A 57671-nucleotide genomic window follows, 5' to 3' on the forward strand; every position below is an offset into this window, starting at 1 on the left:
CTCGCCTCCGATAGCTCCCCACCCCGCCTCGCGGCGGCGCAGTAATCGTCGGCTTCAGGCCGGAGAGCGTTTGCCTGGAGAGGACTTGCACCTCTCGGGTCATGGCACACTTACAGGCGCACGGATCGCCACGCTCCAGCCCGGCCACGCTGGAGCGTGGCGATCCAGGGACCCTGTTCAGGATGAGGGTGGGTCCGGCGCGGCCGCCGCGGCGTCGCCGCCCTCGCCGTCACCAGCAGGCCCGCCGCTGCCGTTGCGTTTCCGCCGCGGGCGGATGTCGTAGCGCTTGATCATCTCGTTCAATGTGGTCGGCTTGATGCGCAGCAGTTCCGCCGCGCGCTTCTGCACGCCGCCCGCGTTTTCGAGCGTCGTCTCGATGAGCCGCCGCTCGAAGTCCGTGACCACATCCTTGAGCGACAATCCCTCCGGCGGTACCACGACCTGTGGTATCTGGAACGTCGGCTTCCGCCTGACCTGCTCGGGAATCAGGTCGACGTCTATCCGCGAGCCCGGCGACAGCACGACGGCGCGCTCGATGACGTTTTCCAGTTCGCGCACATTGCCCGGCCAGTCGTAGTCGACCAGCCGATCCAGGGCATCGGGCGTCAGTTCCAGGTCGCCCTTGCCGTTCTCCTCGCCGTACTTGTGAAGAAAATGGTGCGTGAGCGGCGGAATGTCCTCTTTCCGCTCCCTGAGCGCCGGCAGCGGGATCGTGATGACGTGCAGCCGGTAGTACAGATCCTCGCGAAATCGCCCGTCCTCCATCATCTGCCGCAGGTCCACGTTGGTGGCCGCGATGATCCGGACGTCGACCTTGATGGTGTCCACCCCACCAAGGCGCATGAACTCGCGCTCCTGGATGACGCGCAGGAGTTTCGGCTGTGTTTCGAGCGGGATGTTCCCAATCTCGTCGAAGAAGATGCTGCCGCGGTCGGCGACCTCGAACAGCCCCTTTTTGGGATAGACCGCGCCGGTAAAGGCGCCCTTGACGTGGCCGAACAGGTTCGACTCAAGCAGGTCCGGAGGAAGGTTGCCCGAGTTCACCGTGACAAACGCGCGTTCGGCCCTGGCCGAGTGCGTGTGAATCGCGCGCGCCACCAGTTCCTTGCCCGTGCCGCTTTCACCCGCAATCAGGATCGTCGACCGGCTCGGCGCGGCCTGGATGATCAGGTCGAAGACCTGCCGCATCCTGGCGCTGCGACCGATGATGTTGTCGAACTTGTGGTAACGCTCCTGCAGGGTCTGGCGCAGGACGCGGTTCTCGGTCACCAGGCGGCGGCGCTCGACGGCGTTCTGCAGCACGGCGAGCACTTCGTCGTTCTTGAACGGCTTCGTGACGTAGTCGAAGGCGCCGCGCTTCATGGCGGCCACGGCCGTGTCGACGGAGGCAAACGCGGTGATCATAATGACCGCGATGTCCTCGTCGATCTTCTTGATCTCGTCGAGCACCGTCAGGCCATCCATCCTGGGCATCATGACGTCGACGACGGCCGCATCAACGGGCACCGACCGCACCAGGTCAAGGCCCTCGGCCCCGCTTGATGCCAGGCGCACCTCGTATCCCTCCCGCCTGAGGAGGGTCTCGAGGATCTCCCGCATGATCTCTTCGTCGTCGATGACGAGAATGGTTCCCTGGCGGGTGACGGGGTCGGTGGCCAAGGCTTACGCGCCGCCTGCCGCGACGCGCGACGCGCCCTGCGCGAGCGGCAGGATCATCGTGAACCTGGTGCCCTCGCCGACGCGGCTGTCGCACGTGATGGTGCCGTCGTGTTCGTGCACGATGCCGTAGGTGATCGACAGGCCGAGCCCTGTCCCCTCTCCCAGTGATTTCGTGGTGAAGAACGGATCGTAGATGCGCGCCAGGTGTTCGGCCTGGATCCCGGCGCCCGTGTCGCTGACCTCGATGACGGCCTCGTCGCCGCGCGTGCACGTCGTGATCGACAACCATCCGCCTCGTGGCATGGCGTCGCGGGCGTTAATGAACAGATTCAGGAACACCTGCTGCAGCTTGTGCTCCATCCCCATCACGACAGGAGGCACCGACGATAGATCGCGGCGCAGCTGGATATTGACGGCCTTCAACTGGTGCTCGAGCAGCGCCAGCACGTCATTGATGACGCCGTTGATGTCGGTGGGCGCATGCTCGGTGGGCGCCTGGCCGCCTCGGGCCAGCGTCAGCAACCCGTTGACGATCTTGGCCGCGCGGAACGTCTGCCGCTCGATCTTCTCGAGCAGCTTCGTGTCAGGGTCGTCCGGATTCGCGCGCTCGAGCAGCATCTGCGTGTAACTCGAGATGCCGGTCAGCGGCGTGTTGACTTCGTGCGCCACGCCCGCGGCCAGCAGGCCGATCGATGCCATCTTGTCGGAGATCTGTAACTGTTCCTCGAGTCGCGCTCGCGCGGTCACGTCCTCGAAGACAAGGATCGACCCTTCAATCGGCGCGCCGGCTTTATCGCCCTGCAGCGGCACGACCGCGATATTGACGAGCAGGCCCTTGTCGGCCCGACCCCGCGGCGACCCGAGCGGTATGCGGTACAGCGCCGTCCCCGACGGGCTGTCCCGTCGCGCGGCACGCAGCGCGTCGATCAATGCCGGCGAGAACAAGTCCTCCAGGCGTTGCCCGATCGCCTCGTCGCGCCGAAGGTCGTACACCCGCTCGAGGGACCGGTTCCACCTCACCACCCGGTCGTTGGCATCGACCACCGCGAGGCCGTTGTCGAGCGATTCGAGGATGTTCTCGTTGAACTGCCGCATGCGTTCCACTTCGGACGCCTGCTGCTTGAGTTGCTGATACAAGCGGCCGTTCTCGAGCGCTGTCGCAACCTGTGCCGCCACGGCCACCAGCAGCGCCATGTCTTCGCTGCTCAGCGGTTCGGCGCGTTCCTTGCGCCCCAGCGCCAGCAGCGCAATCGTTGTCTGCTTGGACACGCAGGGAATGAAGTAGTGGACGCCCTGATCGCGCCAGTGCCCGATCTCGTCCAGCGCAAACCGCCGCTGTGAAAGCGGGTCGTCGAGCGCGATGACATGCCCTGCCACCAAACGGGCTCCGATCCCGGAATCGACGCCCAGCTCCGGCGGCTGACCCACGAATCCGTGCGCGCGCAGCGCCCGGAACGCGCCCGCGGCCTCGTCGACGAGCATCAGCGCCATCCGGTCGATCACAAGTGTCTCGGTGATACGCGCGACGAGCCGGTCGCCGAGACGATCGATGTCGAGATCGGTGGAGAGGTCGCGCGCAAATCCGACCAGCGCCCGGCGGTAGTCGTAGCGGTCACGGTAGAACGCCCGATCGAGCACGGTCTGGATGCCGTCCTTGACCGGCCGGGCCAGCAGCACCATCACCAGCGTGGCGAGTACCGCGATAATCGTGTTGGTCTGCGACCCGTTCTCCAAAAACAGCCAGCCCGCTACGCGCAACAGCAGCGCGTAGATCGCGACGATGGCCGCCACGGCCGCCACGTAGACGAGGCTGCGTTTGACGATGACCTCGACGTCCATCAGGCGATAGCGCACGATCGCCGAGGCGAAGGCCAGCGGAATCAGTCCAAGCGGGATGGCCAGCAATTCCATGCGCACCGACGGCACCGCGCCGAGCGCAAACGGCAGCGCATAGCCGACGGTAAACGGTCCGCCGCCAAGCACCGTGCCCCAGACAATCCATCGCAGCTGACGCCGTGCCGTCACCGAGCGCACTTGCGTCAATGCGCGCGCCAGGACGACGAAGCCGCAGGCGAGGAAGAGTCCGAAATACAGCGGATCAAACCGGTCGAGCGCGGAGATGATGCGGTCATAGCCCATCTCGTTGTCGTAGAGCCTGGCGATCGCGACCACTCGCGTCGTACCCATCAGGAGCGCGGGCAGATAGACGAGCGGCAGCAGCCGGGTTCCCAGCGTGGTGCGAACCCAACTGCCGCTGCGGTCCGGAAACACCAGGCTGAAATGGAACAACATCGGCCCGAGGGCCAGCATCGAAATCTCGTCAGCCCAGTAAAACACCCAATCGAGGTGGTTGAACCGCCCGGCCGGCGAGAATGCGAACACGCCGAAGAACGCGACCGAGAGCCAGAAGAAGTGGAGCGACGACTGATTGCCGGGCCGCCGCAGCCTGACGGCCGCGCCGACCACCAGCGTAAACACACCCACCGCGGCAAGCACGTAGTACAGAACGCTGTTGCCCTGCGGAACGGGAGCCAACTGCACCTGAATCATCTCGCGCGTGCCGAGGCGCAGCAGCGTGTAGGTGACAAGCGATCCCGGCTTCGCCCGGTGCGCGACATCGACGACGTCAGCCGGACTGTCCACCGGCTGGCCGTCGATCGCGACCAGGACGTCGCCCGCACGAAGCCCGGCGCGTGACGCGGCTGAACCGCCGGCCAGATCGGCCGCCGTCACACCCTGGGACCGTGGCACCCAGAGCACGCCGTCTTCGACCTCGTGCCACGTCGCGCGAGCCACGATGTTCGCGGCGCCCAGAGCGAGCAGCACGGCGACAATCGCCAAGGCAGCAATCCAGCCCAGCGCGCTGGGCGTCGAGTGCCCAACCGCGGACTTCCTGGAATCATCTGCCCGCATCTGATTGTCGTACATCAGGTCAATAACCGGGAGCGCGCCTAGATTGTCTTAGCAATCAACATACCAAGAACCGGCGTCGCTAGAAATGAATAAACTCTTATTATTCATAGACTTAAGTCTAATTCTCAACTGTTGGTCCCACAAAAATCCATCCGCGCGGATGATTGCTCCAACCAGATGGATCTGGCTGGGCCGGAAACGTGTGCGTCCAGAATAGAAATTTCTCGTGGAATCCACCGCGGCCACCGAACTTGTGACAGTCGCGGGACCCGAAATCAGAACCGGATCCGGACGCCACCGACGACACGCTTAGGCGGCCTCACGACCAGTAGTTCGTCGTAGGGGGAACGTTCGATGTTCGACTCGCGGAACAGGTTGCACACCGCGACGAGCAGCTCCCAGTCGGCTGATGTGAAATTCAGGAACGGCAGAGCCTGGTTCACCTGAACGTCGAACCTGGTGTCGAGGCCCGAGCCGCCGCGCGAGGTCATCTGGCGCGCGAATCCGGTGTTCACTTTGTACAGCACGTAGACACGGGTGGCGGTCGGCCGGAAGTCGGTTTCAAGCGACGTGGTCAAATCATGGAGGCGCTGCTGGTCGCTGCCCCGGCCTCCCATCCAGAGGGCCATCACGGATTGGTCGGGCGAGTGGTCCCAGCGTGCGGTTGACTGGGAATAGTCCACCACACCTCGCACGCCGCCGACGATCGCGCGGCTCAGACTGACACTCCATCCGCGAGCATTCAGGTCGCCAAGCGTGGCCACGTAGTAGTGACCAAGACTCGGCACCGATCGGTCTGGAATCGCGACCGCAAACACCGCCCCGGCCTGATCCCCGACGCGCTGGTAGAAGGTGCGGAACCCCACGACAAACGCGGCGATATCGCGTTCGATCCCGACCTCGAGATGATCCGTACGTTGCGGCCGGAATCCCTCGGCCTCTGACCAGGGAGAGAAGGTCCGCTGCGCAGGCAGCACCACGCCGTTGCCGTTGCCGGCACCCGGGAGGAACTCCTCGGCGCCTGGCGCGACCACGTAACGAGCAGCGACGGCACGGACGCGGTACTTATTGGCGGGACGAAGGGTCAGCGAGAGACGCGGGCTGAATAAGCCGTTTCCGCTGAGATAATCCTGCCACGAATAGGTCACGCCGTAGCCGATGGTGACGTTGGGCGAGAGTGTCCACTGGTCGGACCCGTGGACCGTGCCGACCGAACGCGATCCGGCGCTCATGTCGGGAATGCCCAGCGCGCTCGACCGATCGTAGTGCTGCGTGCTGTACGTGATGCCCGCCAGGAACCGATGCTCAGCCGAGTGCCTCGCGGTCAACGATCCGGCAACAAACCACGACCCCATTCCCCCTTGCGTCAGTGCGCCGCGAACCGCCCAGTCGCCGAGGCTACCAGCCGGCGCTCCAAGCGAGACGTACGCCACGCCAGCCGACGCGACGGCACCAGTCGACCACACGTCTGCTGGACCATTGAACGATCCGATGGTGACGAAATTCACCTGACCGGTCAGCGGCATGGCATCGAACAGGCCAGATGCAAACCGGGCCGACGAATCAAATGCGTGGCCGAGGAACGACCGTCCCGCTTCTGCCGCTGCGCCGGCGTCGCCGCCACCGTCGACCACTCCCCTGGCGTCGTCGACATTCTTCAACACGCTGCGCGGCAGGTGGCGAAGCCGCCAGTTGGCTTCGGTGTGGTCGTGATCGACGTCGGCCCCGCCGCTCACGGCGCCCCCAGGCAGGCCGTCGATCGGCAGCAGACTGGCCGCCAGCACCCTGGTCGTCGATGGTGCCGAGCCGTTGTCCGTGAGTGATCGCAGCGCCACCGACACCAGTGCCGGCACGCTCGACCGGACCTCGACCATCTGTCGGGGAGCCGGGACGAAGCCGTCCAGATGGATGCGCACCGTGTACGCACCGGTCGGGAGCGCACCGAAGCGGAAGCGGCCGTCCTTGCCGGTGAGCGCAAACACGACCGTTGATCCGAGCGCCGACACCATGGCACCGGCAAGTGGCCGACCTTTGGTATCGACCACCAACCCCTGGATATCGCCCTGCGTCGCCGCGCGCGCCACGACGGACTGTGGCGAGCGGATCGACACAGACTGCGCAGACGCCGGCACGCTGGCCACGACGAATCCGGCGACGGCCGCCACGACCACGAATGTGGATACGCGTGTCATAGGCCCACCCGTCAAGTAACTACTGCCGCTGTGGCTCGCGACCCGGGGCGGACAGTGCCCCGCGAGCGCGCCGATCAGGCGGCCACAGAAAACATGATGTTCCGCGTGACGACCTTGCCCGAGAGCTTATCGGTGATCTTGATCTCCAGGCGATACTCGCCTTCCGGAAAGCTCGCAAGCGGGACGTACTGACTCGCCAGCAAATTGTGGCCCGCCGCCGTGTCGAACTGTGGCGGCAGCGTCGTCGCATTGAACGCCTGCGGGTTTGTCTTGTTGAAATACTTCTCCGGCTTGTCCGTGAACCGCTGATAAAAGAGATACTCGACGGCGACATCCGGCTTCCGATCGCCGTCGGAACCGGTGTTGTAGATCAGGAACACCATCGACAGGCCGCCGGTTTTCAGAAACTTCGCGCTGGCCGCCGGCACCACGATGTTGTTGCCCACCGTATACGGCTGTTCGGCGATCTGCTCGGCTGTCGGCGGCTTCTCGATCGGCTTCACATCATCGGCGACGATAATGCTGCTCGTCGTGAGGTCGTTGCCCCAGAGATTCGGCACCGTGATGGGTTGTTTCAGGAACCCGACCTTCTGGCCCGCAGTCTTGTCTTTCGCATCCGCCGGCGCCCGTTCCTTCACGACGAGGTAGAGGTCGTAGTCGCCGGCAGGGACGGAAAACGCGCGCGTCAGCCGGTAGGGCTCGCCCGGGGCCGGAGTCTTCAGATCGATGTAGTGAATGCCCTGGAAGGCATACTCTCTTTCCTTCTTCACGTCGGCAGGAGGGGTGGCCGGGGCCGCGGCGGGCGTTCTGGCGACGAGCCGCAGATAGAGCGTGACCGCCTTGGACGGCACCTGCGCCGGGTCGAGCGACAGCACGAACGGAACAAACGTCAGGCCGTTCAGGGCCTTGAGAAAGTCGGTGCGTATCGACATGCCGATGTCGCTCGGGACTGGCTGCCCGGCGGCAATGGCATCGGCTATCTTGTACGCGGTCTGAAGCTCCTGTTGCTGAACCTTGTCCTGCTTCTGGTCCTTCTTCTGCTGGGCATGGGCGGGCGAAAACGACACCGCGGCATTCGCGAGCAGTGCGAACACCAAGGGCGTCAACACCCATCGACGGATCTGCATAGCGACTCTACTCCCAGTTTGGCTTCATCAGTGGCCGGCTACTGCAGGGATCATAGGCCCCAACCCTCAGTGCTGTCAAAGGTTTGCAGCGAGATCCCTGTGGTAACATCTCGGGCGAGACCAGGCCCCTGGTCCATCCTTCCCCGACGGTTGAGGACGACCATGATCATCGCTTCCATCCACGGTCGAGAAATCCTGGATTCACGTGGGAATCCCACGGTTGAAGTCGACGTCAGCCTCGAGGATGGCGCGTTCGGACGGGCGGCGGTTCCCTCTGGCGCGTCGACGGGCGAGCGCGAGGCTCTGGAGCTCCGGGACGGGGACCAGCGGCGCTATCTCGGCAAGGGGGTGCTGCAGGCGGTCCAGCACGTGACCGGCGAGATTGCCGGAGCGATGGTCGGGAAGGACCTGAATCAGCGCGGGCTCGACCAGCTCATGATCGCGCTTGATGGGACGCCCACCAAGAGCCGGCTGGGCGCCAACGCGCTGCTGGGCGTCTCGATGGCGTTTGCGAAGGCGTGCGCCTCGAGCCGGCGCATTCCGCTCTATCGCCACTATCGGGATCTGTTCGGCCAGCCCGACGCTGGCCCGTGGCTGATGCCGGTGCCGATGATGAACATCCTGAACGGCGGCGCTCATGCCGACTCGAACGTGGATTTCCAGGAGTTCATGGTCCTGCCGCTCGGCCTGCCGACCTTCCGCGAGGCGCTGCGCGCCGGGGTCGAGGTGTTCCATGCGCTTCGCGGGATCTTGAAAGGCCGGAAACTCTCGACCAGCGTAGGCGACGAAGGTGGATTTGCGCCCAGCGTCGCCTCCAACGTGCAGGCCGTCGAGCTGGTGCTCGACGCGATCGGGCGGGCGGGCTACAAGCCGGGGCGCGACATCTGCATCGGCCTCGACGTCGCTGCAAGCGAGCTCTGGGTCGATCGGACGCCGCGCTCGACACCGTGGGATCCGCCCACGACGCACGAGGGCACCTACGTATTCAAGAAGTCCGGTGAGGCGCCACGGTCGTCTGCTCAGATGATTGCTCTCTACAGTGACTGGGTTGGCAAGTACCCCATCGTGTCGATCGAGGATGGCCTGGCGGAGGGCGACTGGAACGGGTGGAACGTGCTGACCAGGCAGCTTGGCGGGCGCGTGCAGATCGTGGGTGACGATGTGTTCGTGACCAATCCGGATATCCTGAAACAGGGGATTGAGCGCGGCATCGCGAATTCAATTCTGATCAAGCTCAACCAGATTGGCACCGTCTCCGAAACGCTCGATGCGATCGCGATGGCCCACGGCGCGGGCTATACGACCGTCATTTCGCACAGGTCGGGTGAGACCGAGGATTCGACCATTGCGGATCTGGCGGTGGCAACCGGCGCGGGCCAGATCAAGACGGGGTCGGCCAGCCGCACCGATCGCATCGTGAAGTACAACCAACTGCTGCGGATCGAGGAAGAACTGGGCTCGCACGCGCACTATGCCGGGCGTGCGGCCATTGCGCAGTTGACGTAGTGCGGTCGCCTCACGCTTCCGCGCGTGAGGCGCATCAAGCTCGACAGGGACCACCGCCGGATCGATGTTGCCGCCCCTCCCCGTCGGGCGACAGCGACTGAAGGAGGAAGGCCGTGGACGAAGCGCTTGCCAACCGGCTCGTGCGAGAACTGGCCGACGCAATTGCCGCAGCCGCCGCAGGGGACGCGCGGGTTGAAGCCTGTCATGCGAAAGCGCGCGAATCTGGCTTCGAGCTGAAGGTCGCGCTCGCCGCCGAGGTGCGCAGCGTGAATTCCGAGTGCCCGTCTGTAACGCCTGATCTGACCATCGAGCCGCAGGCGATTGTGTCGCCACCACCTCCAGAGTTGACCGCCGCCGACCGCCGGTTCCTCAAAGCGCTCCGCATCAGTTCGGGCAGCGCGGCGTCTGGCCGCCGCTAGGCGGAAAAGTGATCGGGTCACTTTTCCTCCGATGGATGCCGAAAAAGTGACCCGATCACTTTTCCTCTAGAATAGGGCAGATGATCGATCGTCCGCCCCAACCTGATTCCTCACGTGCGGCCGGCGACCGCCCGGTGGCCGACATCGGCTATCCCGGCGAGTTTCCCTATACGCGCGGCATCCAGCCGACGATGTACCGCGGCCGCCTGTGGACGATGAGGCAGTACGCCGGGTTTGGCACCGCGCGACAGTCGAACCAGCGGTACCGCTACCTGCTCGCCCAGGGCGTCACAGGTCTGAGCGTCGCCTTCGATCTGCCCACGCAGATCGGGTACGACTCGGACAGCCCGCTGGCGCTTGGCGAGGTTGGCAAAGTCGGCGTGGCCATCGACTCGATCGAGGACATGGCCGATCTGTTCGATGGCATTCCGCTCGGCCGCGTGTCGACGTCGATGACGATCAACGCGACCGCGAGCACGCTGCTGGCGCTCTACATCGCCGTCGCGAGGCGGCAGGGTGTGCCGGCGAGCGCCCTCTCGGGCACGGTGCAGAACGACATTCTCAAAGAGTACGTGGCCCGAGGCACGTACATCTTCCCTCCCCGCCCATCCCTGCGCCTTGTGACCGACATCTTCGCGTTCTGCGAACGCGAGGTACCCAACTGGAACACGATTTCCATCAGCGGGTATCACATCAGGGAGGCCGGTTCGACGGCCGTCCAGGAGGTGGCGTTCACGCTCGCCAACGCGATTGCCTACGTGCAGGCCGCGGTCGACGCCGGGCTCGACGTCAACAGCGTCGGCCAGCGCGTGTCGTTCTTCTTCAATGCTCACAACGACTTCCTGGAGGAAATCGCGAAGTTCCGCGCGGCGCGCCGACTGTGGGCCACCATCATGCGTGACAGGTTCCACGCGACCCACCCCCGCGCCCAGGCCATGCGCTTCCACACGCAGACGGCGGGCAGCACGCTGGCCGCGCAGCAGCCGGACAACAACATCGTGCGCGTGGCCATCCAGGCGCTGGCGGCGGTGATGGGCGGCACGCAGTCTCTGCACTGCAACAGTCGAGACGAGGCGCTCGCGTTGCCGACCGAGACGTCGGCCGCCATCGCGCTTCGCACGCAGCAGGTCATTGCGCACGAGACCGGTGTCGCCAACTCGGTGGACCCGGTCGGCGGTTCGTTCGTCGTGGAGGCGTTGACGGATCGGATCGAACGCGAGGCCCGGGAGATCATCGAGACGATCGACCGGCTCGGGGGGACGCTCGCGGCCATTGATACCGGGTTCGTCCAGCGCGCGATCCAGGACGCCGCATATCAGGCTCAGAAGGCCATCGACAGCGGCGATGCGGTCGTCGTGGGCGTCAACCGATTCATGTCGACCGACCCGGTGAACATTGAGACGCTGCAGATTGATCCGACTGTTGAGCGCGAGCAGGTCGATCGGCTGTGCCAGTTACGGTCCAGCCGCAGTGCGTGCGACTGGCGCGCCGCGCTCGACGTGGTGTCGCTCGCCGCGGCGTCAGGCGACAATCTGATGCCGCCCCTGATCGCGGCGGTCGAAGCGAAGGCCACCGTCGGCGAGATATCAGACACACTGCGACAGCAGTTCGGTGAATACCGGGAAAATGTCTAAGGGGCACCCCTTGCTTGACGTGCGCGGCCTGACGACGGAGTTCGTCGTCTCCCGTGGAGGCGCCGCGCGGACGGTGCGTGCCGTCGATGGCGTTAGCCTCCAGGTGCGGCGTGGAGAGACGCTCGGCCTGGTCGGCGAGTCCGGGTGTGGCAAGTCGGTCACGGCGCTCTCCATTATCCGCCTCGTCCAGCCGCCGGGCCGCATCACGGGTGGGACCATCGTCTTCGAGGGACGAGATCTGACGACGCTGGACGAACCAGAGATGCAGCGCGTGCGCGGCGCGCGTATTGGCTTCGTTTTCCAGGAGCCCATGACGGCGCTCAATCCGGTCTTCACGATTGGCGATCAGATCGCCGAATCACTCGTGGTGCACCATCTGGCCACGAAGGCCGCTGCACGCACTCGGGCGGTGGAGTTGCTGGAGGCCGTTCGCATTCCTGAACCGAGGAAACGCGCTGGCGATTATCCGCACCAGCTGTCGGGCGGCATGCGACAGCGGGCGTTGATCGCGGCCGCGATCAGCTGTCGCCCTTCCCTGCTCATCGCTGACGAGCCGACGACCGCGCTCGATGTGACGATTCAGGCTGAGATTCTCGATTTGTTGCGCGAGATGCAGGCACAATTCGGCCTCGGCCTGCTCCTCATCACCCACGATCTTGGCGTGGTCGCCCACCTGGCCAATCGCGTGGCCGTGATGTATGCCGGCCGGATCGTCGAGGAGGGGCCAACATCGACGGTGCTCTCGCGGCCGGCTCATCCGTACACGCGCGGCCTGCTTGCGTCGCTGCCAGGTTCGGCTCCGGGCACGCGGCTCAGGGCGATTCCCGGGTCCGTACCCGATCTGTCTGCGCTGCCGGCCGGATGCGCCTTCTCTCCGCGATGCGGCGATCGGGATGCCCGGTGCGACCAGCGTCCGCCTGAGCCGACCGCGCTCTCTCCTGATCACCACACCCGCTGTTACCTGTATCCGAAGGCTGGATGATGGCGCTCGTCGACCTGCGCGGACTCGTGAAGGCGTTCTCACGGCGGGCGACGCCCTTCAGCCGGTCGTCCGTCGTGCGTGCCGTCGATGGCGTGAGCTTTGTCGTGGACGAGGGCGAGACGTTCGGCCTGGTCGGCGAGTCGGGCAGTGGCAAGACCACGACCGGCCGGTGCATGCTCCGCCTGATCGAGCCGACCTCGGGACAGTTTCTATTCGGAAGCCGGGACGTCTTCGCGTTGAAGGCGGCCGACATGCGCGCCGCCCGTCGCGACATGCAGATGGTCTTTCAGGACCCCTATGCCTCGCTCAACCCGCGGATGCGCGCCGGTACGATTGTCGAAGAAGGGCTCGTCATCCACGGCGTCGGGACCAAGCAGGAGCGGCGGGATCGCGTACGGGAACTGTTCGCACTGGTCGGGCTGGATGAGACGCACCTCGAACGCTATCCTCATGAGTTCAGCGGGGGCCAACGTCAGCGCATCGGCCTGGCGCGCGCGCTGGCGCTCCGGCCGTCGTTGCTCGTCGCCGACGAGCCCGTGTCCGCACTCGACGTGTCAATCCAGGCGCAGATTATCAACCTGTTCATGGAGCTTCAGCAGGCACTTGCGCTGACCTTGATCTTCATCGCCCACGATCTCCGGCTGGTGCGCCACCTCTGCACGCGTGTGGCGGTGATGTACCGCGGCCGGATCGTGGAGATGGGCCGCACCGACGACGTGTTCCGTGAGCCTGCACATCCCTACACGCGGGCGCTGCTCTCGGCGGTGCCCGATCCGGACCCTCGGACGCAACCGCAGCGGGTGAGCTTCGACGTGGCTGCGGCCGACCTGGGAGCGCCACTGCGCGACGTCGCGCCGGGCCACCAGGCCGCCATCTAAACGCAAAAGGGCGGGCACGGGGGCCCACCCCTACGAACGCCGTCTGCCGTCTACTGGCTACTGGCTACGCTCTTCCTATGCGGCCCGCTGGCATCCTGCTCGACCTGGCCGTCGCGGAGGTGAATCACGCGTCGGGCGTGGTCGGCGATGTCGGCCTCATGCGTCACGAGAATGATCGTGTTGCCGGCCGACGACAACCGGTCGAAGAGCCCCATGATTTCAGCGCCGGTCTTCGAATCCAGGTTGCCCGTCGGCTCGTCGGCCAGCAGGATCGACGGGTTGTTCACCAGCGCCCGCGCAATGGCCACGCGCTGGCGCTGTCCGCCCGATAACTGATTCGGGCGGTGGGTCATCCGGTCGGACAACTCCACCTTGTCCATCGCCGCCTTGGCACGAACCAGGCGGTCCCGGGACGGCACGCCGGCATACACAAGCGGCAACTCGACGTTGTGGAGGGCTGTCGCTCGCGGCAGGAGGTTGAATGTCTGGAAGACGAAGCCAATTTCCTCATTCCGGATCCTGGCCAGTTCATCGTCGTTCATCTGGCCGACCTGCTTGTTGTTCAACAGGTAACTGCCCTTGCTCGGGGTGTCGAGACAGCCGATCAGGTTCATGAGCGTGGACTTGCCCGAACCGGACGGTCCCATGATGGCCACGTATTCTCCCCGCTCGATGGAGATATCCACGCCACGCAACGCGTGAATCTCCTCGGTGCCCATCACGTAGGTTTTCCAGAGATCCTGTGTTTCGATCAGTGCCATACGATCTGACGCGGGCCTCAGGCGCCGATGATGGGTCGCCCTGGCGCACGATTCCTCTCTAGGGAAGATACGGCATCGCCGGGGGAACGGTTCCCGGCGGTCTCGGGGCAGTGTAGCACGGCGGCGCGGCCTCAGGCCTGGGCCCGCTCCTTGATTTTCTCGACCTCGATTTTGTGCTTCTTCACGAGGTGCCACATGCTGCGCTCGGTGATGCCCAGCAGGCGGGCGGCCTGCGCCTGCACGCCGCCCGTGCGTGAGAGCGCCTCGATGACAAACGCGCGCTCGAGCTGCGCGATCTTCTCGTCGAGCGACACGATGCCCGGCGACTCCCACTGCTGTGATGCCACGCCGGCCACCAGGCCGACGCCGGCAGGGCGAATCGGTTGAGGCAGGCTGGTCAGCGTGACGACCTCACCGTCGGTGACGACCGCAGCGCGCTCGATGGCGTTCTTCAGCTCGCGGATGTTGCCCGGCCAGTCGTACGCCATCAACGCCGCCATCGCGTCCGACGACGCCCGCCTGATGGTCCGACCGAGTCGCTGGTTGGCTTCGGCCAGGAAGTGGTCGACCAGTCCCGGAATCTCCTCGCGGCGTTCGCGGAGCGGCGGCACGTTGATCGTGATGACGTTCAGCCGGAAGTACAGGTCGTCGCGGAACGTACCCGCGCGGACGTTCCGCAACAGGTCCTTGTTGGTGGAGGCAATGATGCGGACATCCACCTTGATCGTCGATGTGCCGCCGACGCGTTCCACCTGGCGGCTCTGGAGCACGCGGAGGATCTTGGCCTGTGTCGCCAGCGTCATGTCGGCGATCTCGTCGAGCAGCAGCGTGCCGCCGTCGGACAGTTCGAACTTACCGGGTTTGCGGGCCTGCGCGCCGGTAAACGCGCCGCGCTCGTACCCGAACAACTCGGATTCGAGGAGCGTCTCGGGAATGGCCGCGCAGTTGAGACGCACGAACGGCCGGTGTTTCCGCAACGACCGTTCGTGGATCGCTTCGGCCACCAGTTCCTTGCCGACGCCGCTCTCGCCGAGGATGAGCACCGTCGAGTCGGTCGGGGCGGCCCGGTCGATCAGGTGCATCACTTCGTTCATCGCCCGCGAGGCGGCCGTGGCCCAGCCGTGTCCCGGCAGGGTCGCCAGTTCCTCGCGCAACCGTTCGATCTCGAAGTGCAGTTTCCGTTTCTCGAGGGCGCGTCGGATGACGATTTCCATCTCCTCGAGGCGGAAGGGTTTCGTGAAGTAGTCGTACGCGCCGCGCCGGATCGCGTCGATCGCGTCATCGCGCGTGCCGTGGGCGGTCATGATGATGATCGGCACCCGGGGATCGATCTTCAGGATCTCCTCGACCGCCTCGAGTCCGCTCATGCCTGGCAGGCGGATGTCCAGCAGGATCAGGTCGGCCGAGTCGGCCTTGAGCGCCTGGAGTCCCTCTTCAGCGGTTGTCTTCAACGTCACGGCGTAGCCCTGCCGGTGCAACGCCTCGTTGAGGAAGAACTGCATCTGCTCGTCGTCATCGATGACTAGGACATGGAACATAAGGGTACAGTCAAGCGCATCAGGCCGTCTTCGTCAACGGCGATCGCACGAAGAGGCATTGTGACGCCTCATCGGCCGACTCCAGCGGGCACGGGGCCTCTGAGTGTGACGCGGCGGCGTTCCCCGGTTGAGGTCACGAAGGTCACCGCATCGCGATCAATCTGGACCACCTTGAAGTCACCCACGTTCGCGCGGAACTCGTCGACCGGTTCCGGCAGGTGGGCGACATCGATCCCTTCCAGCACATCGAGCGTCTCGACCTCGACGTTCAGCTCGTGCATCAACGGTCCGGTGAGCGAACGCAGGTCCGGCATGTCGCCGGAGACCAGTACGTGACTGACGTCCACTTGACGATTCTGCTTCGAGATCGGCCAAACAGACCGGTCTTCTCACGGACCTCGACGATCCGGCACACGTGTGGAAGCAATTCGATGCCAACGCGGTTCGCCATGTGTCACTGGAGTTTTCGGCTCGACAGGGGCGAAGACATAGGCTTCCGCCTCGGAAAAACTCGGGCGGAACTGTGCAACGGCGAAAGTGTTACTGGAGCCGGACGCCGATGTCGTCGTTGACAAGGGCGGCACTCAGGATGGACTGCCCAAATGGCGTCTCGATGATGCCGTTGTGACCAGCCGACAGGACCCACACGGCGGCCTTCACCCCACCGCCATTGCCCGTCGCCGACGTATCGATCAAGTCGATGTTGACGATGTACCGGTTGCCCCACGGATCCGCGCTGATTCCCGACGACAAGTAGGGTCCGTTCCATCCGAACTGGGACGTCGGGGCCCTCCGGCTATAACCGGGGACGTCGGTCATCAACTGCTCTGACAGCAAGCCGGCGACTCCTGTCGTCCACAGGCTTGGCTGGTCCTCTAGCGCGACGTTGCCGGGACTGACGAGGAGCTGCACGCGATTCTGCGGAAGCCCGGGGTCGCCTTTCTGAGCCAGCTTCCAGGACGGGAAAAATCCGTTGTCCCGGTAGAACTGGACGATGGCACTCGCGATGGTCTGGCAATCGCTTCGAGCCCGGGCCGACCGCGAGTCGTTGATGAAGTTGCCGATGGAAGGCATGAGCACCAGGGCGAGCGTCACGATCACCCCGAGCACCACCGTCAGCTCCATCAGTGTGAAGCCGTGATGGCTTCTAGCGGTGATTGCTTGTCGGCCGAACATCGGCGACCCTCACGGTTCTGGCGCAAAACAACGGGAGTTACAAAACACTTGCCGGTCGTTTAGTCCCGGGAAACCCTGGTTCGGGGAACGCTATGAACCCGTCTCCCGGCCGGCCGCTCGTCTGACCCACGAGCCAGCCGTGCGCTCCCCAGTCCCAAAGAATAGATTCTCCCTTAGCAACCTCCGTGCCCACTGTGAAATAGCACGAAGATACAGAAAAAACAACGCGTTCTTGGGAAGAAATGGCGATCCCACACATCGGCGACCGGCGGTGTCCTACGTTTTGTGGTGACACGAAACGAGTCTGATCGGTGAGAGGTGAGAACGCCAGCTATAGCATCGCGGCCGAAAAATACCCGTAACCCATAGATTACGCTACGTTTTTCTGCCTGGCAGACCGCCGGACTCCTGAAGCCACATAAGACGTTGTCTCGTTTTGAGACATGCCGCATCAATGTGGGGCGAGCCAGAGACCGAGGGTTGTAACAAGGGTGGCGCGTCTACTTGAGCAGCTTCGAGCGGAGCAGTTGGATGCGGTTGCGCACGTCGGTGGCAAGCGTGGCGGTGTCGGCGCCACCGAACGAGAGGAACTGTTCGTAGTGATCGATGGCGCGGGAGATTTCGCCGCTCTCTTCGAGCACGAGCGCGAGGTTGTAGTGGGCGTTGGCGGCTGTCGACGACCCTGCGGCGTTTCGCGTGATGCCAGGCGCCGTGGTCGCTGGAGATTCCGCTGGTGATGGTGGTGTGCGCGACGTCGTGACCAGGAGCGCCGGTGCGGCTGCGGGAGGCGCGGGTTTCGACGGCGCGGGAGCTCCACATCCGGCGGCCTGCTGCGGCTCGGCGGGAGGCTTGGTTGGGTTAGCAGGCGACGTCACGGGACGCTGGTTGGGTGGTGTGACGGCGCGGCGCGCTGCCGTCTGCCGAGGGCCGAACAGAAAAGACATGGGACCGGCCGGCACGAGACGGTTGTCCGCCGCCACCTGCCACACCAGCGCTGCGGTCACCATGACCAGCACCACGCCGATCGCGATACGAAGCGCAGGTGCCATTCCAGCCGACTCCGGCGCCTGTGTGGGGTAGCCAAGGGAGGCCAGGACGTGATCGTCCGTCATGCCTGGCGATCTGGGTGGGAGCCCCTCGGGTTTCGGCGTCGCCCCGTGGTGTTGACGCAAGACGTCAAGCATGCGGCTCATGGCATTACGCGCCAGACACGGCGCTCGTGCCAAACCCGGCGACGAGCGGACGGCGGCGGCGGAGCCAGGAGAATCGGGGTTTCTCCACCTGCCGGAGGTCAAGCGATTTGGTCGCCCGGATGACGAGGTCGTGCGCAACCTTGTTGGCCTTCGTCGAGAAGGCGCCAAGCAGACTGCGGTCGCAAATCAGATTGATCAGACGCGGAATGCCGCCCGAGGACTGGAAAACCGCCCGCAGGGCCTTCGGCGTGAAGCTCACGGTCGTCGCCCCGCCGGCCACGTACAGGCGGTGATAGATGTAGGCGGCCGTCTCGTCCTCGGTGAGCGGTTTCAGTTCGTAGCGAATCGACACGCGCTGATCCAGTTGCCTCAACTCCGGCGCACGCTGCTCTTCGTACAGACGCTGCTGGTCCGCCGCGCTCATGGCCGCGACGTCGCCGGGCGTCACGACCGTTGGCGTCAGCAGGATGACCAGGTCGACTTTCTTCTTCGTCCGATCGTCACGGCGGAAGAGTCCGCCAATCGGCGGCATATCACCCAGCACCGGCACCTTGGTCTTCTCGCCGGTGGTCCGTTCCTGCATCACAGCCGGCTCGTTGTTCATCGCCATCACGCGCGGACTGGCCATGACATTGACCCGCCCCTGACTGGCAAATGCGTTGAGCAGGCCCTTGAAGTTCTTGATGTTCACGCCCATCGTAAACGCGCTCTGGCTGGCGGTGGGCGCGAGTCGCTGCGTGAGCGTGACGGAGTTGGCTGCGCTGCGCAGCACGGCTGACCAGTCGATGCCCGCCGAGAACTGCTCGTTCATCTCGACTTCGATGACTTTGGCCTGAATGTGGACCTGGCGCAGGATCCGGGACTCGACCACATCAAGGTCGTTCGCAATCTTGTCGAGCCTGTCCAAATAGTCCTTGATCTGCAGCAGGCCGGCTTTCCGATCGAGGTTGAGACGGCCCTCGGGCGACATCAACATCGCGATGCCTTTCTCGATCTCGGCGAAGGTGTCGAGTCCTGCGCGGCAACTCCTGTCGACAACGCGCCCGAGGTCGACAGCACAAGTGCGGCCATCAGCCCCGCATTGACCGCCGCTGTGCGTGCTGTGGACTTCATAGGTATTCCCCGAAAGCGGACGCGTGATAGACGCTCCGCTCTCTGGGCTGTTTCTCGGCTTATCTTGTTGGCAACATTAGCGCTGCGGGCACGAACTGCCCGCAGCTTGTCAGGCCGGCACCCGCGGCTACTTGCGGGCGCGAAGCAGGCGGACGACCCCCCGAGCGACCATCCTCGACGCGAGGTCGTGGCCTTCACCTGAACGTCATAGACTGGCTGGTGAGGTCCCGTTTCTCGAAGCTTCCGGCCCCGGTCAGGCCGAGGCGACGGTCTTCTTTTTGAAGAAGACGGCGCCGAGCAATCCGCCGAGCGCCGCGAAGATTGCGCCGCAGAACAGCCAGAAGATGAACCCGACAACCACGCCCGCGATGGAGAATGCGGTGGAGTTGCTCATGCTCTCCATCATCTGCCGGACGTTGTCCGGCATGTCCTGGGTCGTGTTGACGATCTGCTGCATGAGGCGCTGGGTTACACCGCCCATCAGGAGGTTAATGGGCAGCGACACCACTGTGTGGACCACCGCGCCGATGATGCCGGCGAGCAGGCCGACCAGCGCGCCGTCACCAGTGGTGATGGCCTGCGGCGTATTCGACTGGAGCACGTAGGCGGCCACCATCCCGCCGGCAACCACCCACAGGCAGCAGCACAGGTTCGCCAAGTTGACAAATGGAAGGGCCGACAGCACGCCGATCAACAGGCCGCCCCACACTGCCGGCATCAGCATCGCGTTGCCCTTCATGGTCTGCATCCTCCTTCGGGGTTCGGGGTTCGGGTTTCGGAAGTTGCCGCCTTCGCCTTCGTCGTGCCAAGGGAGCTCGGAATCGGGTTTCCGAATCCCCAATCCCGAATCCCCAATCCCGTCAGGCTCTAATCGTAGTACTCGGCTCCCAGGTGCGTGATCAGATCCTCACCCTTCAGGTACCGCAACGTGTTCTTCAGTTTCATCGACTGGATGAACAAGTCGTGCTCCGGGTAGAGACCTCGCGCGTGCATCGGGCTCTTGAAATAGAACGACAGCCATTCCTGGATGCCGCTCCAGCCGACTCGTCCCGCCAGGTCGAGGAAGAGCACGAGATCGAGCACAATCGGCGCCGCCAGGATGCTGTCCCGGCAGAGAAAGTTGATCTTCAGCTGCATCTCGTACCCGAGCCAGCCGAACAGATCGATGTTGTCCCAGCCTTCCTTGTTGTCGCCGCGCGGCGGGTAGTAGTTGATCCGGACGACGTGGCAGATGTCCTTGTAGAGCTCGGGGTAGAGATCAGGCTGGAGGATGTAGTCGAGGACCGACTTCTTGCTCTCTTCCTTCGTTTTGAACGACTCGGGATCGTCGAGCACCTCGCCATCGCGGTTGCCGAGGATGTTGGTGGAATACCAGCCCTTCACGCCGAGCAGGCGCGCCTTCAACCCCGGCGCGATGACCGTCTTGAGGAGCGTCTGCCCTGTCTTGAAGTCCTTGCCGACAACGGGTACCCGGTTGCGTTGCGCCAGGTCCATCAGCGCCGGCACGTCCACGCTCAGGTTCGGTGCGCCGTTCGCGTACGGCACGCCTTCCATCAGTGCGGCGTACGCGTAGATCATCGATGAGGGAATCGTCGGATCATTGGCTTCGAGGGCTTTCTCGAAGGCCTCGATCGACTGATGCGCCGGCGACTCCGTCATGAAGATCTCGGTGCTGCCGCACCAGATCATCACGAGCCGATCGAGTTTATTGGTCTGCTTGAAGGCGCGGATGTCCTCGCGCAGTTGCTCGGCCAGGTCGCGCTTGTTCTTGCCCTTCTTGACGTTCGGGCCGTCCAGCCGCTTGACATACTGGCGATCGAAGACGGCCTTCCACGGCTTGATGGCCTCGAGTTCCGGCCTGATCTGGTCGAGCAGTTTGTCCTCGAGCACGCCGGCGGTCTTCGCGGCCTCGTAACAGTTGTCCTCGAAGATGTCCCAACCGCCGAACACGATGTCATTGAGATCGGCGAGCGGCACGAAATCCTTGACAAGCGGCGTCCGGCCCTCAGTTCGTTTGCCAAGCCTGATGGTCCCCATCTGCGTCATGGACCCGATGGGTTTGGCGATCCCCTTGCGGACGGCCTGGACCCCCGCGATGAACGTCGTGCTGACGGCGCCAAGGCCGACGAGCATCACGCCCAGTTTTCCCGTGGCTGGAGCGATATCGATTGGCTTTTTCACAACCGAAAACTATATCACGGCAAGCAGGGAGCCGGGATTCCCGCCTTCGCCGGTCAGTGGTGACACCGGCTTTGGCGTGGCGGGCGGGGACCGCGATCTCGGGGCGCAATTCATCGCGCCCTATCAGCCGTTTGGCCGGAATCCTTCGATAAAAGTGAGCCCTTCGCGTTCGGCGAGCACGCGCACAGGCCTGCAGCCGGTTTCTTCGAGGGCGCGGACCAGTTCCAGGGCCTGGACGCCTGGTGCGCCGCTGGTGGACTCGAATCCCAGTCGTGCGGCGATTCCTCGCGGCTGGCGCCGAATGGCGAGCACACGTCCTCCTGGGCGGACGACGCGAACGGTGCTGGCCAGCCTGTCCTGCCGGTCCCGGGCCGGGGCGCTCAGTAGAGCGTTGGCGTCGACGACCGCCAAGTCAAATGACGACGAATCGTAGGGCCACCGGCCCGCGGGTACGAGAGCCACTTCGACGAGCACGCCCTGCCTGGCCGCCGCCCGCTCGAGCGTCGTCTGCGCCACAACACTATCGACAACCGCGCAGGCGCGACCCGTCAGACCGACCTTGGACGAAACAAGAGCGAAAACGCGCGGGGCGCCGACGCCAACGTGGAGGCCGCGTTCGCCCATGCGAACGCCCGCCATGGCGACGGCCAGTTCGACCGGTCCACGCGAGCGCCGGAGGCTCAAGAACAGTGACATGGCTTGACCAGTATCTCACTTCCGGGCTGGACCCTGGACACCAGTCCTCCCCAGGTATCACCGCTGTCGTTCCGGGAGCACACCTTTTTCGGTGTGCCGTGGCAATGTGCGCAAGTTCGAGCAGAGATCAGCCGAAAAGATCAATGTTGGGCCTGGTGGCCCGACGGCAGGAACTTTGCGTTGGAGTACACAGCGTCATGATCGATGGATTCCTCGTTGCGGCCACCGTCTTTTCCCTCAGCATGGCCACCATCATGGCCGTGATCACCTGGCGGGTGATTCGGCTCGATCGACGGCAGACCGCCGCGCTGGTCGCGCGCCAACCTGAAGAGCCGACCGACTCGCGCAACCCTCCGGCGTGGCCGCCTGTTAGAGGCGACCTCAGGAATCGGTACCAGGGCATCCCCAGGCAAGCCCTGGCGAATTCCGAGGCAGATGCCGCCGAACCCCTGTGGGCCGATCTGGTGATCGAGCGCACCACTGCCCCAGCGCAGGCTGTTGCAATGGTGCGGCGCGAGGCAGCCGAAACGCCCGCTTTGTTCACGCCCCCTGTCTCGGCCAGTGATGGAAACCGGCGATTTGCGATAGCCATCGGAGTTGGCGCGTTGGTGGTCACGTCAGCCATCGGCTCGGCGCTTGTCTTCAGCGGGCGGCCCGCTGGATTGGCCTTCGTCTCGCCGGCGGCGGCCAAAGTGGCATCGCCCCTCGAGTTGGTATCGCTGGACTCTGCGCGAGACGGAGATCGCGTCACCATCCGCGGCCTGGTGAGGAATCCGGCGGCTGGAACCCGGGTGGAGCATCTCCAGGCCGTGATCTTTCTGTTCGATCGGCGCGGCATGTACCTCGGCACGTCACACGCCGCCGTGGTGCAAGGTGTCCTGCCACCCGGGTCGGAATCGTCGTTTGAGGTTCCGCTCGCGGCGGGCCTGCGGGTCAGCCGATATCGCGTGAGCTTCCGCGTGGCCACAGCGCCGGTGCCCCATATTGATCGCCGGCCGGTGCCGATCCCGGCGCCAGCCGGTCAACGTATGGCCGCCACGGAGCAACCCGCCTTCGCCCTCGGGACGCCGGAGCTGCCGCTGGCAGCGAAGGCGCCTTCGGCTTCGGCGAGGCCAGGCCAAAGCCCGCTCACACGAGCGGGCACCGGCCGGCGCGCCACCCTGGCCATCTCACCAGGTGCGGTGCAGTACCCTTCGACTCGGTTGAGTTGCGCTTCAGGTGGCCCTGTCCAATGCCCTGAAACAGGGAACCAACATTGAGCTGCCTTTCTCTGCTGAAGTGAGCTCAGGGTTGAGGAGACACATGATAGGTGTGCGACGTTGGCGAGCAGACCGCGCCCCTCGCGTGCTCGTGGTCGTCGCGCTCGTCGCGGCCTTCGGCGCAACCCTCCCGGGTCAGCAGGACCAGAGCCCACGCTATCGGTTCAAGACGGGTGTCGAGCTGGTCAACGTCACGGCCACAGTCACCGACCGCGCGGGACGCTTCGTCGGCAACCTCACGCGCGACGACTTCGGCGTGTACGAAGACGGCGTCCTGCAGTCGATTGACTACTTCTCCCGCGAACGGGTGCCCGTCAGCCTCGGCATCGTGCTCGACACGTCGGGCAGCATGGTTGGAGACAAGATTCGCGCGGCTCAGCGGGCACTCGACCGGTTTCTCGTTGAGCTGCTCGGACCCGACGACGAAGTCTTCCTGTACCGCATCGGCGACGAGCCGCTGCTGGTCCAGGGATGGACCACGGATCGCGACGCGCTACGCCGCCAGCTGGGCCGCATTACGCCGACGGGAGAGACCGCGCTGTACGACACGGTTGCCCGCGCCGTCGCGCTCGCGCAGACGGGCACTCATCGGAAGAAGGCCCTCGTGATCATCTCCGATGGCAATGACAACGCGTCGACGATTGGCGTGCGCCAGGTACGCCAGCTGATCCTGCAATCTGAATTGCTCGTGTACGCCATCGGCCTCGATGGGAACGCGGGGATCATGCGGATTGCCCAACAGCGCGGACCCCAGCGACCACGGCCGCCGGTTCGCATCCCCTGGCCGCCGACCCTCCCTCGTGGCGGCGGCTTTCCACCACAGAATCCGCCGATCCCTGCGATCCCACCGCCTTCCGGAGGATTGCCGCACAGCAGCGAGGAAGGCGTTAACGCGACTGCCCTTCGCGCCATCACCGACGACAGCGGTGGCCGAACCGAGATCATCCGCTCGAGCCTCGATCTCGATCCGGCGACCGCCGGAATCGCCGACGAACTGAGCCGGCAGTACTCATTGGCCTACTCGCCGACATCCCCAAAGGACGGTCGGTGGCACAACATCCGGGTCGTCGTGAAGAACCGCGACTGCCTCGTGCGCGCGCGACGAGGTTACGTGGCGGGGGTGGTCGGAAAAACGGAGCGTTCTGTCTCCTGATAGAATCCTCCCCGATGTCTCTGCTTCTGATTGCCATCAGCCTCGCCATCCTGGGCAGCGTGGGCGGGATCGTGCTCGGAGCGGTCCTGCTCGTCTTCCGCGAGTCGGTGCGAACCAAGCTGGTTCCGTGGCTCGTCAGTTACGCGGTCGGGACGCTGCTCGGCGTGGCCCTGCTCGATATACTGCCCGAAGCCCTGCAGTCACTGAAGCCCACGCCGGTGTTTGGGGCGCTGCTTGGCGGCATCATGGCCTTTTTCATTCTCGAGAAACTCGTGTTGTGGCATCACTGCCACGACGATCAGTGCGAATCCCACAAGGCGGCGGCGCCGCTCATCCTGATCGGACACAGCGTCCACAACCTCATTGACGGCACGATGATCGCCGCCGCGACGTATGTCTCGATTCCCCTTGGCGTGACGACGGCGCTGGCGGTCGCCGCCCACGAGATTCCCCAGGAAGTGGGCGACTTCGCGATTCTCCTGCACGCGGGCTATTCGAGGATGAAAGCGCTCTGGCTCAACGTGCTGTCGGGTATGTCGGCGGCTGGCGGCGTGCTGCTGGCCTTCGTCGCCATCGATCGGTCACGGGATATCGTGCCGTATTTTCTGCCTGTGGCGGCCGCGAGCTTCCTCTATATCGCCATGTCAGACCTGATCCCGAGCCTGCACCGCAACCCGCTTGAAGGCGGCGCCATTCGTCAGGTCCTCCTGGTCGGCGCGGGCATCCTGACGGTTACGCTGCTCTGAGGCGCCCGCGCGCCGGATTCGTCTCGGCCGCCTTCGTGCTTCTTGCTTCTGACTCTTCTCTTTCCCCTACACTCTCATTCTTGCTTCTTGGTTCTTGCTCCTTGCTACTTGTCCACTTGTCCACTTGTCCCCTTGCGAGGTCGGCCAGCCCGGCTGCCTTGTCGCGGACTGGTCACAAACTCGGCGGTTATTCGTTGGCACACACTGGCACGCAGTTTGAAGTTCAAGGGCGTGGGCAGAGTTCCGATCCGAATGTCCCGGCACGCCGGCGCCGCTGGGTTCCCCCACATTTTCGGAGATCTCTCGCCCGACGAAGGAGTACGACCCATGACACGGTTACGCCACATCGCCACCGGTCTGATGCTCGTCGCGCTGATCGCAGCACCGATCCTCGCGCAGGACGAGCGGAAAGACCTTCAAATATTCAAGGACGCCTCGGACGCGGTCCTCAGGTACCCGCGATTCACGATCTTCGACGACGTGAGCGCGTCGATCGACCAGGGAGTGGTCACCCTGGCCGGCAAGGTCACGATGCCGTTCAAGCGTACCGACATCGAAGACCGGGTCGCCCGGGTCGCCGGCGTCAAACGCGTGGACAACTCGATTACGGTGCTTCCGGTCTCGATCGCGGACGACGACCTGCGGTACTTCATCGCGCGCGCCATCTACGGCAATTCCGCGTTCTGGCAATACGCGACGATGACCAATCCGCCCATTCACGTCATTGTCGAACGCGGGCGGGTGACGCTGACCGGCGTGGTCAGCAGCAATGTGGAGCGGATGCTGGCGCGATCGCTGGCCGCCGGATTTGGCGAGTTCTCGATCACCAGCGAGCTGAAGACTGACGCCGAAGTCAGGAGCGCACTGGAGAAGATTGGGATGTAAGGACCTTCTCGAGGCGAATCTCGTCCCTCACTTCAATGCCCGCGAACCCTGTGTTGTCGGGCGGCGGATTGTGAGGGACGAGCGCTCCCACGATCACCTCGGTGATCTGGTAGCCGCGCCGCTGGTAGAAATACAACGACGGCAGGTTGTCGTTGGTGGTGCAGAAGACGACCTTCGGCAGATCGAGGCGTCGTGCGAGCAACTCGGCCTCCGCGACGAGATACCCTCCCACGCCGGACCGCTGCCAGGTTGCCTCGGTGGCCAGCGCGACAATCTGCAGGCCATCGCCCCGCAACCGGTACGCCAGCGCGCCCGCGAGTTCGTTCTTCATGACGGCGACCAGGGCCGGAGCATCGTCAAGCGCCAGCAGGCTGCCAAACGCCACCATCTTTGAGCGGCCGAAGTCGCGGCGGAACAAGTCCATGACGGCAACGCGGTCGTCGTCTGCCCCCTCGCGCACCAATACCGGAGGAAGGTCAAGGTGCGCGCGACACTGGCACACGACCTGGAGCCGGGCATCCTGCCAGTCGACGGACTTCCCGCACCGCCCGCATCGAAGCACCGTGGGCTGGGCCCCAAACGTGAAGTGACTCGCCATCGGTCCTTCCTCCTTCGCCCTCGACATTCTCGAGGGCTTCGGCGGACTAAAGTCCCTGCGCCCTGGACAGTCTCGAAGGGCTTCGGCGGACTAAGCCGCCTTCGCACGGCGACTCTCGAGGTGCTTCGGCGTGCCAAGCCGCCTGCGGCTACGGCGTGCCAGGCCGGCTTCGCGCGGCAACAGTGTAACGAATCGGCGTGGGTTCGGGTCTATCATACTGATCGGCCCTTTTACACAGGTTTGGAGGAGTGGTCATGTCGATGAAGCGACGAGCGGTGTGGGCCGTGGCGGCGATAGCCGTCGCGGGATTGCTGGTTGAAACCGGGGCGTACGCGCAGACGGCGCCGCCAGCGCAGCAGCCGCCAAAGGCTCAGGCGCCTGCCGCCAAGAAGCCGGCTGCCGACCCGACGACCCAGGCACAGCCGACTCCCCCGCCCGCGCCGCAGCCGCCGATGGGACGTGGACCAGGCATGGGGCGCGGACAGATGATGGGCCGTGGCCTGGGGCTGGGGCGTGGACAGATGATGGGCCGTGGCATGGGAATGGGTCCGATGCAACAGGGCCGGAAGTTTGGGCGGCAGCAGATGGCGCGCCGGTCCCTCATGGGCGCGGCAGGCATGGCCGGCCTGATGCGCCGCCTCAATCTCACGCAGGCACAGAAAGACCAGTTGAAGGGCTTCCGTGACCAGCGCCAGAAGGACATGACCGCCACCCGCGACAAGTTGCAGCCGGCGCGACAGAAACTCCGCGACGCGATGCGCGCGCAGATCCCGGACGAAGCCGCGGTCCGGGCGGCAGGCCTGGCGATGGCGACGGCACAGGCAGACCAAATGGCGCTACAGGCCAGGTCTCGCGCTCAGCTCATGAAAGTGCTGACGCCGGAGCAACAACAACAGTTCCGCCAGTTCCAACAGCGGATGACCGGGGGGCGCTCGAGACAGATGCGAATGCAGCCGGGCGGCATGATGGACCGACAGGGCAAGGGCTGGCGTCGGCGGGACTAGCCGCCTTCGCCCTGAGCTTGTCGAGGGGCTACGGCGTGTTAAAGCCGCCGTCGCCCGTCTCGCGTGGCAACACGATGTCGAAGACGGTCTCCAGTCCTTCCTGACTTCGAACGGTGACGCGGCCTCCGTGGCGCTCGACGATGGCCTTGACGATCGAGAGCCCGAGGCCGCTTCCTCGTTGATCGCCTGCTCGCGACGTGTCGGTTTTGTAGAACCGGTCAAACACGTGACCGATGTGCTCGGTGGGGATCCCTTCTCCGGTATCGCGAACAGACAACACCGCACTATCCGGGCGCGCACACGCACCGAATTCAATCCTGCCGCCGGATCCGGTGTGGCGTAACGCGTTGGCCGCCAGATTCTGGAGCGCCTGCTCCATGCGCACAGGATCGACGTGCACGGTCATCGACGGTGGATCGATGTGGCTGGTCAGCGTGGCGTTCTTCAGCCCGGCGTCGCGTTCGTGCCGTTCAATCACCCGACGGAACAACTCTTCGACCAGGATCTCCGTGCGAACCAGTGCCCCGCCTCCTGCCTCGAGCCGGGCCAGGTCCATCAAGTCGCCAATGAGCCGTTCGAGTCTGGCCGTCTCCTCGCGGACGATACCGAGGTAGCGTTGGCGCGTGTCGGCATTGAGCTCCAACTCGGCCATCGCGAGTGTCTCGAGGTATCCGCGTATCGCCGTCAGCGGCGTCATCAACTCATGGGACACGTCGGCCAGGAGTTGACGGCGATCGTGATCAGCCGCACGAAGGGCCTCCGCCCGGGCACTCAAGTCGGCCGCCATCCGGTTGAACGCCCGCGCTACAGCCGCAATCTCGTCGCCGCCTGTTTCCGGCGCACGCGCCGTCGCATCGCCCGTGCCGAGGCGCCGCGCGGCATCCTCGAGCTGGCCCAGTCGTCTGTGCGCAGGTCTGAAGATGAACACGCTCGCGAACATCGTGCCGATGATCACGAGCAGCGCCGCGATCGCCATCCCCACCGGCGCAACCTGGCGAATCACGACAGCCAGCGGCGCGTTTGGGGGAACCAACACCATCGCACGCACGCGATCGTGCACGACCACCGGGAAGAACGCGGCCGGTCGCCTTGGGCCCCGTCCCCCGCCCGGTTCAAGCCCCGGACCCGGCCCGAGTCCCGGTCCGAATCCTGGCCCGCCGCCGCGACCCGGCCCGAGCCCGGCACCCGGGCCCAGTGCGCGCCGCGTCAGGCGACGCAGCGCGGCCTCGCGCAGAAGGGGCGGCACATCTGCGTCCGGATGGGAGAGGAACATGCGGCCGTCGGGCAACACCAGCGCAACAGGCCGCCAGTGGGAGCCATAGTGCTCTCGCAGATAGGCCTCGACCTCGAGGTTCTCGTCCGCGGACCATGCCGTGCCCAGATCAGAGGCGACCAGCGCAGCCAGATCGAGTGTCGAGCGGCCGGCGACCGTGTCGGATGAACGCGCCAGAAACCAGACCGTCACGGCTCCCTGCACCACCATCAGGGTGGCGAGGAACGCGACAAATCCGATCGCGATGCGCCAGTACAGGCTGCGAAACCAGGCTCGTTCACTCATCGGCGAATTTGTACCCGCTTCCCCACACGGTCAGAACGTAACGCGGCGTGGCCGCGTCTGGCTCGATCTTCTTCCGCAGTCTCTTGACGAGCGCGTCGACGCTGCGCTCCGTCACGAACGTGTCGCCTTTCCACACGTTGGTCAGCAGGGCGTCCCGGGTGAAGACAATGCCGGGGCGCGACGCGAGTGTGCGGAGCAGGTTGAACTCCTGCGCGGTCAGGTCGACCTCGGCACCAGCGACCCTCACGCGGTGGCGCGCGAGATCAATCTCGAGATCCATCACTCGATAGACCTCGTCGCTGGACCCGCCGGCCTGTGTGGACGCCCCCTCGCCACCAGTCCTGGCGCCTGCCCGCCTCAGCAGCGCCCTGACGCGCGCGATGAACTCACGGACGCCGAACGGTTTGGTCAGATAGTCGTCGGCCCCGCTTTCGAGGCCGAGCACTTTGTCTGATTCTTCGCGCCTCGCCGTCAGCATCAGGATCGGCGTGTCGGCATTGGGGCCGCCGCGGCGCACCGCCCGGCAGACGGCGAGTCCGTCTATCGACGGGATCATCAGGTCGAGCACGACAATGTCGAATCGCTGCTCGTTGAGCGTCGCGAGTGCGTCCCGCCCGTCGGCGGACGGCGTGCAGATGAATCCTTCAAGCCCGAGATGCAGCGTGATCAGATCACGGATGTGCTGTTCGTCCTCGACGATCAACGCGCGCGGACTGTCGCTCACTGTCGGCCCCGTGTCACAGAAGTTTCACACGTGTGCCGCGATCGTGTCACGGCGGTTCCGTCAAATGTAGTAGACGCTCAAACAAGGAGATGGTCAATGGACTTCAAGAATCGCACGTTTCTCGCATCGCTCGCCGCCACGTTCGGCGTGGTCATCGTCGCCGGGCTCGGCATCGTCGCGCTCGGCGCGCAGCAGGGCCCACCTCCGGGACGTGGTCCTGGCGCGCGCGGACCCGGGATGTTCGGCGCCGGACCTCGCGGCCCGATGGCCGGGATGATGCGACGCGGTCTCGCTCAGTTGAATCTGACCGATGACCAGAAGACGAGGATCAAGAGCACCCTTGAGTCGAATAGGGACGCCACACAGGCGATCGCCAAGCGGATGATCGCCGCACGCGAAGCGCTGGGCGACGCCGTCACGGCCGACACGATCGTCGAAGCGGACATTCGCGCGAAAGCCGCCGCGGTGGCCGTCGTCGAAGCCGACGCGGCGGTGCTGCGGGCCAATGTTCGCGCGCAGGTGTTCGCGTTGCTGACGCCGGAACAGGTGGCCAAGGCCAAGCAGTTGCGTGCCGTAGGGAACGGCCGCATCAAGCAGTTCCTTGGCCGCATGCTCGGCCGCGACGGCCGGGGCGGGCCGGGTGGTCCCGGGCGCGTCGGCGGCTGGTTCTAAGGCTGGTTAGCTCTTGACTCGTCCCCGACCCTTGCGCACGACCCAGCAGATGATGAGCACCATCACGAGCAGCGCGAGCCCTCCGCTCACGGCGAAGAGCATCAGGGTCGAATAGAGAATAGATGTGCGTTCAATGCGGGCTTCGATCTCGATGGGCTTGCCGGCCTGACGATCGACAAGCGTCTGTTCCCAGACGAGGATGTTGCCGCGCTTCAGGTTGTCCGCGCCGGCGTTGTGGTAGCGGATTCGACTCGGCAGGTGCAGGCGCACAGCCACCAGCTCGCTGCCGTTCCAACCCACCGGGCCGACGGGCTTGGCAGCCGACGCCCCCATGCGCTGCCGATAGACCAGCAGGTCATCAAGGCGATCGATCTGGTAGGTCGACCAGGCCAACAGCGGCGCCTGGCCCAGCTTCGTAATGTCGTCGACCTGCAGCCGAACCTGGACGAACCGGCGGCCAAACCTCCGCCAGGCGCTGACGCGAACCACGTGCGCCACGTCCGAGTTGTAGATCTTCCGCACGACGTCACGGTCGAGCGGCGCGCTCGGATCCGTCTTCAGGTCGACGCCACGCAGGTTGACCAGCGCGGCCAGCGACGTGTTGACGTAGACGGAGGCGCTACCGTCGACCGACAGGTAGATCTCTTCTTCGTACTCGTATTGCCGGACCAGCCCGCTCCCACACCCTGACGCCCCGAGGACGGCAAGACCAACGACGCCGAGGAGGATCGCTACTCTGAAGGACGCGCGCGCGCCTGACTCCATAAGCTAGCCATGATATAGGATTGCGGGCTGGGGACCACACGCATGCCCACGTTCTACCTGATCGACGGCAGCTCCCAGATGTACCGGGCGTACCACGCCATTCGGGGACTGACCGGGCCTGACGGCCGTTCCACCAACGCGGTGTTCGGCTTCGTCATGATGCTCCGCAGGTTGGTGGCCGACCATCGGCCCGACCTGATCGCCGCCGCGTTCGACCTGGCGGGGCCGACGTTTCGGAGCGAATTAGCCGGCGACTACAAAGCGCACCGCCCGCCGATGCCGCCTGATCTGGAGGAACAGATTCCGTGGGTCCATCGCTCGTGCGAAGCACTGGGCGTCCCGGTGCTCACATCCGTTGGATTCGAGGCGGACGATGTGATCGGGACGCTGGCCCTCAAGGGCGCGGCCGCGGGTTTCGATGTGGCCATTGTCACCGGCGACAAGGATTTCTATCAACTGGTGGGCGAGCGAATTCGCGTGTTCAACCCGCGGGACGACGGCACCTGGTACGACGAAGCCGGCGTCGTCGAGAAGTTCGGCGTGCCACCGCGGCAGGTGATCGACGTACTGGCGCTGACCGGTGACGCGGTCGACAACGTGAAAGGCGTCCCCGGCATTGGCGAGAAGGGTGCCCGCGAGTTGCTGGCGCAGTTTGGCTCTCTCGATGCCCTGCTCGAACAGGCCGCCGCCATCACGCAGAAGCGGTACCGCGAAGCCCTGCTGACCAACGCCGATGCCGCGCGCTTGAGCCGGGAACTGGTCACCATCCGTTGCGACGTACCCGTCGAAGCCGACCTTGAGCGTTTCCGCTACCCGGGTCCCGCACGCGAGGCGTGTTACACGCTGTTCGCCGAACTCGGATTCAAGACGCTCACCCGTGAGTTCGCACCGGCACACGAGACCGCGGCGGTCGTTCGCGACTACGAGGTCGTCGATTCGATTGAGGGGCTCGAGACACTCGTCGGCGAGCTCCGGGTGGCTGGACGATTCGGCCTGCGCGTCGTGGGAGACGACCCGGCGCCCATGCACGCGCGCCTGGTGGGCATCGCGCTCTCTGCGCGTGAGGGGCACGCCCGTTATGTCCCGCTCGGTCACCGCTCGCTTGATGAGCATTCCAATCTTTCGGAGCGGGCCGTGCTCGACGTGTTGCGACCGCTGCTCGAGGATCCGGTGCTTCAGGTGGCCGGTCACGACCTGAAGACCGACATGATCATCCTGGCGCGTCATGGAGTGAGGCTGGGCGGTCGCGCGTTCGACACGATGCTGGCCAGCTACCTGCTCGATTCCACGCGGGCGCCGCACGCACTCGAGACCATCGCGCTCGAGCACATCGGCGTCCGGGCCGCGACCGAGGAACTCACCTACGGGAAGGGCGCCAAGGCGATCCAAGCCTCGGACCTGCCGGCGACGGCCACGCTGGCATTTGCCGGAGAGCGTGCCGAGTTGCCGTTGCGGCTGGCCGGGACGCTACAGGACCAGCTCGCCAGTCACTCGCTGGCCGAGCTGAACGACACGATGGAGCTGCCGCTCGTCCCCATCCTTGCCGAGATTGAGCAGATCGGGGTGCGCGTCGATACGGCGGCGCTCGCCGCGCTGTCGAAGCGTCTCGAACGGGATCTCCAGGCCCTTGGTCTCCGGATCTTCGAGATGGGCGGCGGCGAGTTCAACATCAACTCGCCGAAGCAACTGGCCGAAGTCCTGTTCGAGCGGCTGCAGTTGCCCGCGTCGAAAAAGACCGGCAAGACGCGCGTGGCCTCCACCGCCGTCGACGTGCTGGAGGAACTCGCGCTCACGCACGAACTGCCGCGACTCATCCTCGAGTGGCGCAGCATGCAGAAGCTCAAGGGGACCTACATCGACGCGCTTCCGCTGCTGGTTCACGCAGACACCGGGCGCGTCCATACCAGCTTCAATCAGGCGGTTGCCGCCACGGGGCGGCTGAGCAGCAGCGATCCGAATCTGCAGAACATCCCGGTCCGCACCGAACTCGGACGGGAGATCAGGCAGGCGTTTATCGCCGACCCCGGCTGCGTGTTGATCTCAGCCGACTACTCCCAAATCGAACTGCGCGTGCTGGCCCACCTCGCGGGCGATCAAGCACTGATCGAGGCGTTCAAGCGCGGAGAGGACATTCACGATCGGACCGCCGACGCGATCTTCGGACCAGGCAGCACGAAGGACCGCAAAGAGCGACGCACCGTCGCGAAGATGATCAACTACGCGCTGCTGTACGGAAAGACCGCGTTCACGCTGGCGAAGGATATCGGCGTGACGCAGCAGGCGGCGCAAGCCTTTATCGATGCCTACTTTGCGGGGTTCCCAGGTGTGCGCCGGTTTCTCGATCGCACCCTTGAGGAGGCGCGTGTTTCCGGTGTGGTGAAGACACTGTTCGGCCGGCGGCGGCCGGTGCCGGAGTTGACGAGCCAGAACGGCCAGGTGCGCAGCGCGGCCGAGCGGATTGCCGTCAACATGCCGATCCAGGGCACGGCGGCCGACATCATGAAACGGGCGATGATTGACGTGCATCGCGCCCTGGCTGGCCATCGGGCGGCGCCCGGCGGGCGGCATCCGCGCATGATCCTGACGGTCCACGACGAACTGGTGTTCGAGGTCCGGCGCGAGGACGCCAGCGAAATCGCGGCGCTCGTCCGGGAATTGATGGAAGCCGCGGCCACGTTGGCCGTGCCGCTGACGGTGGACGTCGGCATCGGGGACAACTGGAACGACGCCAAGCCGTAGACATCTCCGATGGGCCTCATCGTGCCGGATGAAGCAAACTCTCATCACCCCGGCGAAAGCCGGGGTCCAGAGAGGTACACGGCTGGATTCCGGCGTACGCCGGAATGACGAGTACAAGGAGAAGAGAGAGGGAAAGCGACCAGATTGCTTTTCCACGTCAATCTTAGAATTTCTCGGAGACTCCGTCTGTAATTGGTCCCGACCCCTATAATGGATTCCCGTGGAACCTCTCGTTGTCCCCCGCGACCAGCACACGCTCTCGCGACGGGATGTTGATCCAGACGCGCTAAAGGTCCTCTACCGCCTGAAGGATGCCGGGTTCTCCGCCTACCTTGTCGGGGGCGGTGTGCGGGATCTGCTGCTCGGGCGACGGCCGAAAGACTTCGACATCGGCACCGACGCGCACCCGTACCAGATCAAGAAGCTGTTCCGGAACTGCTGGATCATCGGTCGCCGGTTCCGATTGGCTCACGTCGTGTTCGGCAAGAAAGTCATCGAGGTCGCCACGTTCCGCCGCCAGGTGACCGACGATGAGATGGCCGAGGCGAAGGCGGCGGCTGAGAGCGGCGAAGCGCGGTTGCCAGACGACCACCAGCACCTGATTCATCGCGACAACACGTTCGGCACGGCCGAAGAAGACGCGTTCCGCCGTGACTTCACGATCAACGCGCTCTTCTACGACATCGCCACCTTTTCGATCATCGACTATGTGGGCGGGTTGCAGGACCTGCGCGCCCGCGTGGTCAAGTGCATTGGCGATCCGGAGGTCAGGTTTCGCGAAGACCCGGTGCGCATGCAGCGGGCGATTTCGTTCGGAGCGCGGCTGGAGTTCGACGTCGACCAGCCCATTCTTCAAGCGATCGCCCGTCATCGCGGCGAGATCGCGAAAGCCGCCCCACCGCGATTGATGGATGAGTACTACAAGATTCTGCGGACCGGCTGCGCGCGCCGCACGTTCGAGGCGTTGAAGCGGGTCGGGCTGTTCGAACCGCTCAGCCCGGTCCTGCACGAGCAGGCCGGCGACACATTGTGGGCGTCGCTCGATCGTCTCGACGCGTACCGCCGTCGTGTCGCGGCCTGTCCCGACACGCTGACCAATCCAGTGCTGCTCGGAAGCTTCATCGTGCCCCTGGGTTTTTCCCAGGCCGGGTGGCCATCGTGGCTCGAAGCCGGCGACAAGCCCGGGTTGAATCTGGGGCTGCTGCCGATGGCGAGAAAGGACGTCGAGCGGATCCACCAGGTGCTGATACTGCAGCGCCGGCTGCGGGAGCCGAGCCGGTCCCCCCACGCGCGGCGGACGCTCGTCCAGCGCTCAGCCTTCGCCGACGCGCTCACCTGGCTCGAAATCCACTCGGGCTTGCCGGATCTGCTGACCTCCTGGCGGGACGAAGTCGGCCAACCGGCGCCGGAATCGACACCCCGGCCACGGCGGCGACGCCGAAGACGCCCCCGGCCGCGATAGCCCCTGCCGGTCTGCCCCGGCTTTCCTTCCCGACGTGCCTCAAGGTAGAATCCATGGGTGCCGGGCTGACCCCGGCTCCTCTCGCCTCGCCCGCCCCCGTCGCCGTTCTTGAGACGAGACGGCTTGTCGGCCCGACACGCTGGCTACCCGAACAAGACGACTGCCTGTTCGCCTAAGTCCTTCGATTCACAAGTTCGGAAACGAACTTATTCCCTCAGGACTTAGTGCTGAGCGAGCATCTTGACGGATCGCCTCGCGAGAATACGTAGCCGTCATCGCGAGTCGAAGCACTAAGGAGACATGCCATGCGCGTGAAGGATTTTCTGACGATTCGCGACTTCGCCAGCGACGAACTACTGTGCCTGCTCGATCTCGCCCGTGACATCAAGGCCAACCCCGGCCGGTTCGCCGACTCACTCAAGGGCAAAACGCTCGCCCTCATCTTCGAGAAGCCTTCGCTCCGGACACGCGTGAGCTTCGACGTGGGCATCCAACAGCTGGGCGGGTACTCGGTCTACCTGTCGCCCGCCGAGATCAATCTCGGCAAGCGCGAGTCGATCTACGACGTCGCCAAGAATCTCGAGCGGATGGTGCAGGGCATCATGATCCGCACCTTCGGCCACGACATCGTCGACAAGATGGCGGAGTACGCAGACATCCCGATCATTAACGGGCTCACCGACTTCAGCCATCCGTGCCAGGCGATGGCGGACTTCCTGACGATCACCGAGATCAAGGGCTCGCTCGCCGGGCTCAAACTCGCCTATGTCGGCGATGGCAACAACGTGTCGAATTCGCTGATGTTCGCGGCGGCGCGGTTCGGCGTGCACATCGCGATTGGCGCGCCGGCCGGGTACCAGCCGAAGCATGAGGTGACGGCGTGGACGCGCACCGAGGGCGCGAAGACCGGATCGACCTGTCTCATCACCGACGATCCGGCCGAAGCCGTCGCGGATGCCGACGTGGTGTACACCGACACCTGGGCGAGCATGGGCCAGGAATCCGAGGCCTACGCGCGCAAGGCGGTCTTCAGACCGTTCCAGGTGAATGCGTCACTGCTCGCCAAGGCCAAGCCGGACTCGATTTTTATGCACTGCCTGCCCGCACATCGCGGCGATGAAGTGACCGACGAGGTCATCGACTCACCGCGCTCGGTCGTGTTCCAGGAAGCCGAGAATCGCTTGCACGCTCAGAAGGCGATCATGCTGGAGCTGATGAAGTAGGTGTGTGGTGGCTCAGACAGCCGTTGTTGCCGTCGGCGGGAACTCGCTCATCCGCGCGGGTGAGAAGGGGACCATTGCGGAACAGCTCGCCAACGCGCGGCGGACGGCGGAGGCCATTGTCCAGATCATCCGCCTGGGCTTCCACGTTGTCGTCACCCACGGCAACGGCCCGCAGGTCGGCGCGGCTTTGCTTCGGTCCGAGCGGTCGGCCGATCACGTCTACACCCACCCGCTCGATGTCTGCGACGCGACCACCCAGGGGGAAATCGGATACCTGTTGCAGCAGTCGCTGCTGGGGGCACTGGCCGACGCGGGGTTGAACACGCCGGTCGTCACTGTGCTGACACAGGTTGTGGTGTCGCTGACCGATCCGGCAATGGAGCGTCCGACCAAGCCCATCGGTCCGTTCTACTCGGCGCGAGAGGCGGAGATCAAGCATCAGCAGTTCGGCTGGCACATCGTCGAGGATGCCGCCCGAGGTTACCGTCGGGTCGTGCCGTCGCCTGAACCGATCGAGATCATCGAAGAAGGCGTCATCAGACGGCTGACGGACACCGGCGTCCTGGTTGTCGCCGTGGGTGGCGGCGGCATTCCGGTGGTGCGCGTGGGGCGCGGGTTGCGTGGCGTTGAGGCCGTCATCGACAAGGATCGGGCGTCGGCCTTGTTGGCCTCGCAGCTTCGGTCGGACCTGTTCATCATTTCGACCGACGCCGAGCGCGTCTGCCTGAACTACAAGAAGGCAGACCAGAGACCGCTCGGGCGGGTCACGGCCGACCAGCTCGCCCGGTACCACGCCGAGGGGCATTTCCCGCCCGGCAACATGGGACCCAAGGTGGAGTCGGCTCTGCGGTTTCTGCGGAACGGCGGGCAGGAAGTGATCATCACCTCCTACCAACGCCTGCTCGATGCGGTCCGGGGAGACGCGGGGACACATATTGTGAGGGGTGAGGCGTGAGGCGTGAGGCATTCGGTAAGAGGCGTGAGGCGGCAGGACACACCCATGAAACTTGATCACGTCATAGAGTCCCAACAGTTCACCGTCCCGCTCCTGATGGAGCTGTTCGATCGGACACGGCAGATGGAGCGCGTGGTCGCGCGCGGCGGCACCCGCGATTACGCCGACAAGATCATGGCATCGCTCTTCTACGAGCCGTCCACGCGCACACGGTTCTCGTTTGAAGCCGCCATGTACCGTCTCGGCGGCCGTGTGCTGTCGACCGAGCACGCGCGGGTGTTCTCGTCCGAGATCGAAGTCGAACAGCTCGAAGACACGATTCGTATCATCTCGTCGTATTCCGACGTGATTGTGCTGCGGCCGACCGAAGAGGGCGGGGCGCGACGGGCCGCGCGTGTGTCCCGCGTGCCGATCATCAACGCGGGTGACGGCAGCAGCGGCCAGCACCCGACGCAGGCGCTGCTCGATCTCTACACGATCTACCGCGAGCGGCGGTCGCTCGACGGCCTGACGATTGCGATTGTCGGCGAGCTCGATGGCGGCCGGACCGCGCGTTCGCTGGCCTACCTGTTGAGCAAGTTTGAACGGGTCAAGATTCACTTCGTCAGTCCACCCGAGCTGCAGATGCGCCCCGACATTCTCGCGCACCTCGACGAGCACGACGTCTGGTACGACATGCTCCACGACGTCGATCCGATTGCGGGCGACGTCGATGTGATCTACCAGACGCGCATCCGCCCGGATCGGGTGTCGGATCGCTCGACGCTCTCCCGCTACACGATCAACGCCAAGCTGCTGCGGAAGATGAAGCCGGACGCGATGATCCTGCACCCTCTGCCGCGGACGGTCGAGATTGACAAGGACGTCGATGATGACCCACGGGCGCTGTATTTCAAGCAGGCGGCCAACGGCCTGGTCGTCAGGATGGCGCTGCTGACACTGCTCTGGGATCGCGACTAGGAGGCGTTTGATGCGTAGTCAGGCATTCATCGATATCGAAGATCAGTACGGCGCTCACAACTACCACCCGCTCGACGTCGTCATCGAGCGTGCCGAGGGGGTGTGGGTGTACGACGTGGACGGCAAACGCTATCTGGACTGTCTGGCCGCCTACTCGGCGGTCAACCAGGGCCACTGCCATCCGCGCATCATGCAGGCGATGCTGGATCAGGCGAAGCGCGTCACGCTGACGTCACGGGCGTTCCGCAACGATCAGCTTCCCCTGCTCTACAAGGACCTGCACGACCTCACGGGCATGGACATGTCGCTGCCCATGAATTCCGGCGCCGAGGCGGTCGAGACCGCGCTGAAGGCCGCGCGGAAGTGGGGCTACACGGTCAAGGGCATCCCGGCCGGCAGGGCCGAGATCATCGCCTGCCAGAACAACTTCCACGGGCGCACGATTGCCATCATCAGCTTTTCGACCGAGGCCCAGTACAAGGATGGCTTCGGCCCGCTGACGCCCGGATTCACCGTCATCCCTTTCGGCGACGCGGCGGCGCTCGAAGCGGCCATCACACCGAACACGGCGGCGTTTCTCGTTGAGCCCATCCAGGGTGAAGCCGGCATCGTCATCCCGCCGACGGGATTCCTCAAGAAGGCCGCGGAGATCTGCAAGCGGCACAATGTGCTCTTCATCGCAGACGAGATCCAGTCGGGGCTCGGCCGCACCGGCAAACTCTTCGCGCACCAGTGGGAAGCCGTCGAGCCTGACATGGTGATTATCGCCAAGGCACTTTCGGGCGGCTTCTACCCGATCTCGGTGGTGCTGTCGCGGCGAGAGGTGCTGGGCGTCTTCAAGCCCGGCGATCACGGCAGCACGTTTGGCGGCAATCCGCTGGCCTGCGCGGTGGCACGCGCGGCGCTCAAGGTGCTGGTCGATGAGAAGCTCGTCGAGCGCTCCGCCGAACTTGGCGCATACTTTCTCGCCAAGCTCCGCACACTCACCAGCCCGATCATCAAGGAGGTCCGCGGCCGCGGGCTGTGGATCGGCGTCGAGTTGACCGTTGCCGCCCGTCCCTATTGCGAGCGCCTGAAGGACGAGGGCCTGCTCTGCAAGGAAACGCACGACCATGTCATCCGCCTGGCGCCGCCGCTTGTTATCACGCGCGAGGAGATCGACTGGGCGTTCGAGCGCATCAAGAAAGTCATCGAAGGTTAGTCAACACGCGAGAAAGAGAGTCATGAAACGTATCCGCACCGTCATCATGGGCGCCGCCGGGCGCGATTTCCACAATTTTAACGTCGTCTACCGCAACGATGCCCGCTACGACGTCGTTGCGTTCACTGCGACCCAGATTCCGAACATCGACGACCGGCGCTATCCCGCGTCGCTCGCCGGCAAACTCTATCCGAAGGGCATCCCGATTTTGGCCGAGGAGGACCTCGAGTCAATCATCCGCGAGCACAAGGTCAATGAAGTCGTCTTCGCGTACAGCGACGTGCCCTACACCTACGTCATGGATCGCGGGTCGATCGCCAACTCGGCTGGCGCCAGCTTCAAGATCCTGGGCGCGGCGGAGACGATGCTCAAGAGCACGAAGCCGGTGATTTCCGTGTGCGCGGTCCGCACCGGCTCCGGCAAGAGCCAGACCACCCGCCGCATCGCGGGCATTCTCCGGGAGCACGGCCTGAAAGTCGCCGCCATCAGGCATCCGATGCCGTACGGGAACCTGGAGAAGCAGCGGGTTCAGCGCTTCGGGTCGATTGCCGACCTCAAGAAGCACGAGTGCACGATCGAGGAAATCGAGGAGTACGAGCCGCACATCGTCAGCGGCACGATCATCTACGCGGGCGTGGACTACGGCGACATCCTGGCGCAGGCGCAGGCGGAAGCCGACGTCATTCTCTGGGATGGCGGGAACAACGACACGCCCTTCTACACGCCGGATCTGCACATCGTTGTGGCCGATCCCCTGCGCGTCGGCAATGAACTGCTCTACCATCCGAGCGAAACCAATCTGCGGATCGCGGATGTCGTCATCATCAACAAGGTGGACACCGCCGACATCAATGCCATCAACAAGCTGCGACAGAACATCCGCCGGGTCAATGGCCGGGCCATCATCATCGAGGCCGCGTCGCCCATCCTGGTTGATCATCCCGAGCACATCACCGGCAAGCGCGTGCTCGTCGTCGAGGACGGTCCGACGCTGACGCACGGCGAGATGAAATTCGGCGCGGGCGTGGTGGCCGCGGGCAAGTTCGGCGCCTCCGAGATCGTGGACCCGCGACCCTGGACCGTGGGGACGATTACCGCCACCTTCAAGAAGTACCCGAATATTGGCACGCTGCTACCCGCGATGGGCTACGGCGACAAGCAGGTGAGGGACCTCGAGATGACCATCAACAAGGTGCCTTGCGACGCGGTCATCATCGGCACGCCGATCGACCTGAACCGCTTGATCAAGATCAAGAAGCCGACCGTGCGGGTGAGCTACGAGTTGCAGGAGATCGGCAAGCCCGACCTGATGGATGTGCTGAAGCCATTCCTGAAGAGGCGGAAGTCCTGAGCGCAGCCGAAGGGCTGAAGCCAGTCCTGAAGAAGCGGAAGTCATCTGGCGGCGCGGGGCCGGGGCCGGGAAGCTTGTAGAGCTTGGTCTCGCCGCGAGTTGAAAGCGCGGTAAGATAGGGCACTTCCCATGTCCTTGACAGCAGGCACCGGGCTGGGCCCGTACGAAGTCGTCGGCGTCATCGGCGCCGGTGGCCCCGCCTTCGTTCGCGGTGGCGTCGACGCGAGCGAACTACGGCGAGGTCTCGCCGAAGCCAACGAGAGGACTCGATGATAATCGGGGCGACGGTTGGCCCGTATCAAGTCCTGGAGAAGCTTGGCGAAGGCGGAATGGGTGAGGTGTATCGGGCGCGCGACACCAAGCTCGGCCGTGAAGTCGCCTTGAAGGTTCTGCCCGCGGCGCTGGCTGGCGACCCGGACCGGCTGGCCCGGTTTCGCCGCGAAGCGCAGGTGCTCGCCGCGCTGAATCACCCCAATATCGCCCAGCTTTACGGATTCGAGGATACCGGCGCCACCCACGCGCTCGTGATGGAACTGGTCGAGGGCGCGACGCTGGCTGACCGCATCGCCCAGGGTCCGGTCCCGGTCGACGAGGCCCTGGCGATCGCGCGTCAGATTGCCGAGGCGCTCGAGGCCGCGCACGAACACGGCATCGTCCACCGCGATCTGAAGCCGGCCAACATCAAGGTCAGGGAGGATGGCACCGTGAAGGTGCTGGACTTCGGTTTGGCCAGGGCGGTCGATCCAATCTCGACGGCGAGCGGCGACGCGATGAATTCGCCAACGCTCACCGCGCACGCCACCCAGTTGGGCATGATTCTCGGGACCGCGGCGTACATGGCCCCGGAGCAGGCGAAGGGAAAGCCGGTGGACCGGCGCGCGGACATCTGGGCATTTGGCGTGGTGCTCTTCGAGATGCTGACCGGCCAGCGCGCGTTCAAGGGAGAGGATGTCTCCGATGTGCTCGCGGCCGTGCTGCGGCAGGAGATCGATTGGAGCGCGCTGCCGGCCGGCACGCCGCCCAGGATCCGTCGCGTGCTGGAACGCTGCCTGGAGCGCGATCCGAAGCGTCGTCTACGCGACATCGGCGACGTCTGGATCGGCCTGGATGCACCGGCCGACGCGCCGCCTGCGCCCGCGCCCGCGCTCACTGCCGGGCGCCAACCGCATGGGATTGCGCGATGGCTCCCCTGGATCGCTGCCGTCGTCATCGCCGCAGCCAGCGTGACCTGGTCGATTGTCCGTACGCCGCCGCCTCAACCGCAACTGGTGACGCGGTCAGTGTCGCACCTGAAGGATTTCTCGGCGTTCGTCAACATCTCACGCGATGGCACGAAGCTGGTCTATACCACCGCCAGCGGTGGTTCCTCGTTTCTCACGTTGCGGATGCTCGATCAGTTCGAGGGTAAGCCGATCCCGGGAACCGAAGGGGGCTTGTTCCCGATCTTCTCCCCGGACGGTCAGTGGATCGCGTACAGCACCGCGAGCCAGCCTTCGAAGATCCGAAAGATTCCACTTACTGGCGGCACGTCCATTGCTCTCTGCGACGGCGGCGTCGGAAATGGAGCAACCTGGGGCGAGGACGACACGATCGTATTCTCCGGCGGCAAGGGACTCATGCGCGTCGCCGCTTCCGCGGGCACGCCGCAACCGCTCACGACGGTCGATGCCGCAAAGGGCGAGGCCGCGCACATCCGTCCGCAGTTTCTGCCAGGCGGCACGCGACTCCTGTTCACAATCATGCCCATCAAGTCGGCCGATGGCGAGCAGTTCGCCGTGCTCGATCTGGTCAAAGGCGGATACCGCGCCGTTGCGAAGGGCGGCGTCAATGGACAGTACACGGCGAGCGGCCACCTGACGTACCTGCGGGGCTCGACGCTGTTCGCGATGCCATTCGACCTCGGCCGGCTCGCGGTGGCAGGTGGAGAAGTGCCCGTCATCGAGTTGGTCTCCACGACGGGTTCGACCGGCACGGGCGACTACTCCTTCTCCAACGCGGGCCTGCTGGCATACGTCGCGGACGAGTCGGCGAATCGCGGGACCACCCTTGCCTGGGCAGACCGCAAAGGCAAGACGAGCATCCTGCCTGGAGAGGCGCAGAAGACATGGGGGACCGGGCGGTTGTCGCCGAACGGACGACTTGTCGCAAACAGATTCAGCGACGACAAAGGCGGTGCGGATATGTGGGTGCTGGACGTCCAGCGCGGCATCCCGACCCGTCTCACCTTTGGTGGCACCCATGACTTCCCGGTCTGGACGCCGGACAGCCGAACCGTCGTCTTCACCGGCACGCAGGACGGAAAACAAGGTCTCTACTCGGTCCCCGCCGACGCCAGCGGCAAGCCGGCGCTCATGCTCGCAACCGAGTCTCCCGCGGTCCCGACCTCCTTCACGCCTGATGGCAAGACGCTGGCGTACTATCAGGCGGGCCCGGACAAGCGAGCTCGGATTCTGCTGGCGCGAGTCGGCGCAATCGGCCAGCCCGTCCAGCCGCGGCCGCTGCACGACGCGTCAGGCGCCGAGTACAACGCGCAGATCTCGCCCGATGGCCGGTGGGTCGCGTTCGTGTCGACAGAGTCCGGGACCAGCGAGATTTACATACAGCCGTTCCCGGGGCCCGGACCCAAGCTCCGGATCTCAACCGGAGGGGGCAACGATCCACGGTGGGCTCAGAACGGCCGGGAGCTGTTCTATCGCACCGGCGTCCCGGCGCAGACGTTCATGGTGGTCGAACTGCTCGCTGATTCAGCGCTGCCGGTGGGCCAGCCGCGCGAGTTGTTTCAGCTGACTGCCGGAACGACGTGGGATGTCACGCCGGACCGTGATCGGTTTCTCGTGGAACTCACAGTCGGCGGGCGCGGATCAGCACTCGCATTGGTGACCAACTGGTTTGAGGAACTGCGCCGCCGCGCACCCGCCAAGAAGTGAGCCCATCTAGAATCGCGTGACGTAGGCGAACGACAGACTGCGGCCGGGCGCGTCGAGGCCCCACGCAATGCCGCGATAGTTCCTGTCGGTCAGGTTCTCGAATTCGAACGTGATCTCGCGTTTCGAATTGAACCGATACCCGCCGCGAACAGCCACGGTCGTGTAGCCGTGAACGGACGTGTACAGCGGCGCCGAGTCGGCCGTTCCGAGTACGCGGTTCTGCACCTGGGCGAGTGTCTCGCCCGTCACGATTAACACATCGTCGGCCGTGCCGGCCACGCCGTCGGCCCCAGGCGACACCCAGCCGCGCGCGGTGGCGCCGTTGTAGAAAAAGTTTCGGATATTGGCCCGCGTGCGCGTCGCGCCGGTCCGGCGGTCCTCGAGATCGAGCGTCGACAGCCGGGTCTGCTCGCCAACAACGTGCAGGATCGGCTCAATCCAGTAGCGGCCGTTGGGCGCCGAGTACCGCAGTTTCAGGTAGAAATCCTGGCCGGGCGTCCCACCCTCGATGTTCGGGGCGAGGCCGGTCGCGGGGTCTTCGGCGTGCAGGAGCGTGAGGACCGTGCCCACCGACCATCCCGGCGCGACACTCCAGTCCAGCCGGTGCTCGAATCCCACGATGCGCGCGTCCCCGTAGTTCACCCGGACCAGGACCGGAGATGACGAGGCCGGCACGTACACCACGCCCGTGGCTCCCTGCGCCGAGATCATCTGGTCGCCAAGCGTGAGTCCGACAGCGCCCTGCGGCAGGATGAGCGCCTGGTACGTGATGTTGTCGTAGATGCTGTTGACGAAGAAAGACGCCTCTGTCGACAGGCGGCGGCTGCGGTAACCGAAGCCGCCTTCGTAGCTGAGGCTGGTCTCAGGACCGGCGGCCGCAACGGTCCTCCCGGTGCTGGTCGCCGTCGCGCCGGCTCCGGATCCGATCGTGGCGCCCAGTCCCTTCAGCTCGGTCGCCGACACCGTGAATCCCGATCCAGTCAGGCCCAGCGTGCCGAGATCGGTGATATGCGGTGCGCGGAATCCGCGGCTCACGTTGGTCGTGAAGCTCCAGCCGGGCTTCGGCGTCGCCACCAATCCCGCACGGAACGTCACGCTCGAGGTGTCGAGCGCGTCGTCTGGCCACAGCGGCTTGCCGTTGATGATGGGGCTGTCAGACGCACGCGAGCGGTAGTGCGCCCCGCTGTAGCGGAGATCGCCGACCGCCCGGAGCAGGCCTGGCACGATCTCAAACGCGTCCTGCACGTAGAGGCCCTCGCTGCGGTACGTCGCACCATCCGGCACGCGGCCTCGCCGCACCGTCGTCGCCCCGTTCACCGGGTTGAACGCGAACGACGGCGCCTTGATACGTTCCGGATAGAATTCGCCGCCCACGAGCAGTTCGTGCCGGTCGCCAAACCTGGCGACCGCCTTCACCTGGAAGCCGTGCGCATACGTCCGCTCGTATTCGTGCGTGATGGAGGCTAGCGGATTGCCGTTGCCACCCTGATTGACGCGTTCTTCGCGCTGCGTGTTGAACGAATAGGTGGCGGTCACCTGGTCGAAGATTCCGAGACCGGCCCGGTTGTACTTGACGTAGAACGCATCCAGCATCAGGTTCCGCAGATCGGCCTGCAAGTTGCCATCACCACCGAGGAGTTGATCGTACCGCTTTCCTCCGTCCTGCTGGTTCCTGGAGTAGCTGACCACGAACTGATCGCTGGAGCTCGGAGTCCAGTTGAGTTTCAGGAGTCCGCCATACTGCGTGAACTCTGTGTCCGGCAGACGAGCCGCCATCAGCTTGTCGGACGAGAGGCCAAGGAAACGCGTGACGGCGGCGTGGGAATTGATGCCGTCTCCCGCGCGCAGCCGGTTCATCTTGCGCACGGCCGTATTGACCAGCATGCCGAACCGCTCGGCCGAGTAGCCGACCGACACGTTGGTCCCGACGCTCTCGTCGGCCGTGTTCGCCCTGAACGTGACCGCGCCGCGCCAGGCGGGACCGCCCGGCGACAACAGGCTTGGCACCTGCGAGAGAAACTGGATGCTGCCGCCCAGGGCGTCGCTGCCGTACTGGGCGCTGTTGGGCCCACGGAGAATCTCAATCGCCTGCAGGCTGCTGGGTTCGATCAGATCGAGGAACGTGTTCACGCCGCCACGCTGCGCCGAGTTCGAATAGCGGACGCCGTCGACAAAGATGTTGACCTTGTTGCCCGTCAAGCCACGAACGTAAATCCCGGCCATCGTCGGGCTGGTGCGCAGGAGATTGACCCCGGGTTCCTCCAGGACGGCCTGGGCCACCACGGCCTTGGCCCGCTCGAGGATGGCGCCACTCTCGATGACGTTGATCGGCTGTGACACGGCCTGGACATCCTGCGCCACGCCTGCCGTGGCCGTCACCGTAACCTCGGCTTCAACCGGCGTCACGTCGAGCGTCACGTCGACCACCCGCGGCGTCGTCGCTGACACGGTCACCGGTACGCGCTTGTCGCTGAATCCTGGGAACGACACGACCAGAAGGTAGCGCCCGGGAGTGAGCTGCTCGAGCGCGAACTGCCCGTCCTTGCCGGTGCGTACCGTTTTCACGCTCATCTGCTCGCCGGTGACCAGCGCGACGTTGGCGTTCGCGATGACGGCGCCGCTGGAATCTCGTACGACGCCCGACACGCGGCCGGGGCCGTCGGCCGCCAGGGCCACGCCGGCTGCCAGGCCGATCATCGCCACCCCGATCCACATCCGCGCGACGCAGCCGTGCAGCTTGTTCATGTTCGATCCTGAAATGGCAAAAGGAGAGCGAACCCGCCAGGGCGGGCTCGAAACCGGGGGGCAGCCACGTGATGCTAACGGACTGGCGCGACTACTACCAGCGGTCGTCGATGGACGGCATGCCAAAAACCCGCACGGGCGCAATTGATTGCGCCCCCACGGTGGACGTGTGGTGGTCCCTATCCGTTCTTCTTCTCGAACTCCCGCATAAACTGCACGAGCGCGTCGACGCCGTCCTCGGGGAACGCGTTGTAGATGGACGCGCGCATACCCCCGACCGACCGGTGGCCCTTGAGGCCGTCGAGGCCCGCCGCTTTCGATTCCTTCGCGAACTTCGCCTCGAGTTCCTCGCTCGGCAGCCGGAACGTCACGTTCATGAGCGACCGGCAGTCCTTCTGCGCGTGACCCTTGTAGTAACCCGTCCGGTCGATCTCGGCGTAGAGTCTGGCCGCCTTACGCTGGTTGATGGCATGGATGCCCGGCAGGCCGCCAATCGAGAGCAGCCACTTCATCACGAGCCCCATGATGTAGATAGCGAAACACGGCGGCGTGTTGTACATCGAGGTGTTTTCGGCGTGGATCGCGTAGTTCAGCATCGTCGGCAGCTTGGGATCGTCGACGCGCTTCTTCAGCCACTCGTCCTTCACGATGACCAGCGCCACCCCGGCGGGTCCGATGTTCTTCTGAGCGCCCGCGTAAATCAGGGCGTGTTTGGACACATCGAGCGGACGGCTGAACATGTCGGACGAGGTGTCGCACACGAGCGGCACGTGGCCCGTCTCGGGCACGTACTTGAACTCGACACCGTGAATCGTCTCGTTCGAGGTGAACGACACGTAGGCCGCGGTCGGATCGAGCTTGAGTTCGCCCTGCGCTGGCACGTGGTTGAAGTTGGTGGCCTCACCCGTGAAGGCGATCTTCACGCCGCCGACCTTCTTCCCTTCCTTGACGGCCTTCTGCGACCACGCGCCGGTGACAACGTAATCGGCCGAGCCGTCGCGGGGCAGGAAGTTGAGCGGCACCATCGAGAACTGCAGGCTCGCGCCGCCAGGCAGGAAGAGCACTTTGTAGTCGTCCGGCACGTCGGCCAGTTTACGGATGTCGGCCTCCGTCTGCTGGAGCACGCCCTCGAAGAACTTGCCCCGATGGCTCATCTCGAGAATTGACATGCCGACGCCGGGCATGCTGACCAGATCCCGCTGGGCTTCTTCGAGCACCGGGAGCGGGAGCACGGCCGGACCGGCCGCGAAGTTGAAGACACGCGCTGTTGCTGTTGCCATGATCGATTCCTCCAGAAAGAGCAGAGCAGCCCGCGTGTCGTGCGGGCCGTGCTCGTCAGCTGATCGCCACCACCTGCACATCCAGCACGTCAGGGTTTCCCGCCTTGATCCGCGCGATCACATCGGCCGACGGTTCCCCGTCGACATTGAGCCGCGCGATGGCCGCCTCGGCGTCGGCGAAGATGATGTTCTCGGTTTCCTCGACGTTCAATCCGGCTTCGCGCAGCAGGTCGAACACATGCGCCAGCACGCCCGGGCGGTCCTTCTGCCGGACGACCAGGACATGCGTGGCCGGCGTCTTGCGCGCGAGATTGATCACGTTCGGGACGCGGCCCGTCTGCGTGAAGACCTGGATGATATGAACGGTCTCTGCAGCGATGGCCTCCTGCGCCTGGTCGGTCGACGCGCCGATGTGGTGCGTGCCATACACGTTGGGCAACTGCACCAGCGGGTCGAGGAAATCACCCGCTGGCGTGGCGGGTTCCTTGCCATACACATCAATCGCCACCCGCAGATTCTTCTCCTTGACCGCGGCTTCGAGCGCCTTGTAGTCGACCACCTCGCCGCGCGCGGTGTTGACGAAGAACGAACCTGGCTTCAACTGGCCAAGCACGTCGGCGCTGACGACGCCCCGCGTCTTGTCGTTGAGGGCAAGATGCACACTCAGGATGTCGCAGTGCGCGGCGACTTCGGCCGGCGTCTCGCACACCCGCACGTTCGGCTCCATCGGGGCGCCAGACGCTGGACGGAGACGCATGAGGAGCGGCAGGTCGACCGGCAGTCCGTCCTTGCCGACCTCGATGCCCATCTCACTCCAGATCGCCAGCTTCATCCCGAAGGCCTGGGCGCGCTTGGCCATCTCCTGCCCGATGCTGCCAAAACCCAGCAGGCCGAGCGTGCGGCCATGGAGGCCCCTGGCCTTCGAGAACTCCTTCTTGTTCCACTTGCCCGCGCGCAACTCGGCCACATTGTCCGGAATGCGCCGGTCGAGTGAGAGGATCAGACCAAAGGCCAGCTCCGCCACCGCGATGGAGTTCCGACCGGGGCAGTTGGACACGTAGATGCCGCGTCGTGAGGCGGCTTTCACATCGATCGTGTCAAAGCCCGCGCCGGCGCGCACCACCAGCGACAGCGCGCTCGCATCGAGGATCGGTTCGGTCACCTTGGTCGACCGCACGACCAACACGTCGGCTTTCGTCAACGCCAACGCATCGCCAAGCGCGGCATCTTTCAGATCGGGCTGGTAGAGGACCTCGACACCGAGCGCCTGCAGGGCGTCAAGACCGCTCTTCTCGAACTTGTCGGCAATGAGTACTTTCATGAGAACTCCTAGATCGCGTGAATAAGCAACCCGTCCCGCAGCTTCGGCTCAAACCAGGTCGACTTGGGCGGCATGATCTCGCCCGCATCGGCAATCCCCATCAGATCGGTGACGCTCACCGGGAACAGCGAAAACGCCACGGCCGCCTTGCCGGTAGCCACCAGCTTCTCGAGTTCGGCGGTGCCACGAATGCCGCCGACAAAATCGATGCGTTTGTCGGTTCGCACGTCGGCAATCTTGAGTACCGGGTCGAGCAGGTGATCCTGGAGGATGCTGACATCGAGGCGGCTGATCACATCGGCACCGGCGCGCGCGCCGACGTCGAGCGTGAACCACGTGCCGGCCAGGTGCATCGCCACATCACCCTTCTTCGCGGGTGTCGAAGGTCCGCCGTCGCGCACCGTAAACCTGGCCTTGACGGCCTGGAGAAACGCGTCGGGTGTGAGGCCAGCGAGGTCCTTGACGGTGCGGTTGTACGGAAGAATCTGCGTCTGGTTGTCGGGAAACGACACCGCGAGGAACCAGTCGGCTTCGACGACACCATCCCTGCCAATCTCCCGCGCGATCGCCTTTCGCGCCCGTGCCGCGCTGGCGGCCCGATGATGCCCGTCGGCGATGTACACGGCCGGCAATGCACCAAACGCCGCGACGACCTGGGCCAGGTCGGCACCTATCACCTTCCAGACGGTGTGGCTGATGCCATCGGGCGCCACCAGGTCGTAGAGCGGCGCGATCGTGGCGACGCGCGCGGCGACGGCGTCGACTGCGGCTGACGCCCTGTAGGTCAGGAAGACAGGTCCAGTCTGCGCGCGCAACTCGGTGATATGGCGCGTGCGATCGTCTTCCTTGTCGCGCCTCGTCCGCTCGTGCTTCTTGACGAGATCGGCGTCGTACTCATCGACCGAGTAGCACGCCGCCACGCCGGTCTGCGTATGGGCACCCATGCGCAGCCGGTAGAAATACACGGCCGGCACGTTCTCCTCGACCATGTGCGGCCGCATTCGTGCGAACTGCCCGGCGGCGATCCGATACACGATGTCCGCGTACGGGTTCGTGTCGGGTGGGAGATCGATTTCTGCGCGGGACACGTGCAGGAAACTGAGGTCATTGCCCGCGGCGAGCGCGCGCGCTTCTTCGGTGTTGACCACATCGTACGGCACGGCCGCGATGCGTGAGGCGAGCGACGGCTCGGGCCTCAAGGCTCGAAAGGGACGGATGACAGCCATGTGAACTCGCGATCCGCAGCACCGCGTCCCCACATGGGCGCAACGCCGCCTGAAGAAGAAGAAGGAGGGGCCTGAACCTTCGTTCCGGCCGATGGTGAGCGGTCCGCAACCGTCCGCTCGTCGAACCGGAACCCAACGTGTTCCAGGGATGCCCGCGAATAGCACCCCGGACGCATCTAGTGAACCAAGAAGCCTGCGGACTGTCAAGGCCGGGAGAACGGCCGCCGTGCCTACCGCGCCGAGGCTGGTGGGCGGACTGTTGCGGAGACGGTGACTGAGGCCCGAGCCGCGTGGCGGACGTATTCCTGGGAACGCCGGGCTCCAGCCCGGCCCGCGTCCTGGCCACGGTGGAGCGTGGCGGCCCCAGGCACGGCGGACGACGCCTCAGCCGGCAGGAGCGCCGCCTGCCGGTCACGTTCGGCCTGAAACGCGACCAGCAGCGCAGGGGCAATGGGTTCGCCGGGCGGCATGCGACGGCGTTCGACCAGCGGATTCACGTAGGCGCCGTTCTTCCGAATCCGGTAGTCCAGATGGGGCCCCGTCGCCAGCCCCGACGCGCCGACCCTCCCGACCAGGTCGCCCTGGCTCACGTGTTGGCCCGCGCGTACAGCAATCGACGACAAGTGCAGGTACATCGTCTCGTACCCGCTGCTGTGGCGAACCGCGACGAGACGTCCGGCCTCGCCGGAGAACCCCGCCTGCGTCACGACGCCATTGGCCACCGATACGACCGGCGCACCGATAGGAGCCGCGAAGTCGACCCCGAGGTGCGCCCGCGCAATATTGAGCACGGGGTGCATCCGGTTGTACGAGAACCCGGAGGTGACCCGCGGCTCGAACTTGAGCGGCGACCACAGCATGAATCGCTTCAGCGACCGGCCGTTCTCGTCGTAGTACCCCACCGTACCGTCAGGGTGCGTGAATCGGAACGCCTTGAGATGGCGCCCTTCGTTGACGAATTCCGCCGCAAACACGGCCCCGTACGACGCGGTCCCGGTCTCGCGCGTCACTTTGTGAACGGCGACGCGGAATTGGTCGCCAGGTTGGATGCCGCTGTTGAAATCCACTTCTCCGGAGAAGATAGCCGCCAGTTCGATCGACAGGTCATCGGTCTCGCCGACCGCGTGCATCGCCTCAAACAGCGATGGCGTCTGTTTGTCGATCCGGCCGGCAATGGCGGCAGTCGCCTCCTGCCGTTTGTACTCGACGATGTCGGCCACCAGTTCTCGTGGGGCTTCCGGTGTGGCTGGCGCCACACGCAGGCGGCGATCCAGATCGATCTCGTAGTCGAACCCCCGCAGCCATCCGTCGAGGGTCCGCGTCAGCGTGAATCGCTGGTTCGCCCGGAGCTTGCGCGGATTGAACTGCAGCGATACCAATCGGACTGCGGCTTCGGCGCGGTCGGGCGGCAGGTATGTCCTGAACAATTTCGCCAGCGTCGTCGCCTGCGGAACGCTGTCGGCGATCTCCTCAGTATCGGGGGACAAAAGGATGTCAGCCGCGGCCGCCAGGCCTCTGGGCGGGCCGGTCTCCTTCGCGCACCCGGCCGCACCGGCCAGCATAAGTGCACTGGAGACCAGCGCCAACACCAGAAGACGGGGGACTTTCACCACGGGACCAGGGTTACTTGCGGATCTGCTGCGCGCGCTCGGTCGAGGGCGGCACCATCCCCTTGAGGCGCATCATAGTCACGAGGTTTCCGTAGTGCTCGTTGAGATGCGCCGTATTGGCGATCAGGCGGCCAGCGCGGGGACTCTCGTTCTGCCCGACCTTGATCATCTCGAGCGCTTTCGCGTCAGTCAGCGTGCCATAGACGGTGTCGCAGTACGCAAACGAATCGGCCAGCGCCTTGACGGCTGCCGCTTTGGTGGTCGCCGTCTTCTCGAAGTCGTCCTTGTTCGGATTGGCCTCGCCCTTGGCGGCCGCGCAGTAGCTGAACTGCGAATTCGCCACGTGGTCGAACATCTGGGCGAAGTTCCGCACATCCTTGGTCGGCTGGAACGAATAGTCGGCTTCCGGCACCTTGGCGGCCGATTCGGTGAGGTTCCGCTTGATGGCGTTGTACCCGTTGAAGATGACCCGGCTCAACGGTTCGGTCGGCCCCGCGGGAGCGGCCTGTGCCGTGGCGGCAGGTGCAGCCGACGGCGCGGGCGGTTGCGCCTGTGCGGCAATGGGCAAGGCAATGAGCATGGCAAGCGTGAGAACGGCAAACAGGCGTTTCATCGGCAAGACTCCTTCCGCTAGCGGTATTGGACGCAGCAATGCTGGGAACGGTCTGAGCGAGGTCCTGATCGTAACACAGCGCATGGCACCTGGTCGGCCCATGGCGCATCCGGGGACGCGGTCGCTCACGGGACGCGGGCGTAGCGAATGCTCCATCCTTTGAGGGCCGCACATCGCGCCGTCGCCTCGGGGTGCGCGCCGAAATCATCGACCGCCCACGGCAGCTTCCACGTCCAGTTGATGTCGTCGATGACGGCGGGCACGTTGATGCGGTCGGTCCAGCCAAACACATCCTGGATGGGCAGCACGAGCAGATCTGATCCGGATGCGTAGAGCGCTTCAAGCAGTTGGTCGCGCACCTCGGGCCCAAACACGATGCCGGGATCGGTCGTCGTCGCACCTATCGCCGTCAGTGCCGCGGTCCGCTCGTCCACGTCGAGCAGATTCCACCACACCGCCAGCGTGTCGGTATCGTGCGTGCCCGACGTCGCCAGGGAGCAGGCCGGGTAGTCGCGCGGATTCCTGAACAGCTGGCCGGGCGCGTCCCACTCTCGCTCCCACCGCAGCACCCGGTAACCCGGAATGTTCAGCGAGCGCAGCGCCGCACGCACGAAATCCGGGATCGTGCCCAGGTCTTCGGCCACCACTTCGGCGCCACAGGCCATCAGCGCGCGCAACACCGCCTGGCCCTGGACGAGCTGATCGGCCTGGTCAGACGGGATGAACCGGGGCGGCCGATCACCGAGCGGGAACATCCACGTGCGAAACAGTCCCACAACATGATCGACGCGATAGCCGTCGAACAGATCGGCGACGCGACGCGCACGCCGTGTGAACCACTCGTACTGCCGGGCGGCCATCATGTCCCATCGATACACCGGCAGGCGCCAGTTCTGCCCCTCGTCACTGAACGCATCGGGCGGCGCGCCAATGGTGCCCTCGAACGAGAACAACTCCTGGTGAGCCCACACGTCGGCGCTGTCGGCAGCGACGCCGAACGGAAAATCGCCGAACACCCTGATGGCCCGCGCGGCCGATCTGGCGTCCTGCCACTGGCCATGCGCGATCCACTGCAGGTACTGGCGGAACAGCACTTCCTGGTCGAGTTCGTGCCGCGCGCGGACGAGCGCCTCCGGATTCCGGTCGCGAACCCCGTCAGGCCACTCCTGCCACTTCCTTCCACCCGCCATGTCGTGCAGGGCCCGGAAGAGCGCGTAGTCGTCCAGCCACCAGCGCTGCTGGTCGGCAAATCGCCTGAGATCAGCGGCTCTCGCCGAGTCGCGCGCCCACTCCTCGACGAGGAACCGCTCGAACGACGCCCTCAGCGCACCGAACTTGATCTCCCGCACCCGGTCGTAGTCGACACCCCTGGCGGCCCGTGCGTCGGCGAGCAGGTCGCGTGACGCGGCATCAAGCGTCGGCTCGCCGCCGAGCGCCTGGAAGTCGGGCACAGCGGGAACCGTAATGAAAATGGGATCGAGTGCCATCACGCTCGTGGCCGAATACGGCGAACTCTGGCCGGGAGCCATTTCGTTGAGCGGCAGCAGTTGCAGGAGTCGCAGCCCCGCATCGCGCATCCAGGCGGCCACAACCGGAAGATCAGCAAACTCGCCGATTCCCCAACTGCGTGTTGATGGACACGAGAAGAGCGGCAGCAGCAAACCAGCCTGGCGTCCCGTCCGGGTTCCGCCACGCGTCACTCGCTGGCCTCCACCCGCGCGAGCACCCTGGCGATCGCGCGGTCGAACACGTCGGGCGGCGGCAGCAGGCTGACGATGAGGAAGGCCTCCCGCGGGAAATCAAAGAAGTACCCGGGATGGACCAGGACGTGATCGTGTTCGAGGATGCGCAGCACGAGCGATTCTTCGGACTGCATCGCCGGCACCTGCATCACGGCATACCACCCGCCCTCTGACGCCAACACGCCGACCGCGGGCCTGGCGGCAGAGAGCGTCATCACGCTCCGGTAGTTGCGCGTGACCCGATCGCGAATCTGCGACCGAATCGTCGCTCCTTCGACAAGCAGTGTCGGGAGGGCCTCCTGGACGGGCGTTGAGACCGACAGGTAGGTATCGCAGATGAGCTCCAGGCGCTCGAGCGAGGCCTTCACCAGGGCGTCCGGGCCGTTGACGACCATCCAGCCGAGTTTCAACTGCGGCAGGCCCAGCGACTTCGATAATCCACCGAGGCTGAATGTCAGCGCCTCGCGCTGGGCCAGCACCGACGAGACGCGTGGCAGCTCGACGTCCAGCACGTACTCCGCGAACACCTCGTCACCAATGATGGCGATGTCGTGCGCCCGGCAGTGCGCCGCCAACGGCCCCAGGTCGTAGCGCGACAAGTAGGAGCCCGTGGGGGTGTTGGGACTCACGATGACGACGGCGCGGGTGCGCGGCGTGGTGGCCTGCTTGATGGCATCAACGTCATAGGCCCAACGCCCGTGAAAGTCCAGGGCGTACGGTCGCACCTGGACGGCATCGAGCGATGCGAGGTACTGGAACAGCGGGTAGCTCGGCACCGGCACCAGCACTTCGTCTCCGGGATCGCAGAGCAGCTTGAACAGCAGCGCGTAGGCTTCGCTGGTGCTGGCCGTCAGCACCACGCGATCGCGCGACACGGCAAACCCGCGCCGGCGACAATCGTCCACCACCGCTTGCCGGGCCGCAGGCCGGCCGAATGGCTGGGGGTGATAGCTGAGCGACGCAGGCGTCGAGAGGGCGTCGAGCAGCCGCGGCGGGTAGACCAGTCCGACCGCAGTGGGATTGGATTCCGTCAGGTCGTCGATGTCGATGTGTACACCACGCAGACGCGTGAGCGCCGCCGACAGGCGGTTGGGGGTGAGATCAAAGGAGAGTCTGGAGGAGAACACGTTTGGTGTCAGCTACTGTACAACGACGCGCCGTTCGGTCAAGCTGATCAGCATCCCCACGACGACCACCACGACGGCGCCGACCACGTTGTGCCAGAGGAAGGCGATCGTGGTGAATGTCGCGACCATCGCGACGGCGGCCATGCCGGCGAGCAGGCCCCAGAAGGCGCCGCGACTGGTGGCCCGCTTGATCCCGATCGCCAGAATGAACACGCCGAGCAGCGAGCCGTAGAAAAACGACCCGAACCGGTTGACCACTTCGATGAGCGATCCCAGGTTCGCCGCGTAGATCGCCACCGAGCAGGCCACCAGGCCCCAGAATCCCGTCGCCAGTTTTGACATGAACAGGTAATGCGCGTCGCTGGCGGTCTTCTTGATGTGTCGGCGATAGACGTCGATGATCGTGGAGGTCGCCAACGCATTCATCTCGCCGGCGCTCGCCGACATGGCCGCCGCGAAGATCGCTGCAATGATGAGCCCGACCAGCCCGACTGGCAATTTCGTGGTGACGAAGGTGGGGAAGACGTAGTTGACGTCGTTGTAATTGGCGTCCCCCGTCACCTCCTTGACCAGTGTCGCCGCCCTCGACCGGATCAACTTGACCCGCACCTCCGATGCCCGGAACGCCACGCGTGCACCCGCTGCGACCATCTGGTCGCCGCTCCGCTGTGCTGTCGCGAGCGCAATGGCGGTCTGCCGGCGCCGATCGAAGGCGGCCGTGAATTCCTGGTCGAGGTGCGCGTACTCGGCGGCACGGGGACTGGCGGCAACCTTCGCCTTGAAGACGGGATTGAACAGCATCGGTGGCTGGGTGAACAGGTAGAACACGAACACCAGCACGCCCACCATCAGGATCAGCGCCTGCAGCGGAATCTTGACGTACGCGCTGATCATCAGTGAACTGCGCGCCTGGTCGACCGACTTGGCCGTCAGGTACCGCTGCACCTGGCTCTGGTCGCACCCGAAATACGAGAGCATCAGGAACAAGCCGGCAATCGTGCCCGACCAGAACGTGTACTGCTCGTGGAGCGTGAACGAGAAATCGATGGTGCGCAGCCGGCCCACCGCGCCGGCGATATGCATGGCTTCGCCAAGCGAGACGTCGTGCGGCAGCCCGATGATGAGGGCGAGGACGGCCGCCAGCACGCCGGCGACCACCACCACCATCTGCTTGACGTCGGTCCACGCCACGGCCTGCACGCCGCCGAACATGGTGTAGAGGGCGGTCGGTACGCCGATGGCCAGCACCGTCAGGTACAGGTTCCATCCGAGCACGATTGAGAGGATAACCGCGGGCGCTGAGATGATCACGCCGGTGGACATGCTGCGCGACGCCAGGAACAGCAGGCTTGCCAGGGCGCGTGTCTTCGCGTCGAAGCGCCGCTCGAGATATTCGTAAGCCGTGTAGACGTGCGCGCGATAGAAGAACGGCACGATGGTGACCGACAGGATGATCATCGCAATCGGCAGCCCGAAGTAGAACTGCACGAAGCGCATCCCGTCGGCGTACGCCTGGCCCGTCGTCCCGACCAGGGTGATGGCACTCATTTGCGTGGCCATCACCGACAGCCCGGCAGCCCACCACGGCAGGCTGCGGTTGGCCAGGAAGTAGCCTTCGACCTGATCCGCCGATCGCGTCCGCTTCAGGCCGTCGTAGACGATCCAGATGAGGTAGGCGGCGATGATGGCCCAGTCGATGGCGCTCATAGGCTGCCGAAGTAGCGCCCGAACGCCCATAGCGCGAGGATGACCACCAGTTCGACGAGCGCGACGGCCAGGTAGGTCCGCCGGCGATCAGCTTCGTCCGCCTCCGGCGTCTCGCCGAGGTTTCCGCCGCTGGTCATAGTTGGGCGCTCC

Annotated in this window: 47 protein-coding genes (1 of these 47 running past the window's edge); 19 read left to right on the forward strand and 28 right to left on the reverse strand. The window is 64.9% G+C overall.

All coding sequences use genetic code 11. The features are described from left to right. Positions 1–177: 177 nt before the first annotated feature. The 4 genes from NT151_01490 to NT151_01505 form a co-directional block, all read right to left on the reverse strand. Positions 178–1659, reverse strand: coding sequence for a sigma-54 dependent transcriptional regulator (locus tag NT151_01490; protein ID MCX6537598.1), 1482 nt, complete (start codon positions 1657–1659; stop codon positions 178–180). A gap of 3 nt (positions 1660–1662) precedes the next feature. Continuing rightward, on the reverse strand, positions 1663–4572 hold the full coding sequence (locus NT151_01495; protein MCX6537599.1) for an ATP-binding protein: 2910 nt from the start codon (positions 4570–4572) through the stop codon (positions 1663–1665). 275 nt (positions 4573–4847) lie between these two features. After that, on the reverse strand, positions 4848–6764 hold the full coding sequence (locus NT151_01500) for a TonB-dependent receptor (GenBank protein ID MCX6537600.1): 1917 nt from the start codon (positions 6762–6764) through the stop codon (positions 4848–4850). Positions 6765–6838: 74 nt separating this feature from the next. Further along, a complete protein-coding gene (locus NT151_01505) occupies positions 6839–7891 on the reverse strand; it encodes a hypothetical protein (protein ID MCX6537601.1) in 1053 nt (350 codons plus the stop codon). A gap of 162 nt (positions 7892–8053) precedes the next feature. On the opposite strand from NT151_01505, the gene eno reads away from it, so the two are divergent. The 5 genes from eno (at position 8054) to NT151_01530 (ending at position 13310) form a co-directional block, all read left to right on the forward strand. Then, on the forward strand, positions 8054–9397 hold the full coding sequence (gene eno, locus NT151_01510) for a phosphopyruvate hydratase (protein ID MCX6537602.1): 1344 nt from the start codon (positions 8054–8056) through the stop codon (positions 9395–9397). Positions 9398–9510: 113 nt separating this feature from the next. Further along, on the forward strand, positions 9511–9816 hold the full coding sequence (locus NT151_01515; protein MCX6537603.1) for a hypothetical protein: 306 nt from the start codon (positions 9511–9513) through the stop codon (positions 9814–9816). 80 nt (positions 9817–9896) lie between these two features. Next, complete coding sequence (locus NT151_01520) at positions 9897–11450, forward strand: methylmalonyl-CoA mutase family protein (protein MCX6537604.1); 1554 nt, start codon at positions 9897–9899, stop codon at positions 11448–11450. Continuing rightward, complete coding sequence (locus tag NT151_01525; GenBank protein ID MCX6537605.1) at positions 11443–12432, forward strand: ABC transporter ATP-binding protein; 990 nt, start codon at positions 11443–11445, stop codon at positions 12430–12432. The genes NT151_01520 and NT151_01525 overlap by 8 nt, the downstream gene beginning before the upstream one ends. Further along, positions 12429–13310, forward strand: coding sequence for an ATP-binding cassette domain-containing protein (locus NT151_01530; GenBank protein MCX6537606.1), 882 nt, complete (start codon positions 12429–12431; stop codon positions 13308–13310). The genes NT151_01525 and NT151_01530 overlap by 4 nt, the downstream gene beginning before the upstream one ends. 50 nt (positions 13311–13360) lie before the next feature. Here NT151_01530 and NT151_01535 read toward each other — a convergent pair whose 3' ends face one another. From NT151_01535 to NT151_01575, 9 genes are all read right to left on the reverse strand, one after another. Then, a complete protein-coding gene (locus NT151_01535; GenBank protein ID MCX6537607.1) occupies positions 13361–14065 on the reverse strand; it encodes an ABC transporter ATP-binding protein in 705 nt (234 codons plus the stop codon). A gap of 137 nt (positions 14066–14202) precedes the next feature. After that, on the reverse strand, positions 14203–15609 hold the full coding sequence (locus NT151_01540) for a sigma-54 dependent transcriptional regulator (GenBank protein MCX6537608.1): 1407 nt from the start codon (positions 15607–15609) through the stop codon (positions 14203–14205). A 68-nt stretch (positions 15610–15677) separates the two neighbouring features. Next, positions 15678–15956, reverse strand: coding sequence for a hypothetical protein (locus NT151_01545; GenBank protein ID MCX6537609.1), 279 nt, complete (start codon positions 15954–15956; stop codon positions 15678–15680). 193 nt (positions 15957–16149) lie between these two features. Beyond that, positions 16150–16785 carry a prepilin-type N-terminal cleavage/methylation domain-containing protein gene (locus tag NT151_01550; GenBank protein MCX6537610.1) on the reverse strand — a complete coding sequence of 212 codons (636 nt, stop codon included), beginning with the start codon at positions 16783–16785 and terminating at the stop codon, positions 16150–16152. A gap of 500 nt (positions 16786–17285) precedes the next feature. Then, positions 17286–17834, reverse strand: a complete 549-nt coding sequence (locus NT151_01555) for a tetratricopeptide repeat protein (protein ID MCX6537611.1) — start codon at positions 17832–17834, stop codon at positions 17286–17288. Positions 17835–17982: 148 nt separating this feature from the next. Beyond that, positions 17983–18954 (reverse strand): hypothetical protein, encoded by a 972-nt coding sequence (locus NT151_01560; protein ID MCX6537612.1) that lies wholly within the window; start codon positions 18952–18954, stop codon positions 17983–17985. 390 nt (positions 18955–19344) lie between these two features. Continuing rightward, complete coding sequence (locus NT151_01565; protein ID MCX6537613.1) at positions 19345–19830, reverse strand: hypothetical protein; 486 nt, start codon at positions 19828–19830, stop codon at positions 19345–19347. 128 nt (positions 19831–19958) lie between these two features. Further along, positions 19959–21224, reverse strand: coding sequence for an inositol-3-phosphate synthase (locus tag NT151_01570; GenBank protein MCX6537614.1), 1266 nt, complete (start codon positions 21222–21224; stop codon positions 19959–19961). A 171-nt stretch (positions 21225–21395) separates the two neighbouring features. Continuing rightward, entirely contained in the window at positions 21396–21968 is a 573-nt protein-coding gene (locus tag NT151_01575; GenBank protein MCX6537615.1) for a methyltransferase domain-containing protein, read from the reverse strand. Between the two features lie 197 nt (positions 21969–22165). Here NT151_01575 and NT151_01580 point away from each other — a divergent pair, with 197 nt between their 5' ends. From NT151_01580 to NT151_01595, 4 genes are all read left to right on the forward strand, one after another. Then, the gene (locus NT151_01580) at positions 22166–23227 is read left to right on the forward strand and encodes a hypothetical protein (GenBank protein MCX6537616.1); all 1062 of its coding nucleotides are present in this window, start codon (positions 22166–22168) and stop codon (positions 23225–23227) included. 52 nt (positions 23228–23279) lie between these two features. After that, positions 23280–24380 (forward strand): VWA domain-containing protein, encoded by a 1101-nt coding sequence (locus NT151_01585; GenBank protein MCX6537617.1) that lies wholly within the window; start codon positions 23280–23282, stop codon positions 24378–24380. Positions 24381–24394: 14 nt separating this feature from the next. Further along, positions 24395–25126 carry a ZIP family metal transporter gene (locus NT151_01590; protein MCX6537618.1) on the forward strand — a complete coding sequence of 244 codons (732 nt, stop codon included), beginning with the start codon at positions 24395–24397 and terminating at the stop codon, positions 25124–25126. Between the two features lie 327 nt (positions 25127–25453). Continuing rightward, entirely contained in the window at positions 25454–26011 is a 558-nt protein-coding gene (locus NT151_01595) for a BON domain-containing protein (protein ID MCX6537619.1), read from the forward strand. On the opposite strand, the gene NT151_01600 is transcribed toward NT151_01595, so the two are convergent. Next, entirely contained in the window at positions 25980–26609 is a 630-nt protein-coding gene (locus NT151_01600; GenBank protein ID MCX6537620.1) for a GNAT family N-acetyltransferase, read from the reverse strand. The two genes, NT151_01595 and NT151_01600, sit on opposite strands and share 32 nt — an antisense overlap. Before the next feature lie 260 nt (positions 26610–26869). On the opposite strand from NT151_01600, the gene NT151_01605 reads away from it, so the two are divergent. Beyond that, positions 26870–27613, forward strand: a complete 744-nt coding sequence (locus NT151_01605) for a Spy/CpxP family protein refolding chaperone (protein MCX6537621.1) — start codon at positions 26870–26872, stop codon at positions 27611–27613. A gap of 28 nt (positions 27614–27641) precedes the next feature. On the opposite strand, the gene NT151_01610 is transcribed toward NT151_01605, so the two are convergent. Continuing rightward, entirely contained in the window at positions 27642–29171 is a 1530-nt protein-coding gene (locus NT151_01610) for a HAMP domain-containing sensor histidine kinase (protein MCX6537622.1), read from the reverse strand. Continuing rightward, positions 29164–29895 carry a response regulator transcription factor gene (locus NT151_01615; protein MCX6537623.1) on the reverse strand — a complete coding sequence of 244 codons (732 nt, stop codon included), beginning with the start codon at positions 29893–29895 and terminating at the stop codon, positions 29164–29166. The genes NT151_01610 and NT151_01615 overlap by 8 nt, the downstream gene beginning before the upstream one ends. Positions 29896–29991: 96 nt before the next feature. On the opposite strand from NT151_01615, the gene NT151_01620 reads away from it, so the two are divergent. Next, positions 29992–30567, forward strand: a complete 576-nt coding sequence (locus NT151_01620) for a Spy/CpxP family protein refolding chaperone (protein ID MCX6537624.1) — start codon at positions 29992–29994, stop codon at positions 30565–30567. Positions 30568–30573: 6 nt separating this feature from the next. Here the strand turns inward: NT151_01620 and NT151_01625 are convergent, their stop codons facing one another. Continuing rightward, positions 30574–31332 (reverse strand): hypothetical protein, encoded by a 759-nt coding sequence (locus tag NT151_01625; protein ID MCX6537625.1) that lies wholly within the window; start codon positions 31330–31332, stop codon positions 30574–30576. A gap of 42 nt (positions 31333–31374) precedes the next feature. On the opposite strand from NT151_01625, the gene polA reads away from it, so the two are divergent. The 8 genes from polA to NT151_01665 all read left to right on the forward strand — a co-directional run bounded on the left by polA (position 31375) and on the right by NT151_01665 (position 44150). Beyond that, positions 31375–34071 carry a DNA polymerase I gene (gene polA / locus NT151_01630; protein ID MCX6537626.1) on the forward strand — a complete coding sequence of 899 codons (2697 nt, stop codon included), beginning with the start codon at positions 31375–31377 and terminating at the stop codon, positions 34069–34071. Positions 34072–34291: 220 nt separating this feature from the next. Beyond that, complete coding sequence (gene pcnB / locus NT151_01635; GenBank protein MCX6537627.1) at positions 34292–35533, forward strand: polynucleotide adenylyltransferase PcnB; 1242 nt, start codon at positions 34292–34294, stop codon at positions 35531–35533. A gap of 305 nt (positions 35534–35838) precedes the next feature. Then, entirely contained in the window at positions 35839–36756 is a 918-nt protein-coding gene (gene argF / locus NT151_01640) for an ornithine carbamoyltransferase (GenBank protein ID MCX6537628.1), read from the forward strand. Positions 36757–36763: 7 nt separating this feature from the next. Continuing rightward, positions 36764–37711, forward strand: a complete 948-nt coding sequence (gene arcC / locus NT151_01645; GenBank protein MCX6537629.1) for a carbamate kinase — start codon at positions 36764–36766, stop codon at positions 37709–37711. Between the two features lie 45 nt (positions 37712–37756). Further along, positions 37757–38671, forward strand: a complete 915-nt coding sequence (gene pyrB, locus NT151_01650) for an aspartate carbamoyltransferase (protein MCX6537630.1) — start codon at positions 37757–37759, stop codon at positions 38669–38671. A gap of 10 nt (positions 38672–38681) precedes the next feature. Beyond that, entirely contained in the window at positions 38682–39872 is a 1191-nt protein-coding gene (gene rocD, locus NT151_01655; GenBank protein ID MCX6537631.1) for an ornithine--oxo-acid transaminase, read from the forward strand. A 22-nt stretch (positions 39873–39894) separates the two neighbouring features. Continuing rightward, positions 39895–41223 (forward strand): cyclic 2,3-diphosphoglycerate synthase, encoded by a 1329-nt coding sequence (locus tag NT151_01660; protein MCX6537632.1) that lies wholly within the window; start codon positions 39895–39897, stop codon positions 41221–41223. A 269-nt stretch (positions 41224–41492) separates the two neighbouring features. Beyond that, entirely contained in the window at positions 41493–44150 is a 2658-nt protein-coding gene (locus tag NT151_01665; protein MCX6537633.1) for a protein kinase, read from the forward strand. Positions 44151–44156: 6 nt separating this feature from the next. Here the strand turns inward: NT151_01665 and NT151_01670 are convergent, their stop codons facing one another. The 11 genes from NT151_01670 to argH all read right to left on the reverse strand — a co-directional run. Next, positions 44157–46895, reverse strand: coding sequence for a TonB-dependent receptor (locus NT151_01670; protein ID MCX6537634.1), 2739 nt, complete (start codon positions 46893–46895; stop codon positions 44157–44159). A 179-nt stretch (positions 46896–47074) separates the two neighbouring features. Further along, positions 47075–48175, reverse strand: a complete 1101-nt coding sequence (serC, locus tag NT151_01675) for a 3-phosphoserine/phosphohydroxythreonine transaminase (protein MCX6537635.1) — start codon at positions 48173–48175, stop codon at positions 47075–47077. 55 nt (positions 48176–48230) lie between these two features. Further along, positions 48231–49496, reverse strand: a complete 1266-nt coding sequence (locus NT151_01680) for an NAD(P)-binding domain-containing protein (protein ID MCX6537636.1) — start codon at positions 49494–49496, stop codon at positions 48231–48233. 8 nt (positions 49497–49504) lie between these two features. Continuing rightward, a complete protein-coding gene (locus NT151_01685) occupies positions 49505–50722 on the reverse strand; it encodes a DUF1015 family protein (GenBank protein ID MCX6537637.1) in 1218 nt (405 codons plus the stop codon). A gap of 230 nt (positions 50723–50952) precedes the next feature. Continuing rightward, positions 50953–52332: a M23 family metallopeptidase gene (locus tag NT151_01690; GenBank protein ID MCX6537638.1), complete on the reverse strand. Its 1380-nt coding sequence runs from the start codon at positions 52330–52332 to the stop codon at positions 50953–50955. Positions 52333–52345: 13 nt separating this feature from the next. Next, positions 52346–52945, reverse strand: coding sequence for a DinB family protein (locus NT151_01695; GenBank protein ID MCX6537639.1), 600 nt, complete (start codon positions 52943–52945; stop codon positions 52346–52348). Between the two features lie 125 nt (positions 52946–53070). Beyond that, positions 53071–54645 carry a 4-alpha-glucanotransferase gene (malQ, locus tag NT151_01700; protein ID MCX6537640.1) on the reverse strand — a complete coding sequence of 525 codons (1575 nt, stop codon included), beginning with the start codon at positions 54643–54645 and terminating at the stop codon, positions 53071–53073. Further along, complete coding sequence (locus NT151_01705) at positions 54642–55814, reverse strand: pyridoxal phosphate-dependent aminotransferase (GenBank protein ID MCX6537641.1); 1173 nt, start codon at positions 55812–55814, stop codon at positions 54642–54644. The genes malQ and NT151_01705 overlap by 4 nt, the downstream gene beginning before the upstream one ends. Positions 55815–55826: 12 nt before the next feature. Next, positions 55827–57521, reverse strand: a complete 1695-nt coding sequence (locus NT151_01710; GenBank protein MCX6537642.1) for a sodium:solute symporter — start codon at positions 57519–57521, stop codon at positions 55827–55829. Beyond that, complete coding sequence (locus NT151_01715) at positions 57518–57658, reverse strand: hypothetical protein (GenBank protein MCX6537643.1); 141 nt, start codon at positions 57656–57658, stop codon at positions 57518–57520. Before NT151_01715 ends, NT151_01710 begins: the two co-directional genes overlap by 4 nt. After that, positions 57655–57671: the 3' portion of an argininosuccinate lyase gene (argH, locus tag NT151_01720; GenBank protein ID MCX6537644.1), read on the reverse strand. Its footprint extends 1438 nt past the window's final position; only the last 17 of its 1455 coding nucleotides appear in the window; its start codon lies beyond the right edge, outside the window; its stop codon occupies positions 57655–57657. The genes NT151_01715 and argH overlap by 4 nt, the downstream gene beginning before the upstream one ends.

It is taken from the genome of Acidobacteriota bacterium, from assembly GCA_026393675.1.
Classification (GTDB): Bacteria; Acidobacteriota; Vicinamibacteria; order Vicinamibacterales; family JAKQTR01; genus JBAXOX01.

Coding starts and splice junctions, on each gene's coding strand:
- NT151_01495 (MCX6537599.1), bottom strand. CDS start 4,572: ATGCGGGCAGATGATTCCAGGAAGTCCGCGGTTGGGCACTCGACGCCC.
- NT151_01500 (MCX6537600.1), bottom strand. CDS start 6,764: ATGACACGCGTATCCACATTCGTGGTCGTGGCGGCCGTCGCCGGATTC.
- NT151_01505 (MCX6537601.1), bottom strand. CDS start 7,891: ATGCAGATCCGTCGATGGGTGTTGACGCCCTTGGTGTTCGCACTGCTC.
- eno (MCX6537602.1), top strand. CDS start 8,054: ATGATCATCGCTTCCATCCACGGTCGAGAAATCCTGGATTCACGTGGG.
- NT151_01520 (MCX6537604.1), top strand. CDS start 9,897: ATGATCGATCGTCCGCCCCAACCTGATTCCTCACGTGCGGCCGGCGAC.
- NT151_01525 (MCX6537605.1), top strand. CDS start 11,443: ATGTCTAAGGGGCACCCCTTGCTTGACGTGCGCGGCCTGACGACGGAG.
- NT151_01530 (MCX6537606.1), top strand. CDS start 12,429: ATGATGGCGCTCGTCGACCTGCGCGGACTCGTGAAGGCGTTCTCACGG.
- NT151_01540 (MCX6537608.1), bottom strand. CDS start 15,609: ATGTTCCATGTCCTAGTCATCGATGACGACGAGCAGATGCAGTTCTTC.
- NT151_01550 (MCX6537610.1), bottom strand. CDS start 16,785: ATGTTCGGCCGACAAGCAATCACCGCTAGAAGCCATCACGGCTTCACA.
- NT151_01555 (MCX6537611.1), bottom strand. CDS start 17,834: ATGGCACCTGCGCTTCGTATCGCGATCGGCGTGGTGCTGGTCATGGTG.
- NT151_01560 (MCX6537612.1), bottom strand. CDS start 18,954: ATGTTGATGTCGCCCGAGGGCCGTCTCAACCTCGATCGGAAAGCCGGC.
- NT151_01565 (MCX6537613.1), bottom strand. CDS start 19,830: ATGAAGGGCAACGCGATGCTGATGCCGGCAGTGTGGGGCGGCCTGTTG.
- NT151_01570 (MCX6537614.1), bottom strand. CDS start 21,224: ATGCTCGTCGGCCTTGGCGCCGTCAGCACGACGTTCATCGCGGGGGTC.
- NT151_01575 (MCX6537615.1), bottom strand. CDS start 21,968: ATGTCACTGTTCTTGAGCCTCCGGCGCTCGCGTGGACCGGTCGAACTG.
- NT151_01580 (MCX6537616.1), top strand. CDS start 22,166: ATGATCGATGGATTCCTCGTTGCGGCCACCGTCTTTTCCCTCAGCATG.
- NT151_01590 (MCX6537618.1), top strand. CDS start 24,395: ATGTCTCTGCTTCTGATTGCCATCAGCCTCGCCATCCTGGGCAGCGTG.
- NT151_01595 (MCX6537619.1), top strand. CDS start 25,454: ATGACACGGTTACGCCACATCGCCACCGGTCTGATGCTCGTCGCGCTG.
- NT151_01600 (MCX6537620.1), bottom strand. CDS start 26,609: ATGGCGAGTCACTTCACGTTTGGGGCCCAGCCCACGGTGCTTCGATGC.
- NT151_01605 (MCX6537621.1), top strand. CDS start 26,870: ATGAAGCGACGAGCGGTGTGGGCCGTGGCGGCGATAGCCGTCGCGGGA.
- NT151_01610 (MCX6537622.1), bottom strand. CDS start 29,171: ATGAGTGAACGAGCCTGGTTTCGCAGCCTGTACTGGCGCATCGCGATC.
- NT151_01620 (MCX6537624.1), top strand. CDS start 29,992: ATGGACTTCAAGAATCGCACGTTTCTCGCATCGCTCGCCGCCACGTTC.
- NT151_01625 (MCX6537625.1), bottom strand. CDS start 31,332: ATGGAGTCAGGCGCGCGCGCGTCCTTCAGAGTAGCGATCCTCCTCGGC.
- polA (MCX6537626.1), top strand. CDS start 31,375: ATGCCCACGTTCTACCTGATCGACGGCAGCTCCCAGATGTACCGGGCG.
- argF (MCX6537628.1), top strand. CDS start 35,839: ATGCGCGTGAAGGATTTTCTGACGATTCGCGACTTCGCCAGCGACGAA.
- pyrB (MCX6537630.1), top strand. CDS start 37,757: ATGAAACTTGATCACGTCATAGAGTCCCAACAGTTCACCGTCCCGCTC.
- rocD (MCX6537631.1), top strand. CDS start 38,682: ATGCGTAGTCAGGCATTCATCGATATCGAAGATCAGTACGGCGCTCAC.
- NT151_01660 (MCX6537632.1), top strand. CDS start 39,895: ATGAAACGTATCCGCACCGTCATCATGGGCGCCGCCGGGCGCGATTTC.
- NT151_01665 (MCX6537633.1), top strand. CDS start 41,493: ATGATAATCGGGGCGACGGTTGGCCCGTATCAAGTCCTGGAGAAGCTT.
- NT151_01670 (MCX6537634.1), bottom strand. CDS start 46,895: ATGAACAAGCTGCACGGCTGCGTCGCGCGGATGTGGATCGGGGTGGCG.
- serC (MCX6537635.1), bottom strand. CDS start 48,175: ATGGCAACAGCAACAGCGCGTGTCTTCAACTTCGCGGCCGGTCCGGCC.
- NT151_01680 (MCX6537636.1), bottom strand. CDS start 49,496: ATGAAAGTACTCATTGCCGACAAGTTCGAGAAGAGCGGTCTTGACGCC.
- NT151_01685 (MCX6537637.1), bottom strand. CDS start 50,722: ATGGCTGTCATCCGTCCCTTTCGAGCCTTGAGGCCCGAGCCGTCGCTC.
- NT151_01695 (MCX6537639.1), bottom strand. CDS start 52,945: ATGAAACGCCTGTTTGCCGTTCTCACGCTTGCCATGCTCATTGCCTTG.
- NT151_01710 (MCX6537642.1), bottom strand. CDS start 57,521: ATGAGCGCCATCGACTGGGCCATCATCGCCGCCTACCTCATCTGGATC.
- NT151_01715 (MCX6537643.1), bottom strand. CDS start 57,658: ATGACCAGCGGCGGAAACCTCGGCGAGACGCCGGAGGCGGACGAAGCT.